Here is a 54950-nt window from a genome sequence, read left to right on the forward strand (position 1 = left end):
CTCTGGGATACCAAGGCGGTCAAGGAAGACCAGGCCGCCACGCTGCAGCGCGATTCCACCGGCAAGCAGAACGATCTCGGCTTGCCCGACTTCGCGCTCCTGCTCGACGGCCTGCAGGCCGAGCGCGAACAGGGCATCACCATCGATGTTGCCTATCGTTATTTCTCGACCGACAAGCGCTCCTTCATCGTTGCCGACACGCCCGGCCATGAGCAATATACCCGCAACATGGCGACGGGCGCTTCCACCGCCGATCTGGCGGTGCTGCTTGTAGATGCCCGCATGGGCATTCTAGAGCAGACGCGCCGGCACGCGACGATCGCTTCGCTGCTCGGCATCAAGCAGTTCGTGCTGGCCGTCAACAAGATCGACCTGACGAACTACGACCGCGCCGGCTTCGAGAAGATCTCGCACGATTTCCGCGAATTCGCCCTTTCGCTCGGCGTCAAGCAGATCACGGCCATTCCAATGTCGGCGCTGAAGGGCGAAAATGTCGTCTATTCCGGCCAGGCCGCCATGCCCTGGTACAATGGCCCGACGCTCGTCGAGGCGCTGGAATCGGCAACCGTTCGCTCGGCGCAGACGGTCGGCTTCCGTCTCTCCGTGCAGCGCGTCTCGCGCCCCGGCGAAAGCTTCCGCGGCTATCAGGGCACGGTTGCCGGCGGCTCGGTGAAGCCGGGCGACAGCGTCATGATCCTGCCTTCGGGCATGGTCGCCAACGTCTCGAAGATCGTCACCTTCGATCTGGTGCGCAACGCCGCCGTTGCCGGCGATGCGATCACGCTCGTCCTCGACCGCCAGGTGGACGTCTCGCGCGGCGACATGATTGTCGCGATCGACAGCCAGCCGCAATCCGGCCTCTCCTTCGATGCGCAGATCGTCGCGCTGCAGCCTGAGGGCATCGAGCCGGGCAAGCGCTACTGGCTGAAGAGCGGCAGCCGCCGCCAGCGTGTGCAGGTGCAGCCGATCGCTCAGCTCGAACTGAAGACCGGCGCCTGGGCACCGGCGCAATCGCTGTGGATGAACGCCATCGGCAAGGTTCGCCTTTCCTTCGACGAAGCCGCCGTCTTCGACCCATACGACCAGAACCGTTCGACCGGCTCCTTCATCCTGATCGATCCCGAGAGCAACAACACGGTCGCCGGCGGCATGATCACCGGCAAGCGCACCGATGTCGGCGGCATCCACAAGGAGGGCCAGCGCGTTCTCCTGTCTCTGCCGGCCGATCTCGCCGAGCAGATCATGGCGAGCGAACTCTTCGCCAGCCGCCGCGACGAGACGGAAGTCCGCCGCGTCACCGCGGCGCAGGCCGCGGAAATCTGGTCGAACGCGGCCAGCGATATCTGATCGCAGCTGGGCATTCAGCAGCAGAGAGGCCGACCTCCGTCGGCCTCTCGCCAATTAATGGAGCAAATGCCACCATCGAACGGCATCTTTCGGCAGCCAAACTCCAAGAGCTTTGGTCCTTTGCCTTGTCCCACATTTTCCAAGCCATTTGTGGGGGACCGGATTAATCGCAAGACCCGCTCTCAGAGTTGACCCGACACCATCTGCATGAGGAGCGTGATACGGTGAGACCGGAAAGCGGGCCTTATCCTGCCGTGGCGCTCAAGCTCCGCCAATCCGTGGAGTGCCGCCCAGAAAGTTTCAGTAGCGGTATCCACATCCTGGGAGAACGGCGCGATCACGGTCGCCATGGCTCCGAAACCCGCACGGAGCGGTGCCGGCGTGTCGGACCTGGCGAAGCGAAGGCCGGTTGGAAGGATAAACATCGCCTCGTACATCGCAGGCCGGGCGAAAGCGAAATCGAGATAGGCGGTCGCGACGCCTTCCACTGATTCCTTTGGCGTGGAGGATGGCCGGATCGCGGCACGGAGTATCGTGGCCAATTCGCCGAAGCCCTCAAGAGCGACCGCTCCGACGATCTCATCGCGATTTCCGAAATGCGAATAGAGAACGGGCTGGCTGTATTCTATCTCGTCGGCGAGACGCCGGATCGTGACGGCAGGCCAGCCATCACGTTCCGCGATCGTCCTCGCAGCGACGACTATCCGGCGTTCGCGCTCCTCACGTTCCCTGATCTTGCGTTCGCTGCTGCCCACCTCATGCCCTCATCTTCATGCGCGCGAATTTTGTAAGGCCAAGGCTATCAAAAAGAGCAGCGATTGACAAACTAGCGATGCTAGAATATATTATATTGCTAGAATATCTAGAGCGGCATGATTCATCATCGAAGAGAAAATCAATGAATCTTCCAATTCAAACTTTCACGGGCGCAACGGTCCTCGAAAACGTCCTCGTCTGGCTGGCCGCCGCGGCGTTCCTCGTTGGCGCTATCGTCAACGCGAGCGGTCACCCGAAAATCCGCGCGGGTTTCGTGCAACTTGGATTCCCATTCTGGTGGTGTTGGGTAACGTCCGCTCTCGAGCTTGTAACCGCGTTGTTGTTGATCACAGCCGGCACCCGCTACATCGGGGTCGGATTGGGTGCCTGCATCATGCTCGCCGCAATCGCGTCCATTGTCCGTATCCGGAACTATCGGGAACTCCCGCCGCCAATGCTGTTCCTACTACTGCTGATACTGGCCGGTCTCAGCGGCCTCGCCTGAGCATCTTGCGGCAAGCAGAGGCGGTACCATGAGAACCAGCGCGTAACCGGCTGGATAACGGTCTCCATCGCCGCGGCATCGGGTGTCGTCCGAACTCCCGTCATCAATCCATCTCGAAGAAGACGCCAGACGGAGCGAACTCGCTTCCGGACAGCGCAAAGCAACGGCCCGAAGGAGGCCAAAACCAGCATGTCAAATCGTACAGCAAGCACAGTCGTCGTCTATCATTCCGGCTACGGCCACACCCAGCGGATGGCGGAAGCCGTCGCGGAAGGTGCGGGCGGAGTGCTTTACGCCATCGATGCAGACGGCAACCTCTCCGATGACGGATGGGCCGCGTTGGATGCCGCCGATGCCATCATCTTCGGATCGCCAACCTACATGGGTGGCCCGAGCTGGCAGTTTAAGAAGTTCGCGGACACTTCCTCGAAGGCCTGGTTCACCAATAAATGGCAGGACAAAGTTTTCGGGGGCTTCACCAACAGCGCCAGCCTGAACGGCGACAAACTCAACACGCTTGAATACTTCGTTCTTCTGGCAGGACAGCATGGGGGACTGTGGGTCAGCCTGGGGATAAAGCCAGCGAACGTGAAGGCGTCGACGCGAGACGATGCAAACAGGATGGGATCGTATATCGCGCCCATGGCGCAGTCCGATGCCGACGCAGCCCCGAACGAAATGTCGGTCGGCGATCTGGAGACTGCCCGCACTTACGGCGAGCGCGTGGCACGAGTCGCACAGCGATTCGCGTTGGCTCAGGACGCCTGAGGCCGTGTCCTAACTCCCGGCATATGAAAGACAGATGAATCTGGCGAGCAGAGCAGTCGTTTTCAACATCACCGACCGACCCGCGACGCAGCGGTGCAATCGCGTCAACAAACACGACATAAACGGAAGTCACTCGCTCTGCTCGCCCGGCGACGCCGCCATAGCTCTGCCTAATCGCCAAGCATGCCGCATGCATCGGCACCTTCGCAAAATCCGCTGTTGGCGCAAAGTTGCCGCCAGACACCGTTGCTATCTCATTCCGCAATTTTGCATTGCTGTTGAAGATTGGCCCGGATAGGCCTTGATTCAAGCTTTGAGAGCAGCGAGCAAGACTTCGCAGCTCTTTGCAAAGAGCCGCTCGCCCACAAAATCGACGAAGACGCGGACCTTGGGCGACAAATGACGGCTCGAGGGCCAGAGCACATGGAAATGGCCGGGCTCATTGATGAAATCATCGAGAACAGTTCGCAACTTTCCTTCCGCAAGCGGACTGCGCGCGAGGAAATCCGGCATGCATCCGATGCCAAGGCCGGCGATGGTGGCACCGCGCACGGCTTCCATATTATTGCAGGAAAAAGCCGTTCGCATGCGCAGTTCTGGCTCGCCCTCCGGCAAGGTCAGGGGCCAATCCTGCAGCTTGCCGCTGTTCGGGAAGCGAAACCGCACCGCCACATGCTCATTGAGCGCGCGCGGGCAATCGGGAACGCCGTGGCGCTCCAGATAGCTGGGGGCCGCGCAAAGCAGCATCTGAAACGGCCGCAAGGTGCGTGACATCAGACGCGAATCCGGCAGATCGCCACTGCGGATCGCCACATCGACCCCCTCCTCGATCATATCGACGATCCGGTCGTTGAAATCGATGTCGAGCTCGACATCGGGATAGCGGGCCACGAATTCGGGCACGACCGGCAGCAGGAAATGGTAGCTGACGATGGGAACGCTGACACGCAGCCGCCCACGCGGCACCGCCACCGCCTGCGCGAGCGAGGCCTGCGCGTCGTCGAGATCGTCGAGCACGCGTCGGCAGCGCTCATGAAAGAGGCGCCCCTCCTCGGTCAAGCGGATGCTGCGAGTGGAGCGCTGCAGCAGCCGAACGCCAAGCTGCCGCTCCAGATTGCTGACCGCCTTGCCGACCGCTGAGGCCGAAAGGCCAAGCACGCGACCGGCAGCGGCAAAGCTGCCGAGATCTGCCGTCCGGACGAAAGCATTCAAGCCGCTCAAGCGATCCATGCGCACCTCATTCAAGCGTTTTTTTCCGGTATATATGGAGTTATAGCCTTATTATCATCCGATTACAGCAAAACTATCTTCATCGGGTCATTTGAAGCCCATGGGCGAAGGCGTTCAAGCCTTCATCGTTCCCAAGCCGCCCGTGGGCTCGCCCTTGCTCAAACCCAACGGAAATCCCGATGACCCTCAGCAAGACAAAGGTCGCAACTGCGACCGAAAAACTCTTCGTCCTCGTCGCAGTCTGCTGCGCCGCAGCGGCGATGCCCCTGACCTTCACCGGCCCGGCCGTTGCCTTGCCGGCTATCGGCCGCACGCTCGGCGGCAGCCCGATCGCCCTCAACTGGGTGACCAATGCCTTCATGCTGACCTTCGGCAGTTGCCTGATGGCGGCCGGCGCGCTTGCCGACAGTTTTGGCCGCCGGCGCATCTTCCTGACCGGGGTCGGTTGCTTCGCGCTGTTTTCGGCCGGACTGGCGTTTGCCGGCAACATCGTCTGGTTCGACATATTGAGAGCCCTGCAGGGCCTCGGCGCCGCCGCCGCTTTTTCGGGCGGCATGGCGTCTCTTGCCCAGGAATTCGATGGCACGGCACGCATGCGGGCCTTCAGCATCGTCGGCTCGAGCTTCGGCGTCGGTCTGGCTTTCGGGCCGATTGCCTCCGGCCTGATGATCGATGCATTCGGCTGGCCCTCTATCTTCCTCCTCGTCGTTATACTGGCTCTAATGGCGCTCGGCCTCGGTGCGCGCTTTCTGCGCGAATCCCGCGATCCGGATGCGGCCGGGATCGACTGGCCGGGAGCGCTGAGCTTCACGCTTGCCCTCACGTTCTTCACCTATGGCGTGCTGCGCGCGCCGGAGACCGGCTGGAGCGACCCGATTGTCATTATCTTGCTGGCCGGCGCCGCATTGCTCCTCCTGGCCTTCGGCATCATCGAACGTAGCGTGAAGCGGCCGATGCTGGATCTAACCTTGTTTCGCTATCCGCGTTTCGTCGGCGTGCAATTGCTGGCGGCAGCGCCGGCCTATGCCTTCGTCGTGCTGCTGATCCTGCTGCCGGTGCGCTTCGTCGGCATCGAAGGCATGAGCGAGATTGCCGCCGGCCGAATGATGATCGCCCTTTCGGCGCCGCTTCTCATCCTACCGATCGCCGCCGGCCTTTTGACGCGCTGGTTCAGTGCCGCCGCGATCTGCGGTGCCGGCCTTGTCATTTCGGCTATGGGTCTCTTCTGGCTCAGCCATTTCGCTGCCGGCTCGGCGTCGTCGGCGCTGATCGGCCCGCTGCTGACGATCGGCGCCGGCATCAGCCTGCCCTGGGGCCTGATGGACGGGCTGGCCGTCAGCGTCGTTCCGAAGGAACGCGCCGGCATGGCGACCGGTATCTTCAGCACTACCCGCGTCGCCGGCGAAGGTGTCGCCCTTGCCGTCGTCAGCGCTGTTTTGAGCGCCTTCATACAGTCCAATCTCGGCACATCGGCGGGCGAGCACGCGGCCACCACGGCGCAACGGCTCGTCACAGGCGATCTTTCCGCTGCGGCAGCGAACGCACCTGCGATCGGACAAGCCACACTGATCCACGGTTATAGTGATGCCTTCAGCGCACTGCTTTGGCTCCTGACCGCGATCACCGCCATCACCGCGATCGTCGTCTTCTCTTCCCTCGGACGAGGATCGTCGAGCGACACCAGCGAAGCCGCAAACCAGGTGCCCGACGACGACGAGGCTCTGACGGCGTCGGAGGCATAAGCCGCCGAGAGGCATGCCAGCGAGGCAAATCGAAGGCCAAAGAACGCAGAAATCTTTGCCATAACGCAACAGAATGTTTCGCCGCCACATAAATTGTGCGCGCCGCATCGCATCGATCGCAGCCTTTGGAATGGCAGGAGACTGGAGTTTAAATGTGCCGCTGCTATATCATATCCCAATGATATCAGACCGGTTTTTTAAGATTATCGCATGGACCTATATCGCGGCGCTCATCGCCGTGACCTTTGCGCATCTCAATTGGCAAGCCGCGTTTGGCAATCCCTTCGACCTATTTCGTGCCGGCGCGCTTTGCGTGGCCGGCATGCTTGCGCGACTGGCCTACCCGCAGTCGCCATCCTTCACCTGCCTCTTGATGATCGGCAGCGTGTTGGCACTTTGGCTTTCGCATTTCCTGGCGAGCGGCGACTCCGGTTCATCCCTTGATATCATCATCGGCATGATCAGCGGTCTTTGGGGCATTATGATCGGCGCGGCGCTCAGCAAGCTGATATCTCCGGCTTCGAAACGAACCGTGTCGTACTGAGCAAACCGGCGCCTGCCTCCTCACGCCAGCTTGACAGCCGCGCAGGCATGCTTGGCTTTTGCCCTCGCCTGAGCGCATGTCGGCGCGGCCTCTCCAGTCGCCTCTGCCACTCCGCTGAGCCATTCGAACGACAGCCGAGGCCGTCCTTTTCAGCGATCTATTCTTAAGAATGACTATTGCGTAGCCAATATTATGGCGCACTTACTATTTGTATTTGCAGATGTTGCTTTCCTGCAACTGGAATTTAAAATTCACGAAAAAGTCATTCCGAGAAAAATATATCATATAACTTTACAGGAATTCGTCTTTAATAGCGAACAGAAGCGGGTGGGGCCCGTTTCTCCCGAGTCGGGGTTTTTAAACAGGGATAGGGTCAAGGCACGTCGATTTTTCGACGCGACAGCCTGTGCCCAATCTATATTGGATTGGAGTTTTTATGAACATCAAGAGCCTTCTTCTCGGCTCCGCTGCTGCTCTGGCAGTAGTTTCTGGCGCTCAGGCAGCCGACGCTGTCGTCGCCGCTGAGCCGGAACCGCTCGAATACGTCCGCATCTGCGACGCGTACGGCGCTGGTTATTTCTTCATCCCGGGCACGGAAACCTGCCTGAAGGTCGGCGGTATGGTTCGTACCGAAGGCAAGTGGTACAACGCTTACAACCCGGCTGACCGTTACGGCACGCTGTGGCACACCCGCGCTCAGCTGAGCGTCGATACCGCATCGGACACCGAATACGGTCCGCTGAAGACCAACACCGTCTATCGTTTCGACTGGCAGGATGGCGGTTCGACAACCACCAAGCTGCTGTTCGCCAATATCAGCCTCGGTGGCTTCACCATTGGTAAGGCCGACTCGCAGTACAACTCCTACATCGGTTACGCCGGCAACGTCATCAACGACGACGTTGTTTATGACGGTCCGTACGAACTGAACCAGTTGACCTACAACTACGACGCAGGCAACGGCTTCACGGCTGTGATCTCGGTCGAAGACAGCAACTCCGGTTCGGGCGCCAAGGGCGTCAACGGCGAAGACAGCTCCGACCACTACGCTCCCGACGTTGTTGCCGGTGCCGGCTACAAGGTTGGCAACTTTGGCTTCAAGGTTGTTGGCGGCTACGACTCGATCGTCGAAGAAGGCGCCATCAAGGCCCGCGCCGATGCCGACTTCGGCGTCTTCAAGGCCTTCGTCATGGGCGGCTGGAACACCGACGGCGACAAGCTGAACAAGTACGCAAGCTCGAACGGCGCTGGCCCGGCCAAGACCATCGGCTGGGGTGACTGGGCTGTTTGGGGCGGCGTCACCGTTCCGATCGACGCCAAGCTGCAGGCCAACGCTCAGGTTGCCTACACCGACTCGAAGATCTTCGCTGCGACCGCCAACCTTCGTTGGAACCCGGTCAAGAACCTTCTGGTTCAGCCGGAAGTTTCCTACACCAACTGGGACTCCATCAATCAGGACCAGTGGGCTGGCGTTCTGCGCTTCCAGCGTAGCTTCTAAGACCTCGTTTTCGAGATCTGATCTGACTTGACCCCTGATCGGATGGGGACTGGTCCGACTTCCAGCGAAGTCGGGCCGGTCCTTCCGAGGCAGGGGTTAAATTTTGGGGTCCGTGCCTCTCAAACGAACAACAGCGGCATCCGTAGAGAATTGTAAAATATCCCACCCAGACAGACGATCCGCAAATAGGCGCTGAAGACCGGATCTGTCAGTAAGATGGAATGGCGGCGCCGCAGCCAATCTCCTTCATTTTGCCCGCATCAACATCATCGACATCAAGCATTTTTTGTCGTAGAGACAACTCATGTCGATCATCTGCGTATACGCCTCGCGATTTTATTCGTACCGCTGCTTTCAGCGGAGGCGGGCCTGTGCGTAGTTAACACTGACGCGACACCAAAGACCCGAACAGCCGCTAGTCTACCTGGCGGCTTTTTTTGTCGCCGCGGTATGATCTTACAAGGAACTGATACCGTGCTGAATTCCACTGATGATTTGCGCATTGTCGAGATCACGGCGCTCACGCCGCCCTCTCGCATCATAGATGAGATCCCCCGCGACGAAGCGGTGACGACAACCGTCACCGAGGCGCGCAACGCTGTCCATAACATCCTGCGCGATGAAGACGACCGGCTGATCGTGGTCATTGGCCCCTGCTCCATCCACGATCCGGATGCCGCGCGTGAATATGCGGCATGGCTGAAGGAACAGCGCGACCGTTTCGTCGACGATCTCGAGATCATCATGCGGGTCTATTTCGAGAAGCCGCGGACCACCGTCGGATGGAAGGGTTTGATCAACGACCCGCATCTTGACGGCAGCTATCGCATCGAGGAAGGCCTGCGCATCGCACGCAAGCTTCTGGTCGATGTCAACGAAATCGGTCTGCCGGCCGGTTGCGAATATCTCGATACGATCACGCCGCAATATATCTCCGATCTCGTAAGCTGGGGCGCGATCGGTGCGAGGACGACCGAGAGCCAGGTGCATCGGCAATTGGCGTCCGGTCTCTCCTGCCCTGTCGGTTTCAAGAACGGGACGAATGGCGATGTGCGGATCGCGCTCGACGCCATCGTAGCGGCTTCGCAGCCGCATCATTTCCCGGCCGTGACCAAGGAAGGTCTGGCGGCGATCGCCTCAACACGCGGCAACGAGGATTGCCACCTCATCCTGCGCGGCGGCAAAGAGCCGAATTACGATGCGACCAACGTGCAGGCCGTATCGGAACTGGCATTGAAAGCCGGGCTCGAGCCGCGGATCATCATCGATGCCAGCCATGCCAACAGCAGCAAGAACCCGGAAAACCAGCCGGTGGTGGTCAGCGCCGTGGCGGAGCAGATATCGGCCGGCGACCGGCGCATCAAGGGCATGATGATGGAGAGTAACCTCATCGCCGGCCGCCAGGATCTCGTTCCCGGCAAGCCGCTGGTCTATGGCCAGAGCATCACCGACGGCTGCATTGACTGGCAGACCTCCATCCGCACATTGGAGGATCTGGCGCAAGCCGCGCAGGCAAGGCGGCGGCTTGCGCGATAAGGCAAGCCCAACCAGAACGGGTGGCTTTGATTAAGCGCGTCGATAGTGCGCGAGGCTGAGATAATGCTTCCGAGGCCCGCGCACGTGCCACATCTCGGCCCAGGCGTCCGGCCCTCGAAAGAAAAAACGGCCCCGGTAAAGATCGGGGCCGCAATGATGAACGACATGCTGTGACGCGCCGTCACCGATACGGATGAATTCGGCAAGATCGGGAAAGCGGACGACGAGATCTTCAACCGCATCGTCAAGCCGATACGCGCGGCTGCTTCTGAGCGTCGCGTGATCGCTGTGCGTGTCGCCATGTTCTTCGAACTGGACAGGCGTCACAAAAGCCTGCCCTTCGAATGTCACCAGCGAATGATTGAGGCGGTCGATGATCCGGCGCCTCACATCCCATGTGCCGAGATAGGGTTTCAGCCGTCCGCTTGAGCTGTTCCCCGCGTCAGGACGCCGCGCGCTGCGCTGCGTCGGCATGCCGGACCGGAAGCTTCCAGCCAGGCCTGACGAAGTGGCAGGTATAGCCGTTCGGATAGCGCTCCAGATAATCCTGGTGTTCCGGTTCCGCTTCCCAGAAGTCGCTGACCGGCGCTACCTCGGTGACGACTTTGCCCGGCCACAGGCCGGAGGCGTCGACATCGGCGATCGTGTCCAGAGCGACCCGCTTCTGCTCCTCGCTCGTGTAAAAGATCGCCGAGCGGTAGCTCATGCCGACATCATTGCCCTGGCGATTACGGGTGCTCGGATCGTGGATCTGGAAGAAGAATTCCAGAAGGTCACGGTAGCTGATCTTCTGCGGATCGAAAACGATCTCGATCGCTTCGGCATGCGAACCATGGTTGCGATAGGTGGCATTGCGGACATCGCCGCCGCTGTAGCCAACGCGCGTCGAGATGACGCCGTTGTAACGACGGATGAGATCCTGCATGCCCCAGAAACAACCGCCGGCGAGAACTGCACGCTCCGTAGTCATCTTACATCCTCCACTTGATCGATATAGGCACCATACCCCTCGGCTTCCATGCGGTCACGCGGCACGAAGCGGAGGGAGGCGGAATTGATGCAATAGCGCAGGCCGCCACGGTCCTGCGGTCCGTCCGGGAAAACATGGCCCAGGTGGCTGTCGCCATGCGCCGAGCGCACTTCGGTGCGCACCATGCCATGCGAGATATCGGTCAGCTCGCTGACATTGGCTGGTTCGATCGGCTTGGTGAAGCTCGGCCAGCCGCAACCCGAATCGAATTTGTCGGAAGAGGCAAACAGCGGCTCCCCCGATACGATGTCGACATAGATGCCCGACTGCTTGTTGTAGAGAAGTTCGCCCGTACCGGGGCGCTCCGTGCCGCTTTGCTGCGTCACGCGATATTGCTCAGGGGTAAGCTTGGCTATCGATTCTGCTGTCTTGCTATAATTGCCCATGTTGTTCTCCTTGCCCTTGGCACGCATTTCAAACTTGACCGGGACCAGCGAAAGGAAGCGGGTTGGCGAATATCAAGCTCGATCAGCGTTATGGGAGTGGTTGCGAGGCGAGATATAGGTATCGCCGGTCCAATTTGCCATATCGATCACGAGCGCGTGACACTCCACGGTGTCGGCGCTCAATCGCCCATTTGGCAAGAGGCGGTGTAGATTGCGGCAAGCGCCTCGATGCCGGCCTGATCATCGCGATCGAAGCGGCCGGCAACCGGACTATCGAGATCGATGACGCCGAAAACCTTTCCATTGCGGACCAACGGCACCACCAGCTCCGAGCGCGAGGCCGCGTCGCAGGCGATATGACCGGGAAAAGCATGAACATCTTCCACGAGGATCGACTGTGCCTTCTCGACCGCCGTTCCGCAGACGCCGCGGCCGACGGCTATGCGAACGCAAGCCGGCTTGCCCTGGAACGGCCCCAGCACAAGCTCGCTACCCGACCGCAGGAAATAGAAGCCGGCCCAATTCACATCGGGCAACATCTGGAAGATCAGCGCGGATGTATTGGCTGCATTGGCAATCGAATCCGCCTCGCCATCAAGCAAGGCTTGCAGCTGGCCGGCAAGCTCGCGATAGAATTCGGGCTTGCTGTCGTGCTCAATCGTCTTCTCTGCAAACATCGCACACTGCCTTCTTAAGGATCTCTTCTCTCAGGACCAGCGTCAGTCCTTGTCATCCGGATCGTCCGGCGGGCATGGCCAGACGGAGGGCGCCTGCAGCCAGGAGGGCAGCTTCGTCGTATTGTCGCCGCAAGCCAGATTGATCTGCGCCTGCTGGAGGCCAGTGGCAGCCGTCAGATCAAGACCTTCGATGCGGGTCAGGTACATGAAGGCCCCGCCGAAGGAGACCGGCCCCTGCATCACCGCGCCGGCCAGCGTCGCACGGGAGAGATTGGCAAAGGAGAAATTCACGCCGGACAGGACCGCCTTGTCGAAATCGGCGCGGCCGAGCTCGGCCTTCTGGAAATCCGCATTGGCAAGCTTAGCGCCGCCGAATTCTGCCCGTTGCAGCTCGGCATTGGCAAAAGATGCGCCATTGGCAGAGGCGTTGCTGAAGTCGGAGCGATAGGCCTCGATCCTTGAAAAATTCGCCCCGTCGGCAAGGACTGTCTTCAACCATGCGCGCACCAGCGTCGCCTTTTCAAGATTGGCGGAGGTCAGATTGGCGTCGCTCAGATCCGTGCTGTCGAAGTGAGCGCCAGCAAGATTGGCGCCGTGCAGATCGCTGCTTGGCAACATGATATTGGTCTTGCTGCATCCGCTCCAGTCGAGGCCGGGCGCTGCGACATTGCCGCAATCAGCGGCGCGCGCGGGATCTCCGCCTGAGGCAAGGAGAAATGCGGCACCTAGAGCCAACACACCGACGCCGGTTGCAATCCCCGGCTTTTGTCCGATAGCATCGCGAGACCGTGCGCGATAGCGCCGCCGCCGCCACGCAAGTCCCTCTCCGGCCAACCCAGCCACCCTTTCAACAAGACTCATCCCGTCACTCCGCTTCAACGCCCGCAAGCCGTCCGACGGTCGAGTCGGGTACATGCGCGCCTCCTTTGTATATGGTGCTTTGGGCGACAAAAAGAGCCGGTTTTGCAAAAGCGGATCCTCAACGCGGTCTGGGTGTCCGTGGCGCGCGATAACGGTGGGCACAGCCTTGAAGGCAACTCAACAAACCTCCAAGGGTATGGCCAGCTTCGCCGTAGTACAACGCCGCTCTGATGACTGCTTTGGGTGGATTTTTCGGGAGAAAGATCAGTGTTTTAAGCTGGTCGGAGTGGAGTGATTCGAACACTCGACCCCCACGTCCCGAACGTGGTGCGCTACCAGACTGCGCTACACTCCGTGACCAGCGGCGCTTCTATAGACCAGCCATTTTTGATGCACAAGCACCAATCTCAAAAAACCGTTTGATTTTTGACGAAAAGATTACAGGGCCGCTGCCTAGAAAATCGGCAGGAAACAGGCGCTGGAAGGGCCGGCGTGCAAAAGACGCAACAGATTGACTAAAATCCCACTTGTACACGCGGATGGGAATTTTCTTTTGCCGGCTTTGGCGCTAAAGCCCTAGGCGGGACAGGTGGAAACGTCGTGGGACAGCGGCCTTTCCGCGACCGAATGCGTGACAGAAGCTCAAGGACGACACGATGAATATCCGCATGATCACCGCGGCGGGACTGTTGCTGGCTCTAGCCGGTTGCAGCACCACGACAGCAACGACAACAGGCCTGCCGCTGATGGCGAGCAACCCCGTTCAGGATCGCTGGGAAGGCCAGTCCGCTGGACGCTTCTTCGCGGCCTACGGCCCGCCGCTCTCCGACCGCGACGAGAGCGGCAATCGCGTCTATACGTGGCGCGGCGGCTACAAGACGATCACGATCGCGACCAAGGATGGCAAGAAGGGCGGCAAGCGCTATCTCAGCTGCAAGGCCGATATCGTCACCAATCAGAGCTATGTCATCCGCTCGGTCCACATCCTCGGCGACCAGCCGGGCGTCAGCGGCTCGTCCTATTGCGCCGAACTTCTGGCTCCGCCGGAAAAGGCGAGCTGAAACAGGGACTTTATCGGGAAACCAATTCGACGGGCGGCTCGAAGGAGCCGCCTGTTTGACTTGATGCGGCCTCAGTCATTTGCCGCGGCGAACTCGGCGCAGCTCTTCGGCGGCACCGCACCCGCAGGCGGCACGAAGGCCTTGTCGATAGCATAGAGCTTGGCAAAGGGCGTTTCCGCGGCAAGCCGCACGCCGCTCGGGATCGTGCCGTCAAAACGATCCTCGACATCGGCATTGACCAGCAGAATGAAGTCGAAGCGCTGCCGCCAATTGACGAGATAGGGCGCAAAGCTGCTGACGGTGCCGATCTCATCGGGGCAATCGAGCAGGCCAACGGAGAGGAGATTGCCTTCCGGCACAGCGATATCGCTCCAGGGCGGCAGGACGGTCAATGGCTGCTTGCCCTTGGCGGTAAAGACCGTCGGCACGAAGCTATGCGCATAAGGGATAGCAAGCGTCGGCAAATGCCGGAACGTGTCCTGATTCCACGCAAAGTAACGATGGTCGACGACATGCGGCGCACTCTTTTGCTGCCGCATGACAGGCAGGATCGCCGCGCCCTCCGGTACCGCGGCAAGCACGGTGCGAACATCTGCGACCTCGGCCTCGCCCTGCCACCAGTTGAAACCGATCCAGGCGGTCCTGCCAAGCGCAACCGCTGAAAGCATGGTGACGACAAGTAGGGCCTGCCGGCGCGACAGGCGAGGCAAGGGACATACCATCACCATGGCCGCCAGCGCCGTCATGATCGGGAAGCGCCAGCTGATCCAGCCAGTAGCCAATAGATGGCGCGGCGAGAGGCAGGCGAACAGCAGCAGACCGGTTGCCGTGACCGCAAGCCCCGCATGCAGCTGCAGCCGGCGTGTCCGCACAGCATTGGTCCAGACGAGGATCAGCGGGATCAGGAACAGCATATCCACCAGGACCGTATAGCTCCAGAACGCCGACATCAGGTTGGCCAGGATCAGAACCAGGGAATCATTCCAGGACGCGCCGAGATTGCCATTGCCGGCATCGGGCAGCACCGGCTGGTAGAGGAAAAGACAGATCGCCGGCAAGGCGCAGGCCAGCACCGCCATCGCCAGCCTGCCGCATAAGCGCATGAAATCGCGAAATGACTTCATCGCCGCCATGGTGGGCGAAAACTCGAGCCCGCAGACGAGCGCCATGTAGAAGCCGAGCGAAAAGATATGCATGGTGGTGAGCAGCAGGCCAGCCAGCAGGCGAAAGACAAACAGCGCGGCCCGGTTTCGCGATTGCAGGGCATGATCGGCTGTTGCGAAGAACAGCGCCATGCCGAGCCCAATCTGGAAATTGATGAAGCCGCCGATCAGCGTTGCGCACCAGGCGAAATAAAGAATGGCGATCTGCCAATAGTAGCCGCCGCCAAACAAGCGCCTGTGCAGAGCGATCGCTCCGAGCGGCGGCAGCGCGATCGCCAGGAAAAGCAGGCTGCGCGCCAGCAGCGAGACACCGATCAGCGGTCCCAGCCAGTAGGCCATGAGATCGATGCCGACATTGGTGAAGCTCCTGTTCCAATCGATCGCATAGATCTGCTGAAACGGCGGTGTATCGATGCCGCCGGCAAGCAGCCACATGCGCGCATAGTGGTTGGGATAGTCGAGGATCGGCGGGAATTTGAAAATGGCGACGAAGACGGCCACCGCTGCCACGAAGGCAGCGATGACGACATCGGGCCTTTGCCTGACAACGACGGCATCCGCCTCCACAGTGGTCGGCGCCGGAGCCGCGGCCGTCGCCCCGCCCCATGACGAATCGGCGGATTGATGGGACATCAGCTGGCTGCCCTGACTTGCGCCGCACCGTTGCCCGCCTCACCCGGTCCACCCAAAGCTTGCTCCAGCGCACGGCGTTTGGTCGCTGCATCCAGTTCGGAAAAATCGCCGGGGATATCGAGCGATCGATTGCCCTGCACGAGGCTTTCGATCATGAACATCGGGCGTCTCTTGTTCTCCTGCACCAGCCGGCCGACATATTCGCCGATGATGCCGATGCAGATAAGCTGGATGGCGCTGAAGGCGGTGATCGCCGCCATGATGCTCGACCAGCCGACGATCGTCTCGCCCGCAATCCAGCGCGCGAGCGTGTAGAGCAACAGCAAGGCCGCGCAACCGGCGCTCGCAAGGCCGAGCCACGTGCTGATCCGCAAGGGCACGGTGGAGAAGCTGGTGATGGCGTCGATCGCGAAATTGATCATCTTGCGCAGCGGATATTTGGTCGTGCCGGCGAAACGCGCATCGCGCTCATAGGGCAGCGCCACCTGCCGCCCGCCGATCCAGCTCACCATGCCGCGAATGAAGCGATCGCGCTCCGGCATCGACAGCAGGATATCGACCACCCGGCGGCTCATCAGCCTGAAATCACCGACATCGCGCGGGATCGTAACCGAGGCGAGCCGCGACAGCAGGCGATAAAAGAGCGAGGCGGAGGTGAGCTTGAACCAGCTCTCCCCCTGCCGGCGCACGCGCTGGCCATAGACGACATCCGCGCCCCGATCCATGATCGGCATCATCATCAGCAACAGTTCCGGAGGATCCTGGAGATCGGCATCGATGAGCAGCACCCGCTCGCCCCGCGAGGCGGCAAGGCCTGCGGTGGCGGCAAGCTGGTGACCATGATTGCGCATCAGGCGCACGCCGAGCACCTGCGGCGTCTCCCGCGCAAGCGAGGCGATGATCTCCCAGGTGCAGTCGGTGGAACCATCATCCACCAATATGACCTCGAAGGCTTCACCGACCGCACCCCGCGCCGTCGCGACCGTCCGCCGGCAAAACTCCTTCAGCCCCTCCTCCTCATTGTGGCAGGGGGCAACGATGGAGAGCAGCAATTTTGGGGAGGTCTGGTTCATGATCGCCTGTATCGAGATGATGGCGATGAGAGTGTCTGAAAATGGTCAAACAATATTTAAGCGCTGGGAATAAAGGGGAGCGGATACTGGGATTTCTCGAGCGAATTTTCTTCGTAAGTTAAAGAAAGACTGCCCTTGTGTTCTACAAGACAATAGCCGGAACGGACCCAGAGATATATGGCTGGGGCGCCAGGATTCGAACCTGGGAATGCCGGTACCAAAAACCGGTGCCTTACCGCTTGGCGACGCCCCAACAGAGGAAGTGGCCGCAACTCAGCCAAATCGGCGTCTGATTAGCAAAGGTCGCATCCGGCCACAATCACTAAGTTGCGCGTGGATGCATATTTCTGTGCGCTTCTCGGGTCGCTATGATAGGTCTTGCCGCACTGCAATCCAATCAGGAGATCCGATGAGCCAGTTTCGCGCCCGCCCGCCGGCTGTCCCGACCGTGCTTCTCGACGATGCCGTCGTGCGCATCACCCGCTGGGATTTCGAGCCGGGCGCCGATACCGGTCATCATGTGCATGGCCTCGGCTATGTCGTGGTGCCGATGACGGATTGCCAGTTTCTTCTGGAAGAGCCGGGCGGCAATCGGCGCGTCGATATGGCCAAGGGTGCCGCCTACCGGCGCGAGGCCGGCGTCGAGCATAATGTGGTCAATGCCGGCCCCGAGCCGATGTCCTTTATCGAAATCGAATATAAGCAATCATGAGCACGCCCGACTTCGACCTTGCTTTCGAGCCGGCCTATGGCCGCGCTGTTCCCGTTGCGCCCGGCATCGAGCGGATGACGGTCAACAATCCCAGCGCCTTCACCTTTCATGGCACCAACAGCTACATCGTCGGCGGCTCGTCCGTGGCGGTCATCGATCCCGGGCCGGAGAACGAGGAGCATTTTGCCGGTTTGATGACGGCACTGAAGGGGCGCGAGGTCACGCATATCTTCGTCAGCCACACCCATCGCGATCACTCGCCGCTCGCAAGGCGGCTGAAAGAGGCGACGGGGGCGCTCACGGTCGGCGAAGGGCCACATCGCGCCGCGCGGCCGCTCTATCAGGGCGAGGTCAATCCTTTCGCCGAAAGCTCCGATATGGAGTTCCGGCCGGATATCGTGCTTGCTGACGGCGAAAGCGTCTCGGGAGACGGCTGGCAGCTGACCGCGCTGCTGACGCCCGGCCATACGGCTAATCATGCCTGTTTTGCGCTTGATGGCAGCGGCATCCTCTTTTCGGCCGATCATGTCATGGCCTGGGCGACGTCGATCGTCGCCCCGCCTGACGGTTCGATGGCCGATTACATGGCCTCGCTCGAGCGGCTGCTTGTTCGAAAAGATCGCCTGTTTCTGCCCGGCCATGGTGGCCCGGTGAGGGAACCCGCTTCTTTCATGCGCGGCTTGAGAACCCATCGCCGCATGCGCGAACGCGCCGTACTGGAGCGCATCAAGGCCGGCGACCGGCTGATCCCCGACATGGTGAAAGCCATCTATCGCGATACGGACCCGCGTCTCCACGGCGCGGCGGCGCTTTCGGTGCTGGCGCATCTCGAAGATCTCGTGGAAAAAGGCCGGGTGGAAACCGACGGGCCGCCGGCGCTCACCGGAGCGTATAGACCCGCCTGAGCCGCGTCAGCCTCCGGCGATCCCGAGCAGCTCCGCATCCAGCGCCTTCAGAAAGCCGTCCGCCATATCGGCGCTGACGCCGAGATCATCCTGGCCGTAGCGGGAGGAAACGCGGATATCGACGAGCGTCGTCTCGGCCTCCTCGCGAAGACGGATCAGCACATCGCATGGGAGACCGAAAATGCGGGTGCGGGTCGCCCCCTGCAGAACAACGTCCGTATTCTGACGGATCAGATCGGCCACGCCATCCCGAAGGGGGCGCGGCTTCGGCACCGGAACGATATCGGGCACGTCACCGACTGTGCTGTCGTCCTGTGCCGGGCCGGTGTTCTGCGGGCGGGTGCGGTGCCTCGGCTTCGCATTGCCGTTCGGGTCGGCGACATCGGCGCCATCGGCCTTGACGATGGTGATATGACTGTCCCTCGCAACCTTTCGCACCGCCTCCAATACCCGATCGGTGGCCCCTTCGTAGCGGCGGCTGATCAGGGCCGGATAGGCTTCAGATTGTGAGTCGCGCTCCTGCTGCGTCACCAGATGGCGTGCCGGCAGCCAGATCTGCCTGGCATCCGGCGTCGCCAGCCACTCCGGCGGGTCGCTGAGATCGGTCGATATCTCGTAGATCGGGGGCCGGGTCCAATAGCGCTCGGCGCCGTAACCGACGATAGCCAAGGGCAAGGTGGCATAGATGAGTGCCTTGACGGCTGAGACGCCGCCGATGGCGGCGCTCTGCCAGAGCTGGGCAAGGCCGAGCATCGCAAGCACTACCGCCAGGGCGGCACAGCCGGCTGAGATCAACAGCAGCAGCACGAAATAAGGCGTTTCCAACGGCCCGAAACGCTGACCGATCAAGGTCACCCCGCAAAGCACCAGCGCAAAGGAGGCGATCAAACGCCCGGCGCGGGCGGCATGTGAAACGGGACGGTCGAAGCGAATGGTCATCAAGGGCTCATCGGCGCGTCGGATCGGAAGCCGGATGCACCGAATCCCAGAAAGCGATCTATGTTTAGAACAAGAAACAGTGAAAATAAATCGAATGTCATGGCGTCGACGAGCAATGTCCTGTCAGAGCTGAAGCCAGTAACGGCTAGAACAAAAATGTGAGTGCTTGCTTAAGTTCCAAAAAAAGGCCATTCTTCCAGTGTTTTATCGAGGCTGTGAAAGGACTTGATGAGATGGAACCGATGCTTTCCAAAGACATCGCTGCCAAGCCACTGCCGGGAGGGGCCATTGCCGCGGCCGATGCAGTCGAGCCGACCTTGCCGCTCGAACTTCTCGAGCTTGAACTTTCGCTCGAAGGTTTTTCCGGTGGCGAGGCCTCCTTCTGCGAGGCCGTGCGAAGCGCAGCTTCGGCCGTGAGCGGCGACTTTCTGTTCGATCTTCCCGCCGCGGGGCTGATTCCGGATTGCCGCAGGTTGGCTGTCATCAGGATTCCCGAAGGAGACGCGGCGATGCGCACCCTCTTTGCGGCTCTCGATGAAGACGGCGCGGAAATCCGCCTGCTGCAACCGGATGAGGAAACCGAGCATCTGCTGCGTTTCGCCGATGCCTTCGTCGATCTGCTGCGGCGGCTGCCGAAAAAGCCGAGAGAAGCTGCCTGAGCATTCCCGCCGGCAACCGATGATAGGCCTTTCGCGCGGCACCGCGCGGCGCTATAATTCGCGTCTGCATATTTGCGTTGAGGACATCAGGTCATGCGTATCGTCGCTCCCGTACTCTCCCTTCTCGCCATGACGTTCGTGCTCTCTTCCTGCCAGACGGCGGAGGAGATTCGCGCGGCGGACGAAGCCAGATGCGGCAGCTACGGTTTTCGGCGCGGCTCGGAAAATTTCGCCAACTGCCTGATGAATCAGGATCTTAGCCGACGCGCGGACCAGCGTGCCTTCATGGAAAGCAATGATGATTTCTTCTGGGGACCGACAATCGTGGTCGGCGGACCGGGATATTACCATAACCGCGGCTATTGGCGCCGCTGAGCGGCGCGGCGTTCCGCCATTAGAGCGTTTTCGCTTTTCTCCGAATCGCGAAAACGATCTATCTTCTTGTTTTTACGCATTCCGGACGGAAAACTGCTGCGCACTTTTCCTGGAAATGCTCCAGAGAATCAGGCTCGCCCCTTGATCGCCGCCTGTGCTGCCGCAAGCCGCGCAATCGGCACGCGGAAGGGTGAGCAGGACACATAGTCCAGCCCGATATCCTCGCAGAAATGGATGGAGGCGGGATCGCCGCCATGCTCGCCGCAGATGCCGAGCTTCATGTCGTTGCGTGTGCGGCGGCCGCGCTCGGCGGCGATGCGGATGAGCTCCCCTACGCCGTCGAAATCGAGCGATATGAACGGATCGTGCTCGATGATGCCCTTGCGCTGATAGGTCGGGATGAAGGCGGCGGCATCGTCGCGCGACATGCCGAAGGTGGTCTGAGTCAGGTCGTTCGTGCCGAAGGAGAAGAACTCGGCAGCCTCGGCGATGATATGGGCGCGCAGCGCCGCGCGCGGCAGCTCGATCATCGTGCCGACGAGATAATCGATCTTCATCATGGCTTCCGACATGACGGCGCGGGCCACCTCGTCGATCCGCGCCTTGACGTAGTCCAGCTCCGAGCGCAGGCCGACGAGCGGCACCATGATCTCGGGCACGACCGGGGCACCCGTCTCGCGCGCCGCCAGAACCGCCGCCTCGAAGATGGCTCGCGCCTGCATCTCGACGATCTCGGGATAGGAAATCGCCAGCCGGCAACCACGATGGCCGAGCATGGGGTTGAACTCGTGCAAGGCATCGACGCGCTGGCGCAAAATAGCCGGCTCCATGCCCATGCTTCCGGCAACCTCAGCAATTTCCTCGTCCGTCTTCGGCAGGAACTCGTGCAGCGGCGGATCGAGCAGGCGGATGGTTACAGGCAGGCCATGCATGATGGTGAACAGGCCAGTGAAATCGAGCCGCTGCATCGGCATCAGCTTGGCAAGGGCGGCGCGGCGCCCCGCCTCGTCTTCGGCAAGGATCATCTCGCGCATCACATGGATGCGGTCTCCCTCGAAAAACATGTGCTCGGTGCGGCAAAGACCAATGCCTTCGGCGCCGAATGAGCGCGCCGCACGGGCATCGGCCGGCGTGTCTGCATTGGTGCGCACTGTCATGCGCCGCGACCGGTCGGCCCAGGCCATGATGAGCCCGAAATCACCGGACAATTCCGGCTGGATCATCGGCACCTCGCCTTTCAGCACCTGGCCGGTGGATCCGTCGATGGTGATGATGTCGCCCTTCTTCAACGTGACGCCGATGCCGATCAGCTTTTCATTGCGCATATCGATGCGCATGGTGCCGGCGCCGACGACACACGGAATGCCCATGCCGCGGGCGACCACGGCGGCGTGGCTGGTCATGCCGCCGCGCGTGGTGAGGATCGCTTCGGCGGCATGCATGCCGTGAATGTCTTCCGGGCTTGTTTCGATCCGCACGAGAATAGCCTTTCGGCCTTCCTCTTCGGCGATGATCGCCTCCTCGGCCGTGAAGACGATCTCGCCGGTGGCCGCACCAGGAGAGGCGGGCAGACCGGACCCGATGACCTCACGACGGACGCGCGGGTCGATGGTCGGATGCAAAAGCTGATCGAGCGTCGTCGGATCGATGCGCGTGACGGCTTCGTCTTCCGTGATCAACCCCTCCCCGACCATATCGACGGCTATCTTCATCGCCGCCTTGGTGGTGCGCTTGCCCGCTCGGGTCTGCAGCATCCAGAGCTTGCCGCGTTCGATGGTGAACTCCAGATCCTGGACGTCGCGGTAATGCGTCTCCAGCTGCGCGCAGATGCGGCGGAATTCGGCGAACGCCTCCGGCATCACCTTTTCCATCGACGGCCGGTCGTAGCCGGAAGCGATGCGGGCGGCTTCGGTGATGCTCTGCGGCGTGCGGATGCCGGCAACAACATCCTCTCCCTGCGCGTTGACGAGGAATTCGCCGTAAAGCTCCTTTTCCCCGGTCGACGGATTGCGGGTGAAGGCCACCCCGGTCGCGGAGGCATTGCCGAGGTTGCCGAACACCATCGCCTGGATGTTGACGGCCGTGCCCCAGGCCTCGGGAATATTGTGCAAATGGCGATAGGTGACGGCGCGCGGGTTCATCCAGCTGGAAAAGACGGCGCTGACGGCGCCCCAGAGCTGGACCTCCGGATCCTGCGGGAAGGCCACACCGAGTTCCTCCTCGATGACGGTCTTGTAGATGGAGACCACGTGCTGCCATTCGACGGCGGAAAGATCAGTATCGAACTCGTGACCGAAACGGGCCTTCTCATCTTCCAAGATCTCTTCGAAGACCTCGTTGTCGAGTCCCATGACGACATCGGCATACATCTGGATGAAGCGTCGATAGCTGTCCCAGGCGAAACGCGCGTCGCCGGCATCGTGGCCAAGCGCCTGCACCGTGGCATCGTTGAGACCGAGATTGAGGACGGTATCCATCATGCCGGGCATGGAGGCGCGACCACCCGAGCGAACGGAGACCAATAGCGGCCGCTCGGTATCGCCGAACTTGCGCCCCGTGATGGTTTCCATCTGCTTCAGGCCCTGCATGACCTGTGGCTTCAGCTCATCGGAAATATTACGGCCGTTCTTGTAATAGAAAGAGCAGGCCTCGCTGATGATCGTCAGGCCAGGGGGAACCGGCAGGCCGAGGCTGCACATTTCGGCAAGATTGGCACCCTTGCCGCCGAGCCTCTCAAAGTCTCCGGCGCCTCCCTCGGCTTTGCCGCCGCCGAATGTATAGACCCACTTCGTCATTGTCCCCGTCCAACTCCTAGGGTTGAACTTAATTCATTGAGCGGCAAATGAAAATCGACAAATGCGGCAAAATGTTGCGCTGCACAATAAATATGACCCACAGGCTCCCGATTTCAATCGATTGATCGAAATCGGAGGCCTTCCGGCCATTCCAAAAGCGAGAGAGAGTGGGCAAGCGGTATTTCGTCGCTGCCGTCGGCCGGCGTTTAAGCCCCCGCCTCCCGCCGCGCCAGAATCTTGTCGATCCGCATCCCATCGAGATCGACGATTTCGAAATGCCAGCCGCCGAAGGTGAAGCTTTCGCCGACGTCGGGCAGGTGGCCGAACTGGTAAAGAGCAAAGCCCGCGAGCGTATGGAATGTCACGTCTTCCTCGCCCTCGCGCAGACCGAGCCTCGCAAAGGCGTCATAGACCGGCATCATGCCCTCCATCAGCAATGAGCCGTCGGCGCGCTCGACAACATCGGGCGTCTCGTTATCCATATCGGGCAGATCGCCGGCGATCGCTTCCAGGAGGTCGGTCTGCGTGACGATGCCCTCCAGGCTGCCATATTCGTCGATGACCATGGCGAGGCGCACGGGTGCGCGCTTGAAGCTTTCGAGCACCTTGAACACCGCCGTCGCCTCGTGCACGACCAGCGGCTGGCGGATGACGGCCATCGGGTTCAGCGGCTCGCCGTTCAGCAGTTGATCGAGAAGATCCTTCTTCAGGATCATGCCGATAGGCTCGTCGATCGATCCGCGGGCGACCAGAAGCTGCTCGAAACGGCTTTCTCGGATGGTTTTCTGCATTTCCTCCGGCGTATCGTCGGCATCGATCCAATCAACCTCCAGCCGCGGCGTCATGATGTTGGAGACATCGCGATTGCCGATGTTGAAGATGCGTTCGACCAGATCCTGTTGGGCTGGCTCCAACAAGCCGGCTTCCTGACTTTCGGCGATCAAAAGCTTGATCTCGGCGGGCGAATGCAGCGAGCCCTCGCCAGTCCCAGGCCGCAGCCCGAAGAGACGCAGGACCAGATTGCCAAGGCCGTTAAGGACGGTGATCGCGGGACGCAGCAGGAAGAGGAAAAGACCGAGCGGCCGCACCACGCCGAGGGCCGTATCCTCGCTGCGCTGCAACGCCAGGCTCTTCGGAGCGAGTTCGCCGAGCACGATGTGGAGCGCGGTGATGATGACGAAGGAAATGACGACGGCGATCGCATGCGAGCTGGCCGCGGCCCATGCTCCGGGAAGGAAATCGAGAAGCGGCTCCAGAAGATGGGCGAGCGCCGGCTCACCGACCCAACCGAGGGCGAGCGAGGAAATCGTGATGCCGAGCTGCGTGGCCGCCAGATTGGCGTCGAGATTGTCGACCGCCTTCTGCAGCGACTTGGCGTTCATCCGCCCTTCGGCAACCAGCTCCGTCACGCGACTGCGACGAACGGAAACGAGAGAGAACTCCGCCGCGACGAAAAAACCGTTGGCGGCAACGAGCAGCAGCACGGCGAGTATTCCGAAGAAATCGAAAATACCGCCACCAGATCCAGACATGCTTCCCTTCCGGGCGGATTAGCGCCACATATTGTTGATCGAAAACAAAGCTATCACGCTTTACGGCTGCACGGCAGCCGACACCGCAATTTCTTGTCGATATCAGACCAGTTTTCTTGCCCGTGGAAAGGCGCTCAGGCGATTTCGCGCAGCCGCTCGGCGGTCTGCAGGTCGACGGAGACGAGCTGTGACACGCCCTGCTCGGCCATGGTCACGCCAAAGAGGCGATCCATGCGGGCCATGGTGATGGGATTGTGGGTGATCACCACGAAACGCGTCTCGGTCGATGCGGCCATCTCGTCCATCAGATTGCAGTAGCGCTCGACATTGTGGTCGTCGAGCGGCGCATCCACTTCGTCCAACACGCAGATCGGCGCGGGATTGGTGAGGAACACGGCGAAAATCAGCGCCATGGCCGTCAACGCCTGCTCGCCGCCGGACAGCAGCGTCATGGTCTGCGGCTTCTTGCCCGGCGGGCGGGCGAGAATTTCCAGGCCCGCTTCCAGCGGATCGTCGGATTCGATGAGCTGAAGCTCGGCCGTGCCGCCGCCGAAGAGATGCGTGAACAGCCGCTGGAACTGCGCGTTGACGACGTCGAAGGCGACGATCAGACGCTCGCGGCCCTCGCGGTTGAGGCTCTGGATCGCTCCGCGCAGCTTCCTGATGGCGTCGATGACGTCGTCGCGCTCCTTGATCAGCGCCTGCAGCCGCTCGCTCAGTTCCCGGCTCTCCTCCTCGGCGCGCAGGTTGACGGCGCCCAGGCGCTCACGCTCGATCTTCAGCCGTTCCAGCTCGCGCTCGACTTCGCGCAAATCCGGCGTGCTCTGCATCGCCGACAGGCCGGTGAGCCGGAGCGCTTCATGCGGCTCGACGTTCAGGGCCTGGCGAATGCGCAGCTCGCTCTCCTGTCGGCGCTCGCGGGCGGACGCCAGCCGCTCCTCGACACGGCCGCGCTTTTCGCGGCTTTCCGCCAGTTCAGACAGTGCTGTAGCCGCGTGCCGATCGGCCTCGCGCTGAACGGTCTCCGCTTCGGCCAGGCGGTCGGCGGCCACGCGGCGCGCCTCCTCGGCCTTCTGCAATTCGTTCATCAGCGCGCGGCGCTTGTCATCGAATTCATCCGGCGCGAGATCGAGCTCGGCGGCCTCGTCACGCGCTTCCTCTTCGCGGTCGCGCAGCGTCTGGATATGCTCCTCGGCGCTGGCGGCGCGCTGGCGCCAAGTATCCCGCTCCTGCTGGATCGCCAGGATGCGCCGCTGCCGCGCCTCGTTTTCCCGGTTCAGGCCCTCATGGCGGGCGCGGGCCTCGGCCAAGATGCCGCGATCGGTCGCGACTTCAGCCTGCTGGGCATTCAACTTCAGATCGATGGCTGCGAGATCGGGCGCATCTTCCAGCTCGGTGCGGGCATTTTCGTCCTGCATCGCCACGTCTTCCAGCTGCTCCCGCAGTCGGCTGACCGCTTCGACGATCACATCCCGGCGGCGGATGAGATCGCCGGACGCGCGCTCGGCCGCGGCTAAGGCTTCACGGGCTTCAGAGAGATGACGGGCGGCAAGCCGGCTGGCGTCGCGGGCTGTGCCCAGACGCCCCTCTTCCGCCCGGATCGCCTCTGCGGCGGCCGACAGATGCTCTTCAGCCTCGATCAGCAAGTCGCGCGCAAGCTCAGCCTCGGCTTCCAGTTCGGAAAGGCGATTCTTCTGCGCCAGCCGCAGGGCCGCGGCACTCGGCGCATCGGCTCCGGTCACATGGCCATCCCAGCGGAACACCGCCCCATCCTTGGTGACCAGCCGCTGCCCTGGCTTCAACGCCGGCATCAGCCGCTCAGCGTCGCCCGCCGCGACGATGCCGATCTGACGCAGGCTCCGCGTCAATGCTGCCGGCGCACCGACATGTGAAATCAACGGCACGGCTCCGTCAGGCAGGGCCGGATCGGTCGCGCCGCTGCCGTTGTCGGACCAGTAAATCGGCGCCTGGGGATCAAGAGGCGATTCCAAATCATCACCGAGCGCCGCCCCGAGCGCAATCTCGAAGCCGCGATCGACGCGCAGATCCTCCGCAACCGGCGAAAAGGCGCCGGACGTGTCGCCCGCCGCCAGCATCTTGGAAATGGTGCGCGCTTCCGTTTCAAGCGCGTTCAGCGCCGCCCGCGCCTGCTCGACCGGTCCACGCGACAGGGCTTCGGTTTCGCGCGCTTTGGAAAGAGCCGTTTCCACGAGCTGGATTGCGGCTTCCGCTTCCGCGACGACGTCCTCGGCCGCCTCGACCATGCTGCGTTTTTCGTCGGGGTCAGGCAAATCGGCCATCTTCTCGTCGATGGCGGCAAGCTCGCGGTTCGCCTCGTCGGCCTGGCGTTCGAGCCGCATCTTGCGGTCGGCTAGATCACGGATGGCACGTTCAAGCTGGTTGCGGGCGGCTGCGGCCTCGGCACGCTCGGCCGTCAGTGCGGCGAAGATCCGTTCGCTATCGGCGAGCTTTGCGGCAGCCTCCTCGAACGCCTCGCGTGTCTCCTCTGCAAGACGGCCGGAATCGGCAAGGGTCTCGGCAAGATCGGCTTCTTCCGCGTCCAGCCTGGCAAGGATCGTGGCGTTGTCGGCGACAAGGCGCTCCTCGCGGCTGATATCCTCGGCCAGTTGCGCCAGCCGGCGGGTCAGCTCGTCGCGGCGACGCAGGATGCGATTAGCATCCTCTTCCAGCTGGTTGCGGGCGAATTGCAGCCGTTGCAGCGCAGCGGCGGCCTTTGCCTCGTCTTCGCGCAGTTCGGGTAGCTTGAAGCTGGCGATGCCCTGGGCCTTCGCCGCCTCCATCTGGATCTGTGCCTTTTCGGCAACCAACACCGTCGCTTGATTGAGGGCACTGTCGGACTCGGCTTCGGCCTCCTTCGCCTGCACCCAGCGGATATGCAGCAGCATGGCTTCGCGGGCGCGGATATCGGCTGATAGCATCTTGAAGCGGCTGGCCTGACGCGCCTGACGCTTCAGGCTCTCAATCTGGCTTTCGAGCTGCGAGGTCACATCGTCCAGGCGCTCGAGATTGCCCTCGGCCGCACGCAAGCGCAGCTCGGCCTCATGACGGCGCGAATGCAGGCCGGAAATGCCAGCGGCCTCTTCCAACAGCTGCCGCCGTGCCTGGGGCTTGGCCTGGATCAGCTCGCCGATGCGCCCCTGCCCGACCATGGATGGCGAACGCGCCCCGGTCGAGGCGTCAGCGAAGAGAAGCTGCACATCCTTGGCGCGGGCCTCCTTGCCGTTGATGCGGTAGACCGAGCCCTGCTCGCGCTCGATGCGGCGCGTCACCTGGATCTCGTCGCTATCATTGAAGGCGGCCGGCGCCGTGCGGTCGCTATTGTCGAGATAAAGGCCGACTTCGGCGGTGTTGCGCGCCGGGCGGTTGCCGGATCCGGAGAAGATGACGTCATCCATGCCGGACGCGCGCATGTTCTTGTAGGAATTCTCGCCCATCACCCAGCGCAGCGCTTCGACCAGATTGGACTTGCCGCAGCCGTTCGGCCCGACGACGCCAGTCAAGCCGCGCTCGATGACGAATTCCCCCGGCTCTACGAAGGATTTGAAACCGACCAGTCTAAGCCTGTTGAATTTCATAGGCTGATCTCCACCCTCCCCTTGAGGGGGTGGATCGGACCGAAGGTTCGAGGTGGGGCGATCCTGCGTTCACCCCGGAAATCACCGCCACCGGCGCGTTCCTCGCTACCTCCCCCCTGGAGGGGGAGGTGATAGAAAGCAGGCGTGCGGCCTCGGCCGCCCGCCTGTGCATCAAAAAGGCGCGGATCAGAGAAGGCCGTCGATGAGCTTCGACATGGCACCAACAGACATGTCCCCTGCGTAGCGCTTGCCATTGATCAGGAAGGTCGGTGTCGCATTGACGCCGAAGTCCTTGGCCGCGCGTTCCCTTACTGAATTGACATCATCCAGAAGCTTCTGGTTCGTCAAGCACTTCGTAAAGCTATCCTCAGTAAAACCGGCGAGTTTCGACATTTGCAGCAGTGCGGAGCGGCCATCGACATCCGGAGACGCCCAGGCGATCTGCTGCTTGAACAGCATTTCGACCATCGGCATGTACTGTTCCTGCGGGGCGCAGCGGGCCAGCATGAAGGCTGCGGCGGCGCGCGGATCGAACGGGAATTCGCGGATGATGAAGCGAACCTTGCCGGTGTCGATATACTTCTGCTTGATAGCGTCAAAGGTCGTGACGGCAAAATGCGCGCAGTGCGGGCAGGTCAGCGACATATATTCGACGATCTTGACCGGAGCATCTTCCTTGCCGAGTGCGATTTCCGGCAGCGCGCCGGGCTTCAGCACTTCGCTCATGTTGACATCGCCATCCGCCGGGGGAACCGCGTCGTCGCCGGAGCTGGTGGTCTCCTGTCCGCCCGCGGCCGTCGAGGCATTTGCGGCGGATGCGGTGTCGGCAAAGGCCGAGAACGCCACGGAAAGCGCTGCAACGGCAGAACCGCCCAGCAGGTGGCGTTTGGTCAAGAACATGTCGGACATCGGCATAGAGTCACCCGTCGTTAAAAGAGGTCTTCGAATGTTTCATGCGATATAACGGCTGGTTGCCGCTAACAAGGCACGGTTGGGCAACTTTCTTCAAAGAATTGTGACCTGGCAAAGACAAACAACTTAAATTTCCTCCACAATTCAGGAAATATGCGGTTCGCCCGGTCTGTTACCGCCGCTTCCAGACCATCGCGGTGCCCAACCTCTGAATAGCCGCCCGCAACTTCTCGTCCTCGATGCCATCCATCATGCCTTCGAGCTTGCGGGCAGCCTCGCCCTTCAGCGGCGGCGGCGTGCGGGAGCGCTTCGACGCGACCGAGACCGGCTTTTGCACGATGCGGATCTGGCTGATGGCGTGGAAGCCGAAGAAACCGTTGATGCGCTGGATGAGCTCGCCTTGCGCATGGGTGAGAAAAAGCGCGCGGGCGCCTTCGCAGGCTATGGTGAGTACGCCGGGCTGGTAGCGGCCGTCATCGCCCGAACCTCCATGCCTTGCCCAAGCGATCTTTTCCGGCCGCGTGCATTCCGCGAAATCCTCCCCGGCGATTTCATCCCAGGAACCGAGCAGCGCCGTATTGATCCCGGCGCGCTTCGCCAGCACGGGATCGACGATGCCGTTGGTCAGCTCGGAAATCTGCTTCTCGCCTTTTCGGGGATAACTCATCTCAATCGGGTTCCCGCACACGCTTTGTACGTTCTGGACCTTGATCGCCCGACGCAGCTTGGCCAAGTATAGAGCACTTCCCCTCGACGCGGCAAATCATGACCAAGACTTCGCAATCCCCTTCGGCCGCATCCCTGCTTGCCTGGTACGACCGCCATCATCGAGACCTGCCCTGGCGCGTCTCGCCGCCGATGGCCGCGCGCGGCGTCACGCCAGACCCCTATCATATCTGGTTGTCGGAGGTGATGCTGCAGCAGACCACGGTGCCTGCGGTCAAAGCCTATTTCGCCAAGTTCCTCGAGCGCTGGCCGACAGTCGGCGATCTGTCTGCGGCTCCCACCGACGATGTGATGGCCGCCTGGGCCGGCCTTGGCTATTACGCGCGTGCCCGAAACCTGAAGAAATGCGCTGAAGCCGTGGCGGCGGACCATGGCGGGCGCTTCCCCGATACCGAGGACGGTCTGCGGGCCCTGCCGGGGATTGGCGACTATACGGCGGCGGCCGTCGCGGCCATTGCCTTCAACCGGCAGGCGGCCGTCATGGACGGCAACGTCGAGCGCGTCATTTCCAGGCTCTATGCTATCTCGACGCCGTTGCCTGCAGGCAAGCCCCTAATGAAGCAGAAAGTGGCATTGCTAACGCCTGCCGACCGCCCCGGCGATTTCGCGCAGGCGATGATGGATCTGGGTGCTACGATCTGCACGCCGAAACGACCGGTCTGTTCGCTGTGTCCTTTCAACAATGCATGCGTGGCGCTGGCGTTGCATGATCCTGAGCATTTTCCAGTGAAGGCGGCAAAGAAAGATAAGCCCGTGCGGCAGGGAGCAGCCTTCGTGGCGGTCAATGGCGAGGGCGAAATCTATCTGCGCCGGCGCATCGCCAGCGGGCTGCTCGGCGGCATGACCGAGGTTCCGACCACCGGCTGGACGGCACGGATCGATGGCGAGACCGGCACGGACGCCGCCCCCTTCCCGGCCGATTGGCAGGCAGCGGGGACCGTGACGCACGTCTTCACCCATTTCGAACTGCGGCTGTCGATCTATCGCGCTCAGGTGGCATCGGGCAGCAACCGCAATGACGGATGGTGGGAACCGGTTACAAATCTTGAAGCGCAAGCCTTACCAACCGTCATGAAAAAAGCGATCACCCAGGCTATTCCTCGCGCATTCATTAAAGCCAGTGCCTAAACATCAGGAACTCATTCATGACCACGGAAATACGGCATATCGTTTTCGATATCGGCAAGGTTCTTCTTCATTACGACCCCACCCTTCCCTACAGCCGCGTCATCCCGGACGATGCCGAGCGCGAATGGTTCCTGGCGAACGTCTGCACCCATGAATGGAACATCGAGCAGGATCGCGGCCGTACGTGGGAAGAAGCGGAAGAGCTGTTGATCGCCGAACATCCGGAGCGGGCGGAACAGATCCGTGCATTCCGCAAGCACTGGAACGAAATGGTGCCCCACGCCTATGACGACAGCGTCGCGATCTTTGAAGGATTGATCGCTGAGGGACGTGATGTCACCATGCTGACCAACTTCGCCTCCGACACGTTTCGCGAGGCGCAGATGCGCTTTCCGTTCCTCAACAAACCGCGCGGCGTCACGGTCTCCGGCGATATCGGGCTGATCAAACCGGATGTCGCAATCTACGATGCGCATGCCAGGAGCTTCGGCCTCGACCCCGCGTCAACGATTTTCATCGACGATTCGCTCGCCAATGTTGAAGGCGCCAAGGCTGCCGGCTGGCACGCGGTCCATTTCACCGGCGCCGAGAAGCTGCGCAGCGATCTCGCCGCCCATGGCATAAAGGTTTGAACCGATGATCTTCGATCCCGCAGAACGCATCGACCTGTTCCACGACGCCATCAATCGTCTCGATTACGAGGCGATCGAGAATTTCTTCGCTGACAATGCCACCTATGTCTCCAACGGTGTCGGCAGCCTCTCCGGCCGCGCCGAAATCATGGAGGCCTTCCGGGGTTATTTCGATACATATCCCGACCAGACGGCGTCCAATTCGCTGGTGGAAACGCTGACACCGCTTTCGGGCCGCGCGGTCTGGTCCGTTCGCGCCACCAACAGCAAGACAGGCAAGCCGCTGATCCGCGAGGGCGAGGAAACGATCACCTTCGACGAAGACGGTCGCGTCGTACGCGTCGACGTCACGGACTATCAGGACTTCTGAGACCGGAAGCTAAAGAGACGCCCAGGGCCTTACCGGACGTATCGTGCGGTAAGGCCCTGAGCGTTTCGCCTTCTTCCCTAACTGGAGGTACATGACGGAAGAAGGCGGTATTCGGATCCGGCCTTAGGCGACGTCCCGGAAACCGTGAGGCGGTTTACAACCGGACCTGCCCGCGCTTGCGACTGAGGCTACTCCACCTTTGCCATATCGCTGCGGATGATGGCCCGGAGCTCGTCGATCGGGCGCAGGGACCGCCCGTCGTCGACATGCCAGAACATCCATCCGTTGCATGCATCAAGGCCCTGGACCTTCGCGCCAAGGCGATGAATGGAACCGGCCTCACCGCCGGAAGCAACCGTGCCGTCGGCGCGCACGATGGCGCTATAGCGACGCTTCGCATCCGTCAGCACCTGGCCGGGCTTGATAAGGCCGCTCTCGATGAGCACGTTGAAGGCGACACGAACTTCGGCCTTCTTGCCGGTCATGACGGTCAGCTCCGCCTTGCCGAGCGGCTCGACGGCGGCGATGCGAGCACTGGCAGCGTCGATATAATCCTGCTCGCGCTCGATGCCGACGAAGTGGCGCCCGAGGCGCTTGGCGACGGCGCCGGTCGTGCCCGAGCCGAAGAAGGGATCGAGAATGATGTCGCCGGGCTTGGAGGAAGCCATGATGACGCGGGCGAGCAGCGCTTCCGGCTTCTGCGTCGGATGCGCCTTCTTGCCGTCTTCGCCCTTCAGCCGCTCGTTGCCGCTGCAGATCGGAAACAGCCAGTCCGAGCGCATCTGCACGTCGTCGTTGGCGGCCTTCATGGCGTCGTAGTTGAAGGTATAGCCCTTGGCCTTGGCGTTCGGGCTCGCCCAGATCATCGTCTCATGCGCGTTCTGGAAACGGCGGCCCTTGAAATTCGGCATCGGATTGGTCTTGCGCCAGACGATATCGTTGAGGATCCAGAAATTCAGGTCCTGCATGGTCGCGCCGACACGGAAGATGTTGTGATAGGAGCCGATGACCCAGATCGTGCCTGCCGGCTTCAGCACGCGGCGGCAGGCAAGCAGCCAGGCGCGGGTGAAGGCATCATAGGCTTCGAAGGAGGCAAACTGGTCCCATTCGTCATCGACTGCGTCGACAAGCGATTGGTCGGGACGATGCAGCGTGCCGCCCAGCTGGAGATTATAGGGCGGGTCGGCAAAAATGACGTCGACGGAATGATTGGGTAGTGCTTCAAGAGCCGCTACGCAATCGCCCTTGATGATCGTGTCGATCCAGGACCCCGGAACTGCTGAGGTCCTGAGGTCGGCAAGCGGGAAAACTGACGCCATGTGATACTCTCTGTTACACTTACTCGATGCTCTTAACTGGGTGTTATGGTTACCTAACTTGGTTACCAAAGGCTGAAGCGGAGAGCATTTTCTCGAAATTCCGGTGGAACGGGTTAAATGGCGCCGACAACGCCAATGGCACAGATGACCATCGGGACGGTCCCCGGCAGTCGCAGCCAAAGATTAATCTGTTGGGCAATTTTGGCCGCGCCGTCGACTTCGATCGAAGCTGAGTCCGTGCCGTTCGCTTTTGACGAACTGGTCCTGGAGTTGCGTAAAAACAATAACATGGAGCCGACAGAGACGCGGAAATCCGCGGCCCTGCCTTCATACGCCTGGCGTCAATGCTTCAGCGAGCCACATCACCGTATTGCATTGCGTCGAGATCGGCGATCAGCGACGGACCGGTCGGATGCCATCCGAGCCGTGCCCGGGTCTGAACACTGGAAGCGGGGAAATCCATGCCGGCAAACGCCGACATCCATCCAAAATAATCCGCTGCCTCCTCGCGCGAAATGGACACGGCCGGCACATTCAAGCCGCGGCCAATGGCTTCCGCGATTTCGCGGACTTCAACGCCCTCTTCGTCAACCGCATTGTAACGTGCTCCCGGTTCCCGCTTTTCCAGCGCGAGCCTGTAGAGACGCGCCACATCGAGCAGGTGCGCAGCAGGCCAGCGATTGCGTCCTTCGCCGATATAGGCTGCGACGCCCTTTTCGCGAGCGATGGCGATGAACGGCGTGATGAGGCCCTGCTTGCGCGTATCATGAACCTGCGGCAATCGGACCACCGATACGTTCACTCCCGCATTCAACAGCTCAGCGCCCGTCAGTTCGGAAGCGATACGTGGATTGGGATGGCTGGTGTTGAAGACATCTTCGGTCCCGGGCTGGCCGGGCTCATGATTTCCCATGCCGGTGCCGGAGGTTATGACCAGCGGCCGATCCGAGCCGGCAAGTGCGGCGCCGAGCGCCCGGATGGCGTGTCGATCCTTTTCGCAATTTTCCACGAACCTTGAGAAATCGTGGTCGAAGGCTGTGTGGATCACGCCGTCCGCCTTCGCCGCGCCGCTGCGCAAGCTCTCCGGATCCTCAAGAGTTCCCCTGTGCACTTCGGCGCCTGCAGCCGCCAGCGATTGCGCTCCGGCGTCCGACCGGGTCATGCCGATCACCTGATGGCCAGCGTTTATAAGTTCCGGAACAAGGGCTGAACCGATAAAGCCGGTCGCACCCGTAAGAAAGATACGCACGATGACGTCTCCTTGTTGGTCGAGCACGCACTATCCGACCATCCTTTATTCTGTTAAAGTAGTGACATCATCATATTATAATTGCTAACAGGATCATCATGCCGATCAATACCGGCAACTCATTGGGAGCCTTCTTGAAGGATCGCCGCAACCGGCTTGATCCGGCGACTTTCGGCTTTTCGGGGCGCCGACGCACCCCCGGACTGCGCAGGGAAGAGGTAGCCCAACGCGCCAACATAAGCCCCACCTGGTACACATGGTTGGAGCAGGGTCGCGGCGGCTCTCCCTCCTCGGACGTATTGAACCGGATCGCCACCGGGCTGATGCTGACCGAACCGGAGCGCGAACATCTTTTCATGTTGGGGCTCGGGCGGCCACCCGAGGTTCGTTACAGGACCACCGAAGGCGTCACTCCTCGGCTGCAACGCTTGCTGGACTCGCTCGACGCAAGTCCCGCCTTGATCAAGACCGCCACCTGGGATGTCGTCGCGTGGAACCGCGCCGCAGCCGTGGTCCTGACCGACTATGGCACACTTCCCGTCGAGCAACGCAATATTCTGCGCCTGCTATTCGGCAATCCCGCCATTCGCGCTTCACAGCATGACTGGGAGAACCTGGCCCGTTTTGTGGTGGGAGCCTTTCGGGCCGATGCGGCCCGCGCCGGTGCGGTGTCGGAAGTCAGCGAGCTTGTCGATGAACTCTGCAAAGTCAGTTCGGAATTCGAAGCGTTGTGGCTTGAGAATAACGTTCACGTCCAGGGGGAAGGATTAAAGCACCTGCGCCATCCCAAACTTGGCCCTATCGAGCTGGAATATTCCGCCTTTGCCGTCGACGGCCGACCCGATCTCGGTTTGGTCATCTATACCCCGGCCGACAGATCGGTTGCCGACCGTATCCGCTCACTTGTCATGCAGCAGCTTTGACTTTGCCGAGGCCGACTATCAGGCCCCGGCTCGCTCGGCTGAATCATGAATTTCCCGGCTATCAGCCGGCGCCTCGTCCCGCTCGTTCATGCCGTAGTCGCGGACGACATGGGCGATACGCAGACGGTAGTCCGCAAAAACAGTTCCTCGACCGGCCTTCTGCGCCGCGCGATGGGCTTCGCGGTTGCGCCACTCCTTGACCGCCGCCTCGTCGCGCCAGAAGGAAAGCGACAGGATCTTGCCGCTCTGGCTGAGACTCTCGAAGCGCTCGATGGAGATGAAACCTTCGATCGTTTCGAGTTCGGCGCGCAGCTTTCCGGCTATGTCGAGATAGTGCTGACGCTCATCGGGATGGGGAACGACTTCGAAAATGACTGCGATCATGGCGATATCCTCGGCGTATGCGGCAGGGATATATTTTTCAGGAAAATACGATCCTCCTGCAAGATGAAACGCTCGCGGCGGGAGAAATCGTGATTCGCCTGGGCCTGCGGATCGGCGGCCAGGCTTTTGCGATAAGCCTCGTAGGCGGCCAGGCTCTCGATATTGTAGACGCCGTAGGCTGTCGTCAATGAGCCCTCGTGCGGGGCGAAATAGCCGATAAGATCGGCGCCATTGCGCGGGATGATCTGGCCCCAGGCCTTGCCATATTCGGCGAAGGCCTCCTGCTTGAAGGGGTCGATCTGATAGCGGATGAAACAGGTGATCATGGCTTTCTCCTTTGCTGATACGGATGTTTTCGCACATTGAAGAACGGAGATGCTTCGGCTACGATCGAAGTATGAAAGAAGGTCCTGACATAGCGCAGATCGGCTCGTTGATCGGTGATCCGGCGCGAGCAAACATACTGACGGCCTTGATGGGCGGCCGCGCGCTGACGGCAACAGAGTTGGCGGCTGCGGCCGGCGTGACGCTGCAGACGGCAAGCGCCCATCTTTCCAAGCTCGAAGCGGGTGGTTTACTGGCGCAGCGCAAGCAGGGCCGGCATCGCTATTTCGCGCTGGCGGATGATGGCGTCGGCAAGCTGCTTGAAGGGATCATGGGTTTTGCCGCCAGCCGCGGACACCTGCGCCACCGCCCCGGCCCGAAGGAGCCGGCGCTGCGCAAGGCGCGCATCTGCTACGATCATCTTGCCGGTGACTATGGCGTGCGCATGCTCGACAGTCTGATAGAAGGTGGTTCGATTTCGGCCATGGGCGAAGGCCTGAGCCTGACGGCGCAGGGCGAGACCCACCTTGGTTCGATCGGCATAGACATATCCGGATTGCGGTCGAGCCGCCGTCCGCTCTGTCGATCCTGCCTGGACTGGAGTGAACGCCGCGCCCATCTCGCCGGCAGCCTCGGCAAGGCACTTCTTGCGAATTTCCTCGACAAGGGCTGGGCGCGGCGAACCGAAAACAGTCGCTCGATCTTCTTTACGCCGGAAGGCGAGCGCCGTTTTCTGGCGCTCTTTCCGATCGAGGCGGGCGAGCCCTCCTAGGCGTGGCCGATCAGGACGTCGGCGAAATTGCCGGCTGCAATTCGGCTGCAGAGATCTCCCCATTCGCAACCAAGGCAGGCGTGGCGAATCTCGCCGCTGGCGAAATTCCGCCGCAGTTTTGCAAGCAGGGCGGCATCGGGCACCAGCATCGCGCCAATTTCGATCTCTTCTCCCAGCAGGGCCACCACGTCCGCAAGAGCGGCGGCGTCCCGCTCGATGACCGACGCCTTAAAACAGTGCGGCTCCATCTCGTCCAGAAGCGGTGCGCAGATATCGTCAGGCCCGGAGACCAGCTTGATCTCCTCCCCTTTTGTCAGACGCTCGGCAATGCGGCGATAATTGTCGGTGAAGGCCGGCGTATAGCCTTCACCGACGAAGGTCAGCATGCAGAGCAGATGGTGGGCGCGAAGCCGAACAGTCAATTCAGCTTTGCCTTGCCGCTATAGACCTGGGCGGTCTTCAATACTGCGGCCGCAAGCGCGGATTTCAGCACGGCGCCAAGGATGAACGGAGCGACGCCTAAGAGCCAGCCCTTTTCAGCGCCGATCAATGCCGCAAGCCATGCGCCACCGATCGCGAGGCACAGGATATTGGCCGAGAGATGGGCGAGGAAACTACGCACGACGCGGTCGCCGCTCCAGCCGCGCTCGGCAAGCCAGCCGACCAGCGCGCCAATGATCGGGAAAGAGACGAGATAGCCGACCGTAGGCCCCATGAAGGGCGCGATGCCGCCTGCGCCGCCGGCCAGAACCGGAAAACCGACCATGGCTTCGCCAAGCCACGCCAGAATAGTGATCGCGCCGAGACGCCAGCCGTAGAGCGCGCCGATCATGGTGATCGCAAAGGTCTGCATGGTGATCGGCACAGGCACCATCGGCACCGAAATCTGCGACGCGAGCGCCAGCGCCAGCGTTCCGGCGAGAACGAAGGCGGCCTTGACGACCAGCGACCGTTGAGCAAGGCGCAGCGGGTCAAAGGTGGCTTCTTCGTGATGATGCAACAGGGACATGAGCTCTCCTTCTAGAAATTATAGATAATTTTTAATTCCCATCTATTTTATGTCCGAGTTTATAGATCGAGGCAAGCGGCGGATGCGTAAATTTATGCTGCTTGGGGCAGGAGTGCCCGGAAAGCATGGATTTCAAAGGGAAGAAAAATGGTAGTACCGCCTTCAGGTACGGAGCTTTAGACCAAGTCCCGTACCGCAGATCAGATAGAATGAGCCAACTCCTGCCATCGAAAAATGACTCGCGCGAGTGCTTCCGCCAAAAATTATCTATAATTTTTTCGAGTGCTCAACCGACGATCGCGAAGGCCTCGCGCGTCGAGCCTGAGGGAGTGCGCACGGGAGCGCGACCGATCCATTGGACGTGCTTCTGCAGGATGGCGGCAGCCTCGTCGGCGCGCCCTTGGCGGAGTGCGGCCAGGATGGCGCGATGATCGTGATCCGTGCGCTTTTCCCAGCCGGATTGCCATGCGGAAAAGAGAAAGCGGGCGCTGGCGGCATGCAGGTCGTCGATGGCGGCCAGCAGGCGCACCATGCCGCAGGGCGCCAGGATGAGACGATGGAAGCGGCGATTGGCCTCTTCCCAGGCATGGACATCGCCGGCGGCATCGCCTTCCCGCGTCGCCTCCTCGGCGGCATCCAGAATGGCAGGCGTCAGGTGCTGCGCCGCATGCTTCAAGGCGAGACCCTCGAGTGCCGCGCGCATTTCGGCGACTTCGCGAACCTCCTTGAGATCGAAGGAGGCGACGCGAACGCCGCGACGCGGCAAGTTGATCGCCAGGCCCTGCGCTTCCAGCCGCCGGAATGCCTCGCGCACCGGCACATGGCTGGTGCCGAACTCCTCGGCGATGTGATCCTGCCGCAGCCGCGCATCGGGCGCGATCTCACCACGGATGATGCGGTCGGCAAGCACCCGGCTGATGCGGCTGGCAATGGTGTCGTGACGCTCCTTGGCCATGGCCGATCCTTAAAGCCGGGCTTACGGATTGTCGAGCGACATGCTGAAGTCATGAAGCCTTTTGAACTCCGCCGACCCTTTCCGTCAGCGCAGCACAGCCATGCCCGCCAATTGGTTGAGCTTTGCCGGCACATCGTGTAAAGCGCGACGGTCATTTTTCTGAGCATGTTCCGACACACTGACGGTTTTCCACCGAACATGCCGAACCCAGCCCTCATCAAAGGCAGCAATTCTCATGAGTAATGGCTTCGACCTCATCATCTTCGACTGCGACGGCGTTCTGGTCGATTCGGAAATCATCGCGGCAGACGTCGAATCCAAACTGCTGACGGATGCAGGCTATCCGATCAGTGCCGAGGAAATGGGCGAGCGCTTTGCCGGCATGACCTGGCACAACATTCTGTTCGAAGTCGAGCGCGAGGCCAGCATCCCGCTCTCCGCATCGCTGCTCGACAAATCGGAAAAACTTCTGGATCTGCGGCTCGCCAACGATGTCCAGGCGATTTCCGGCGTTCCGCTCGCGCTGTCGCGACTGCCGATGCCGCGCTGTGTCTGCTCGAACTCCAGCTCCGCGCGTCTCGACATGATGCTCACCAAGGTCGGCTACCTCAAGCTGTTCGCGCCGCATATCTACTCCGCCAAGGATCTCGGCGCCGACCGTGTGAAGCCCAAGCCGGATATTTTCCTGCATGGCGCCGAGCAGATGAACGCCAACCCAGCCAATACCATCGTCGTCGAGGATTCGGTCCACGGCGTCCAGGCGGCGCGCGCCGCCGGCATGCGCGTCATCGGCTTCACCGGTGCTTCGCATACCTATCCCTCGCATGCCGACAAGCTGACCGATGCCGGCGCGGAGACCGTGATTGCCCGTATGGCCGACCTGCCTGGCATCGTCATGGCCCTGGCCGAATGGGATGGCGTTTTGTGAGATATCGCAGGCTGCAAAGAAAAGGCCCCGCCGCGAGACAGGGCCTTTTCTTTTTCATTTCGTGCGAATGACATATGCGCCCACACAATCGCGACGCAGGTCGGATGCGCAGGCGACGTGCGCTTAGTGGCGCTTCTTGCGTGCCGGCTTCTCACCCTTGTCAGGCTTCTGCGGCCCCTGGTCGAAACTGACCTGGACGATGGTAAAACCGCCTGAACCACCGGTAACGCTGATATCGTCGTCCCTGAAGAGGAACTGGGCCGTGCTCTCGCCCGGCGGAATTTCAGCCGTGTAGTTGATGGTCTTGCTGTAAAGCGCGGTCTCATTGTCCATGACGGCGACATGGATCGGCAGGGTCACCTTGCCGGAGCTACCCATCGGGCCGGCGACCAGACGCCCTTGCACGGCGACATGAATCCCGAGATTGGTGCCATCGGTCGTGCACTGGCGCGTCGCCTCCGCCAGCGAGGCCTGATAGGTCAACTGGTTCGGGTCATCCTTGGCGCCCTTGGCGTAAGTCCGGTAGACGGCTGCCTGGTCGGGGATGGTAACCTGCGGGCATTTGCCGGCGACATAGGCCTGACCACCAGTTACCTGCGGAGCAGCCCCGGTGGTACCCGCCTGCGGTGCGACCGTAACATCCGTTCCCGGCTGTTTGTCACTGTTGCCGCCAAGGCCAAGAGAGCTGCAACCAGTCAGCAATGCCAGAAGCGAAGCGGAAAAAAGACGACGCGAAACCCTGCCAAACACTATTATTCCACCCTCTCCATACAATTCACATTATCGGCCTGAAGCCTGTCGGACGGGCCTTTTATGACACTTGGCGATGGTCTATACCAGCGACGCAGCGAAAAATCGATTGGGTAGACACCGTTTTGGCTCACTTTTCGAGATCGACATATTGGCACAAACTGCCGCCCGCCGGCGCTGATCCCACGCGCCTTGCGCAAACGCGAAAACCACGCGGCTGATCCGACGCAAAAAGACAGGCCGCCGTCGTTTCGTTCCTCTACTCTCTCAACCGATCACTCAGGCAATTTTGCGACCGAAGGAATTCTAGACCGTGGACTATATCTCAACGCGGGGAGAAGCCCCTGCCCTTGGCTTCTGCGACGCCCTCCTGGCCGGCCTTGCCCGTGACGGCGGGCTCTACGTTCCCCGTGAATGGCCGACCCTGACGAAAAAAGAGATCCGCGCCTTCCGCGGCAAGAGCTACCAGGACGTCGCCTTCGCCGTCCTGTCGCCCTTCACCAACGGCGAAATCCCCGCCGATGTCTTCCGCGGCATGATCGACGACGCCTACGCCACCTTCCGTCATCCGGCGGTGACGCCGCTGGTGCAGACCGGCCCGAACAGCTTCGTCATGGAGCTGTTCCACGGCACGACGCTCGCCTTCAAGGATGTCGCCATGCAGCTGCTCGCGCGGCTGATGGACTATGCGCTGGAAAAGCGCGGGCAAAAGGCAACGATCGTCGGCGCCACATCGGGCGATACCGGCGGCGCGGCAATCGACGCCTTTGCCGGCCGCGAGCGCACCGACATCTTCATTCTATTTCCGCATGGCAAGGTCTCGCCGGTGCAGCAGCGGCAGATGACCACCTCGACCGAAGCCAATGTGCATGCTCTGGCGATCAACGGCAATTTCGATGATTGCCAGAACCTCGTCAAAGCCATGTTCAACGATGCCGGCTTCCGCGACAAGGTCAGGCTTTCCGGCGTCAACTCGATCAACTGGGCGCGAATCATGGCGCAGGTGGTCTATTATTTCACCACGGCCGTTGCGCTGGGCGGCCCGGACCGGAAAATCTCCTTCACCGTGCCGACGGGCAATTTCGGTGATATTTTCGCCGGCTACGTCGCCAAGCGGATGGGCCTGCCGATCGACCGCCTGGTCATCGCCACCAACGAGAACGACATCCTGGCGCGCACGCTGAAGACCGGCCGCTACGAGATGCGCGCCGTCAAGGCAACCACCGCGCCGTCGATGGATATCCAGATCTCCTCCAACTTCGAGCGGCTGCTGTTCGAAGCGAATGGCCGTGACGCCTCGAAGGTGCGCGCCGCGATGGAAAGCCTGAAACAATCGAGCGGCTTTTCGATCAGCGAAAAGGCCTTGAAGTTCATCAAGAAGGACTTCCGCGCCGGTCGTGCCAGCGAAAAGCAGGTGGCAGAGACAATCCACAAAACACTGGCGGAAACGGGTTACCTACTCGATCCGCACACGGCCATCGGCGTCTTCGTGGCGAAGAAAAACGAGCGGTCGACGAGCCCGATGGTGACGCTTGCCACCGCGCATCCCGCGAAATTCCCCGCCGCAGTAAAATCCGCATGTGGTATTGACCCGGCGCTTCCAACGTGGCTTGCTGGTCTGATGACCAGGGAGGAGCGTTTCGACGTTCTCGATCCGGAGCTTAAAGCCGTGGAAAGTTTTATCGGCGAGCATGCCCGGGCCGGGGAACAACAGACGCGGAAAGACAAGCGATGACAGTGGAATGCACCCGGCTTGCGTCCGGGCTGACAGTAGCAACCCAATCGATGCCACACCTCGAAAGCGTGGCACTCGGCGTTTGGATCAAGTCGGGTTCGCGTAACGAGACCGAAGCGGAACACGGGATCGCGCATCTGCTCGAGCATATGGCGTTCAAGGGTACGGCGCGGCGTTCCGCGCGGCAGATCGCCGAGGAGATCGAGAATGTCGGCGGCGAAGTCAATGCCGCTACCTCGACCGAAACGACCTCCTATTATGCACGCGTGCTGAAGGACCATGTGCCGCTCGCAGTCGATATTCTTGCCGACATCCTGACGGAGTCCGCCTTCGAAGAGGAGGAGCTGGCCCGCGAAAAGCAGGTTATCCTGCAGGAAATCAATGCGGCGAACGACACGCCCGACGACGTGGTCTTCGACAAGTTCTCCGAGGTCGCCTATCGCGGCCAGACGCTCGGCCGCGCAATTCTCGGTACGCCGGAAACCGTCGTCTCCTTTTCGCCAGAGCAGATTCGTCACTATCTGGACCGCAACTACACGACCGATCGCATGTTTGTCGTGGCGGCCGGTGCGGTCGATCATGAAAGCTTCGTGCGTCAGGTGGAAGAGCGCTTCTCCAGCCTGCCGACCAAACCCTCCACTTCGCCCGTCATCGAGCCGGCTCGCTATATCGGCGGCAACATCCGCGAAACGCGCGACCTGATGGATGCGCAGATCCTCCTGGGCTTCGAGGGGCGTGCCTACCACACGCGCGACTTCTACTGTTCGCAGATCCTTGCCAATATCCTCGGCGGGGGCATGTCCTCGCGTCTCTTCCAGGAGGTGCGCGAATTCCGGGGTCTCTGCTATTCGGTCTACGCATTTCACTGGGGCTTCTCCGATACCGGCATCTTCGGAATCCACGCCGCCACCGGCGGCGAGAACCTGCCGGAGCTGCTGCCCGTCATCGTGAAAGAGCTCCATAAGTCCTCACACGACATCCAGCAGCAGGAAATTGAGCGTGCCCGCGCCCAGATCCGCGCGCAGCTGTTGATGGGCCAGGAAAGTCCTGCTGCCCGTGCCGGCCAGGTCGCCCGGCAGATGATGCTTTATGGCCGCCCGATCCCGAACCAGGAGATGCTGGAGCGCCTGGAGGGCATCACCATCGACCGGCTGACGGATCTTGCCGGCCGCCTGTTCTTCGATACAGTACCGACGCTTTCGGCGATCGGGCCGCTGGAACAGCTTGCACCGATGGAAGACATCGTCATGTCGCTGTCGCTGTCGTCGCCGGCGCCCGCCTCCAGAAGCGCGAGCGGCTAAGGCCACGCCGCGGGCCGATGGGTTCAATTCTCGGGGGAGTGCTTGGCGGCATGCAAAAATCTGTCTTTCGGTTTCTCTCACGTCATCCGGACGCGGTTGAACTCGAAAACGACCAATATTTGCTGCGCCTGCCGCGTTACTCCGATTTCAATCAATGGCACAGGCTGAGAGCCGAAAGCCGCCGCTTCCTGGAGCCTTGGGAACCGACCTGGCGGCATGACGAGCTGACCGAAGGCGCCTACCGGGCGCGCATCATCAGGGGCAAGCAGGAATATAGTTCCGGCCAGGCCATACCGTTATTCATTTTCCTTAGGGAAAACATGACGTTGGTCGGAGGCATAACGATCGGATACATTCGCCGCGGTGCTGCGCAGAGCTGCATGATCGGATACTGGATGGGCGAGCGCTATTCCGGTCAGGGTCATATGTTCGCCGCACTTCAGTTGGTTATACCCTATATCTTTTCCGGACTTGAGTTGCACCGTATTGAAGCAGCCTGTATTCCGGATAACGAGCGTAGCATGCGGCTTTTGGAAAAGGCCGGTTTCCAGCGAGAAGGTCATTTGCGCGGGTATCTAAAAATCAACGGTCAGTGGCGCGACCATGTCATGTTTTCAAGGTTGGCAGCGGATGCCGACCCGAACCGAAAATACGACCAGCGATGACCACCGGATTGATGCCAGCAATGCCGACCGCCAAGCGGCTCTGCGCGCTGCTCGCAACGCTCGCGGCCACCATGCTGCTCCTGTTTGCCGGCATGGCGCACGCAGCCGAGCCCGTGAAGATTTCCCGCGACGACACAGCCCTCGACCTGACGGCAACAACGGAGATCTATACCAACCAGGGCGAGGCCTTTCAGGTCTCAACGGCCGCCGGCGCCGACGGCATCCGGCGCCGGATTGAGGTACGATCCTCCTCACCGAACCATCAGGGCGACTGGGCCGTTTTCGCGCTCGCCAATGTTTCCGAAGAGCAGCTGGAACGCGTCATCGTCGCCCCGCATTTCCGCCTGGTGAATTCGAAGGTCTTCTGGCCGGACCTCGGCTCGCAGCGCATCGTCGCGATCACGCCGAGCGAAGGCTTTGCGCTCGACCGGCAACCGAGCGACGAGGCCGATGTGTTCCGCATCACGCTGAACCCCGGCGCCGTCGTCACCTTCGTTGCCGAACTCTCGTCTCCGAACCTGCCGCAGCTCTATCTCTGGGAACCCAACGCCTACAAGGATACGGTCAACGCCTTCACGCTCTATCGTGGCATCGTGCTCGGCATTGCCGGCCTGCTGGCGGTGTTCCTGACCATTCTCTTTGTCGTCAAGGGCACCTCGATGCTGCCGGCAACGGCAGCGCTCGCCTGGGCGGTGCTCGGCTATATCTGTGTGGATTTCGGCTTCCTCGGCAAGCTCATCATGATCACGTCAAGCGATCAGCGAATATGGCGCGCCTGTGCGGAGGTGGCGCTCGCTTCAAGCCTGGTGATCTTCCTGTTCACCTATCTCAACCTCAATCGCTGGCATGCGCACCTGGGCTACGTCACGCTCGCCTGGGTCCTTGGCCTCGCCCTGCTCTTCGGCGTGGCGATCTACGATCCGTCGATCGCGGCCGGCATCGCCCGGTTGTCGCTGGCACTGACTGCGACTGCGGGTCTGCTGCTCATCATCTATCTGGGCTTCAGCCGCTATGACCGCGCCATCCTGCTGGTGCCTGCCTGGGCGCTGATCCTCGTCTGGCTGTTCGGCGCCTGGATGACGGTGACGGGCAAGCTCGACAACGACATCATCCAGCCAGCACTCGGCGGCGGCCTCGTGCTGATCGTCCTGCTGATAGGCTTCACGGTCATGCAGCATGCCTTTGCCGGCGGCGCATTCCAGCAGGGCCTGTTCTCGGATCTCGAACGGCAATCCCTAGCGCTTACCGGCTCCGGCGACACCGTCTGGGACTGGGATGTAGCACGCGACCGCGTGGTGACGACGCCCGACATCTCGACGAAGCTCGGCCTGTCGCCGGGCACCATGCATGGCGCGGCGCGCAACTGGCTGCCGCGGCTGCATCCCGACGACCGCGACCGCTTCCGCGCGACCCTGGACGTGCTTCTCGAACATCGTCGCGGCCGGCTGAACCACGAATTCCGCATCCGCGCCGAAGACGGACATTTCCACTGGCTGTCGATCCGCGCGCGGCCGGTGCTTGGATCGAACGGCGAGATCATTCGCTGCGTCGGCACCATCGTCGATATCACAGAGCAGAAGAATTCGATCGAGCGGCTGCTGCACGACGCGGTGCACGACAATCTGACCGGACTGCCGAACCGACAGGTCTTTCTCGATCGCCTGCAGGCCGTTCTGACGCTGGCGCCGGAGGGCAACCAGCTGCGGCCGACCGTCATGGTGATCGACATCGACCGCTACAAGCTCGTCAACGACACACTCGGCGTCGCTGCGGGCGACAATATTCTCATCGCGCTGACGAGACGCCTTCGCCGCCTGCTGAAGCCTCAGGACACGCTCGCGCGCCTTTCCGGCGACCAGTTCGGCTTGATCCTCGTTTCCGAGCGCGATCCGGCCAAGGTGGCCGACTTTGCCGACGCGATCAGCAAGGCGATCATGGTGCCGATCAACTTCGCCAATCGCGAGATCATCCTGACGGCATCGGTCGGGCTGACGTCCTGGGTCGACCAGCAGGAAAATGCGCCCGGCATGCTCAGCGACGCCGAGCTTGCCATGTACCGCGCCAAGCGCGCCGGCGGCAATCGCGTCGAGCCCTTCCAGCCCGCCTTCCGCAGCTTCGGTACTGACCGTCTGCAGCTCGAAACAGACCTGCGCCGCGCCGTCGAACGCAAGGAACTCTCGCTGGTCTATCAACCGATCGTGCGGCTTGAAGACGCCGAGGTGGCCGGCTTCGAGGCGCTGATGCGCTGGGAACATCCGAAGCGCGGCAATATTCCGCCAACGGAATTCATCCCCATCGCCGAGGCCTCGGACATTATCGGTCCGCTCGGCATGTTCGCGCTGGAGCAGGCGACCAACGATCTGATGGCTTGGCAGCGACAGACCGGCGACCTGCCGCTCTTCGTATCCATCAATCTCTCCAGCGTGCAGCTGCTCAACAACGAGCTCTACGACGATATCCGTGCCCTGCTCGCCAAGACCCATTGCGATCCGAGCCGCATCAAGCTCGAGCTGACGGAATCGCAGGTGATGGAGAACCCGGAGCAGGCGCGGCTCGTGCTCGACAAGCTGCGCGAAGCCGGCATCGGCCTGGCGCTCGACGATTTCGGCACCGGCTATTCCTCGCTCGCCTACCTTACCCGCTTCCCCTTCGACATGATCAAGCTCGACAAGGCGATGGTCCGCGACGAGAGCGACAAGAAGGCCATCCTTCTGCGTTCCGTCATTTCCATGGCGCGCGAACTCAACATGCGCGTCGTCGCCGAGGGAATCGAATCCGAAGAGGATGCGCTGGAGCTCGCCAAGATCGGCTGCACCTACGGTCAGAGCTTCATCTTCGGGCCGCCGATGGGCACGGATTCCGTGATCAGGCTGTTGAAGGAACGCTTTCCTCTGACGAAGCGTGCATAGACCTTCCCCTCCCCGGCTGGGTGGCGGATCAGGCGTCGTTGATTAGGGTGCGGACATAGTCCAGCTTCGCCACCACCGGCGGCGACAGGATGAAGGGATAGGAGTCCGGCTGCCCCATGCTGCGCTGAATGGCGTTGATCGCGACGCTCAAGGGGATCCAGGCGCTGACGAGCTGGTCGGCGCTTTCGGCTCTATAGGGATTGAAATCCACCTCCGCCGCCATCTCGTGATAACCAAAGGGGTCGACCGCCAAACCGAAGGAGCGCGCGGTTTCCAGCGTATCGACGATGTGCAGGTAATGCGCAAAGCATTCCGCAAAATCTTCCCAGGGATGGGCGCTGGCATAGGCACTGATGAAGTTTTCGTGCCAGTTCGGCGGCGGGCCATTGTCATAGTGAGACTGAAGCGCCATGCCGTAATCCGCTCTCTCGTCTCCGAAGACGGTGCGGAAAACATCGAACCGGCCGCGGTCGCGCACGAGCTTGTTCCAGATGAAGTGGCCGGTCTCGTGGCGGAAATGGCCGAGCAGCGTGCGGTATGGCTCGTTCATGGAGGCGCGCGCCTGTTCGCGCGTCACGTCGTCGGCTTCGGCGGCACGAATAGCGATCAGCCCCTCTTCATGGCCGGTCCTGGCGGGCACGACATTGCTGCCCTGCACCTCATCTTCGAGGAAGTCGAACACCAGCCCGCCCACAGGATCCTGTTGTCGATCAGGATGCGGCAGGTTCCAGCGCAACAACGAATAGAACAGATGCCGCTCGGCCTGACCGATGCGCCGCCAGCGGTCTATGCCCTGTTGGGTATCCGTGTTGGGCACCAGGCGGTTGTGACGACAGGCTGTGCAGAATGGCTGCGGGTCGTCCGCATCGACAAGCCAATTGCAGATATCGAGTTCGGCGTTGGCGCAGAAACGGACGTGGCTCGATGGCTCGGCGACCAGATGCCAATTCGCTCCTTCCTCGGCCTCCAGCGCATATATGGCCAGCCGATCCGGGACGAATCCGAGCTGATGACCGCAGCGGACACACTGCCTGTTGTCGAAATGCACCGGCTGGCCGCAATGGTCGCAAGTGAAAAGCCGCATGGAAACCCTCTTCGAAATAACGTCCCATCGACACGAAAGAGCCCGTCGCGTCTCCGAGACAGGCTCTACTTAGCGGGCCGCTTCTGCGGCACTATCTCAGATTGCACAGCGACCTGAAATTGGCGAGCAGCCGGATTACATCCGATCCACTGCACCCTTGACCTTATCCTTGGCCTTGCCGATGGCGCCCTGCACCTTGCCCTTGGCTTCCTGGGCCGCGCCTTTTGCGCGCAGTTCCTTGTCGTTCGTGGCCTTGCCGGCCATCTGCTTGGCCTTGCCGGCCACTTCGTTGACCTTGCCGGATACCTTGTCGGTCGTGCTACCCATGTCTAACACCTCCATAATTGGCACAGCGTTATTGCCGTTGCCCTGCCATGAAAACGTCACGGGCGTTACTTCGTTCCAATATAATGCAGTTCGCCTCAGCCATGCCCCGCATGCGGCGACAGCATTGCGGGGTTGATACCCATCAAAGCCAAGGCGCGCTCGTACTTGTCGTCGAGGCTTCGGTCGAAGATCAATTCCTCTTCGGCGGGGCAGTTCAGCCAGCCGTTATTGCCGATCTCGGCCTCCAATTGGCCGGCGCCCCAGCCGGCGTAACCGAGCAGCATGGTGGCGCGTTTGGGGCCGCTTCCCTTGGAGATGGCCCGCACGATATCCAGCGTCGCCGTCAGGCTGATATCGTCGCTGACCGGAATACTGCTGTCGCTGATATAGTCGTCGGAATGCAGGACGAAGCCGCGGCCGCTTTCGACCGGTCCCCCGGTCTGGATGGGGAAATCGCGCGCGACGGGCGGGAGAACGATGGCGTCGTCGTCCTTGATCATATCGAGATGCAAAAGGACATCCGTGAAGGTCAGCTTCTGGCCCCGGTTGATGACGAAGCCCATGGCCCCGGCATCGGAATGAGCGCAAATATAAATAACCGTCCGGTTGAAGTTCCGGTCCTCCATGCCCGGCATGGCGATCAGGAACTGGCCGTCGAGAAAACCTCTTTCGCGTCTATTCTTCAGCGTCGATAGGGACATTGTGCCTCCTGACCGCAGTCCATAACTGCACCGCTAAAAAAGAAGATGGGGCAATGTCATAAATCAATCAACTGAAAATGATCATTTCTTTTTTAAGCCGCGCTGGCTCCGGGCCAGCCAATCCGCTAAATCCTGCTCTCATGATTGGAACAGTTACCCTCCCCCGCCTGCCAACGCTTCTTGCCGAAACGCTTGCCGCCATCCTGTGCATCGGTACCGCCGCTTTCGCTGCAACGACTGATTGGGTGGACAATCAGGGCGGCCGCATGCGCCTGGTTGCGCTGGCACCGGACGCCGAAGGGCATATCCGCGCCGCGCTGCAGATCGAACCACAGCCCGGCTGGATCACCTATTGGCGCGAACCGGGCCAGAGCGGCATCCCGCCACAGGTAACGCTGGCCCCCAATAGCGGAATAAAGCTGGAGAAGACCGGCTATCCGATCCCGAAAAGGATCACGGTCGGCGCCATACAGGAAATCGGCTATGACGCGCCGGTGACATTGCCGCTCGATTTCACCATCGAGGGCAAGACGCCGGCAAAACTGGAATTGACCGCCTTCATCGGTTTCTGCAAGGAGATCTGCATTCCATTCCAGGCTGAGTATTCGCTGGCGCTGCCGACGAGCGAACAGCCGACGGCGCATGAACTGGCACTGCTGGACGCAGCCAAGGCCTCCCTGCCGCAGGCTCCATCCTCTGATTTCGCCCTTGAGAGCCACAGCCTTTCCGCGGATGCGAAAAACCTTTCGCTGCACCTCACCCTGCCTGACGCGACCGGAGAAAATCCGGCGATCTATGTCACCGGGCCGACGGGCTACGTGTTTTTCCAGCAAGCGAATGCGAAGCGGGAAGGCACCGCCTACTCGGCCGATATCGCAATCGCCAAGCTGCCGAAGAATTACGATATCAAGGGCAAGACCTGGGGTGTCCTCGTCGTCGACGGCGATCGCGCCATGGAAACCACGCTTGCGTTCGAATAGCTCCGATCTATAGTTCGCCCAACAATCCCTATCCAATCGGCGGCCGTTCAAACGCCCCCGAGATCGCGCCCCAAGGAGAGAGCCATGACCATTGCAATCGGCGATAAACTGCCCGCCGCCACTTTCAAGGAAAAGACCGCCGACGGCCCGGTCGAGATCAGCACCGAGCAGCTTTTTGCCGGCAAGCGCGTCGTGCTTTTCGCCGTTCCGGGCGCATTCACGCCCACCTGCTCGCTCAACCATCTGCCTGGCTATCTCGAAAACCGGGACGCCATTCTCGCCAAGGGCGTCGATGATATCGCCGTCATCTCGGTCAACGACTGGCATGTGATGGGCGCCTGGGCGCAATCATCCGGCGGCATGGGCAAGATCCACTTCCTCGCCGACTGGGACGGCTCCTTCGCCAAGGCGCTCGGCCTCGAAGTCGACCTCTCCGCCGGTGGCCTCGGCATCCGCTCCAAGCGCTATTCCATGCTGGTGGAAGACGGCGTGGTGAAGTCGCTGAACATCGAGGAAAGCCCCGGCCAGGCCACGGTTTCGGGTGCTGCCGCGATGATCGAGCAGCTTTGAGATTTCGACGGATTGAGGGGGCTGGTCGTATGACTGCCGCTCCAGACTGAACCGGGAATACTTGGGTATGCCCAAGTGTTCCCATTTCTATGCCCTATGTCTGCTTGTCACCCGGATATAATAGCCATCCGGATCTATGATGCGAAAATCGCGTAGACCCCATGGTTGCAGGACAAGCTCGGATACCGGGTGACCACGCGTTCTGATGGTCTCATAGAAGCCCTCTATGTCCGCAACGTTCAATACGATTTCGACGCCGAGGCCGAGCCGCTCTCCATCGGTGGCTCGAAGGGGATGATCGTGTCCGAGGGCCTCCCGCTTGTTGACAGAAATGGCCGCCTCGCCATTCGTGAGCATCGTATAGTCCGCGCTTGCCTGACCAATCACCTGGAAATTCAGCACCCGGCGATAGAATTCTATCGATGCCTGAACGTCGGTAACAAATAGCTCCAGCCGCAATTTCAAGACAGCCTCCTCTTCCAGCCCTGTCCAGCATTCTCCAGATCTCAATATCGCGGCAGGATAACTTTGTAGCAATCGCTATGGCGATTGGGAGCCAACGGCATTGGCTGACAGATATTCCAATATCGTTCGTAGCAATCGGCAGGTAATCCAGCCCACGCCTCTTTTTCGCCATATTCTCCCGGCTACAACACGTAATGTTATTACATAAATGAAAGCCCCCACATGCCTTTCGACCACAACCCCTTCGCGTCCTCCCTGATGGGGCGTTCCGCTCTTGTGCGCCTTGCCTATGTCGCGGTCGGCATAGCGGTACTCTGGGCGGCCATCGGCTGGGCGGTGGCCTTGGCATGAGCGATCTGATCCGTCTCGACAATCTTACCGTCACCTACGAGCGTCATCCCGCCGTGCACCACATTTCCGGCGCCTTCCGGACCGGTAGCCTCACGGCCATCGCCGGGCCGAATGGTGCGGGTAAATCGACGCTCTTGAAAGCCATCGTCGGTGAACTCAGGCCGGCGGGAGGGTCGATCGATCGCGGGGCGCTGACGCGCAACGATTTCGGCTACCTGCCGCAGGCCGCCGATATCAACCGCCGCTTTCCGATCTCGGTCGCCGACACGATCATGCTCGGTGCCTGGAAGAATGCCGGCGCATTCGGCCGCTTCTCGCGCCAGGATGCGGAGCGGGCGCGCGATGCGCTTTCGGTCGTCGGGCTTTCCGGTTTCGAGAACAGACATATCGGCTCGCTCTCGGCCGGCCAATTCCAGCGCGTGCTCTTCGCGAGACTGCTGCTGCAGGACGCGCGCGTCATCCTGCTGGACGAACCTTTTACCGCCATCGACCAGCGCACGACGCGCGATCTGCTCGACCTCGTTCTGCGATGGAACAACGAAGGGCGCACCGTCATCGCCGTTCTGCATGATTTCGATCAGGTGCGCGCTCACTTTCCCGAGACGATGCTGATTGCCCGCGAGCTTGTGGGATGGGGCGACACGCAGGACGTGATGAGCCCCGCCAACCTCATCAGGGCGCGGGCCATGGCCGAGCGCTGGGACGAGGAGGCCGAAGCCTGCCTGCCGGATGATGAGCTTGCCGAAGGTGGTCTCGCAAAGCGGGAGCCGGCCGAATGACCGCCTACGATATCTTCCTCGCGCCCTTCGCGGATTATGGCTTCATGCGGCGCGCGCTCATCGCCTGCCTCTGCCTCGGCCTCGGCTCCGGCCCGATCGGCGTTTTCCTGATGCTCAGGCGCATGAGCCTGATGGGGGATGCCATGAGCCATGCGGTGCTGCCCGGTGCTGCCATCGGCTATCTCATCGCCGGTTCGCTGTCGCTGACGGCCATGGGGCTCGGGGGGCTGGTGGCCGGCCTTTCGGTGGCGCTGCTCTCCGGCCTCGTCAGCCGCATGACGGTGCTGCAGGAGGATGCGAGCTTTGCCAGCTTCTATCTGACGTCGCTGGCGCTCGGCGTGCTGATCGTGTCGCTGCGCGGGTCCAATATCGACCTGCTGCATGTGCTCTTCGGCACGATCCTCGCGATCGACGCCCCTGCTCTCTACCAGATCGGCGCGATCACGACGGTGACGCTGCTGGCCCTTGCCGTCATCTACCGGCCGCTGGTCATGGAATGCTTCGATCCGGGCTTCCTGCGGGCCGTCGGCGGGCGTGGACCGGTCTATCATTTCCTATTCCTGCTGCTCGTCGTGCTCAATCTTGTCGCCAGCTTCCAGGCGCTCGGCACGCTGATGGCCGTGGGGCTGATGATGCTGCCGGCGGCGATCGCGCAGCTCTGGTCGCGCAGCCTGCCCGCGATGATGGTGATCGCGACGGGGACGGCGGCGGCTTCCGGCTATATTGGCCTCATCGCCTCCTACCATCTCGAATTTGCCTCGGGCCCGACCATCATCATCACGGCAAGCCTGATCTACGGCCTCTCCATCCTCTTCGCACCTTCGGGCCTTGCCCGGCGGTTCTTTCCCCGTCCCCATCTCCGGGGCTAATCCGAACAAGGAGACTCGCATGAATAAACAGAAACTGCTCCTCTCAGCCGCTGCAGTGGCCTTCGTCGCCTTTGGCGTCGCCCGCCCCGCCGCCGCCGAGACGCTGGATGTCGTCGCTTCCTTCACCGTGCTCGCGGATGTCGTCAAGCAGGTCGGCGGCGACCATGTGAAGGTGTCGAGCCTCGTCGGCCCGAACGGCGACCCCCATGAATTCGAGCCGTCGCCGGCCGATGCCAAGAGGCTCAACGCCGCGAAGGTCACCTTCGTCAGCGGCGAGGGCCTGGAAGGCTGGATGGACCGGCTGATCAGCGCATCGGGCTACAAGGGAACGCCCGTCGTCGCCTCCGATGGCATCAACACCCGCACCATGGTCGATGACGGCAAGACGGTCACCGATCCGCATGTGTGGAACAGCCCAGTCAACGTGAAGGTCTGGGTCGCCAATATCGAAAAGGCGCTCTCCGCGGCCGATCCGGCCGACGCTGCCGATTTCAAGGCCAATGCCGAGCGCTACACCAAGGTGCTCACCGAACTCGACGCCTATGCCCACAGCAAGTTCGACAAAATTGCCGACGATCGCCGCAAGGTGCTGACCAGCCACGACGCCTTCGGCTATTTCGGCCGCGAATACAATGTCAGCTTCCTGTCGCCGCTCGGCGTCTCGACGGAAACCGAAGCCTCTGCCGCCGATGTCGCCAAGCTGATCGAGCAGATCAAGACGGAGCATGTGAAGACCTATTTCTTCGAAAACTCCAACGATCCGCGCCTAGTCAAGCAGGTCGCAAAGGCCACCGGCGCCGAGCCGGGCGGCGAGCTCTACGTCGAATCCCTTTCCAAGGCCAACGGCCCGGCTCCGACTTACGAGAAAATGTTCCGTTATAACGTTGACCAGCTGGCCGCCGCGATGGCGAAGTCGAGCTGAGCCGCCGACTGAACGAACACTGAGCAAACCGGGTCGCAGGTATGTTTCGCCTGCGGCCCGTTCTGCTTAAAGCCCGTTGTGCTTAAAGATTGAGATCGAAGACCAGCAGCCCGGCCAGGCCGCCATCGGTCGAAGAGACAATCCGCTCGCCGACGGCGACATGCTGCGGATGCACCAGATAGGCATCCCGCGCCTCGGCGCTCTCGAACGTTACGGCAAAACCATCGACAAAGCCGCCATGCAGCCCTTCCGGAGAGACATTCGGCCCGTATTTGACATCGATAATGCCGGGAATGACCTGCTGCAAAGCGGCCACGGATTCGAAAAGAGCTTTCTTCTCATCCTGTGTCATGGCGGATTTAAGCCGAAGAAAAACGCAATGCAGGATCATGGATACAGCCTCCCTGGATGTTGGAGGCAGCATAGAGGGAAAGGGGGATGGGGCAAGGCACCAATTCGCGAACATTGCATTCCGGCAGCCAAGCGAATGGCAACGCGTTTAGAGCAATTCCAGGAAAAGTGGGCAGCGGTTTTCCGTCCGGGATTGCGTGAAAAAAAAGAGATAGAGCGGCTCAGAGATTCCGTGAA

At 61.3% G+C, this 54950-nt stretch carries 57 protein-coding genes and 2 tRNA genes (1 of these 59 only partly in view); 28 read left to right on the forward strand and 31 right to left on the reverse strand.

The genetic code is table 11. The features are described 5' to 3' along the window. Positions 1-1347 carry the 3' portion of a sulfate adenylyltransferase subunit CysN gene (gene cysN / locus GA0061101_RS01875; protein ID WP_092572906.1) on the forward strand. The gene continues 147 nt to the left of window position 1, outside the view, so 1347 of the gene's 1494 nt are visible here — the last part of the coding sequence; its start codon lies beyond the left edge, outside the window; it ends in the stop codon at positions 1345-1347. A gap of 182 nt (positions 1348-1529) precedes the next feature. On the opposite strand, the gene GA0061101_RS01880 is transcribed toward cysN, so the two are convergent. Continuing rightward, on the reverse strand, positions 1530-2102 hold the full coding sequence (locus tag GA0061101_RS01880) for a TetR/AcrR family transcriptional regulator (protein ID WP_047638859.1): 573 nt from the start codon (positions 2100-2102) through the stop codon (positions 1530-1532). Positions 2103-2245: 143 nt separating this feature from the next. Between GA0061101_RS01880 and GA0061101_RS01885 the strand changes: the two genes are divergently transcribed. Next, positions 2246-2608 carry a DoxX family protein gene (locus GA0061101_RS01885; protein WP_047560565.1) on the forward strand — a complete coding sequence of 121 codons (363 nt, stop codon included), beginning with the start codon at positions 2246-2248 and terminating at the stop codon, positions 2606-2608. 189 nt (positions 2609-2797) lie between these two features. Next, a complete protein-coding gene (locus GA0061101_RS01890; protein WP_037193541.1) occupies positions 2798-3376 on the forward strand; it encodes a flavodoxin family protein in 579 nt (192 codons plus the stop codon). A gap of 306 nt (positions 3377-3682) precedes the next feature. On the opposite strand, the gene GA0061101_RS01895 is transcribed toward GA0061101_RS01890, so the two are convergent. Next, the gene (locus tag GA0061101_RS01895) at positions 3683-4606 is read right to left on the reverse strand and encodes a LysR family transcriptional regulator (protein ID WP_092573019.1); all 924 of its coding nucleotides are present in this window, start codon (positions 4604-4606) and stop codon (positions 3683-3685) included. Positions 4607-4785: 179 nt separating this feature from the next. On the opposite strand from GA0061101_RS01895, the gene GA0061101_RS01900 reads away from it, so the two are divergent. The 4 genes from GA0061101_RS01900 to GA0061101_RS01915 all read left to right on the forward strand — a co-directional run bounded on the left by GA0061101_RS01900 (position 4786) and on the right by GA0061101_RS01915 (position 9926). Continuing rightward, positions 4786-6348 (forward strand): MFS transporter, encoded by a 1563-nt coding sequence (locus GA0061101_RS01900; protein WP_092572907.1) that lies wholly within the window; start codon positions 4786-4788, stop codon positions 6346-6348. 154 nt (positions 6349-6502) lie between these two features. After that, the gene (locus GA0061101_RS01905; RefSeq protein ID WP_245297423.1) at positions 6503-6892 is read left to right on the forward strand and encodes a hypothetical protein; all 390 of its coding nucleotides are present in this window, start codon (positions 6503-6505) and stop codon (positions 6890-6892) included. Positions 6893-7328: 436 nt separating this feature from the next. After that, a complete protein-coding gene (locus GA0061101_RS01910; protein WP_037193535.1) occupies positions 7329-8390 on the forward strand; it encodes a porin in 1062 nt (353 codons plus the stop codon). Positions 8391-8840: 450 nt separating this feature from the next. Then, entirely contained in the window at positions 8841-9926 is a 1086-nt protein-coding gene (locus GA0061101_RS01915) for a 3-deoxy-7-phosphoheptulonate synthase (protein ID WP_167669521.1), read from the forward strand. Positions 9927-9956: 30 nt separating this feature from the next. Here GA0061101_RS01915 and GA0061101_RS01920 read toward each other — a convergent pair whose 3' ends face one another. The 6 genes from GA0061101_RS01920 to GA0061101_RS01945 form a co-directional block, all read right to left on the reverse strand. Beyond that, on the reverse strand, positions 9957-10400 hold the full coding sequence (locus GA0061101_RS01920; RefSeq protein WP_092572908.1) for a DUF6314 family protein: 444 nt from the start codon (positions 10398-10400) through the stop codon (positions 9957-9959). Beyond that, on the reverse strand, positions 10369-10896 hold the full coding sequence (gene msrA, locus GA0061101_RS01925) for a peptide-methionine (S)-S-oxide reductase MsrA (protein ID WP_037193529.1): 528 nt from the start codon (positions 10894-10896) through the stop codon (positions 10369-10371). Before msrA ends, GA0061101_RS01920 begins: the two co-directional genes overlap by 32 nt. Then, complete coding sequence (gene msrB / locus GA0061101_RS01930) at positions 10893-11342, reverse strand: peptide-methionine (R)-S-oxide reductase MsrB (RefSeq protein WP_037193527.1); 450 nt, start codon at positions 11340-11342, stop codon at positions 10893-10895. Before msrB ends, msrA begins: the two co-directional genes overlap by 4 nt. A gap of 179 nt (positions 11343-11521) precedes the next feature. Continuing rightward, positions 11522-12019: a GAF domain-containing protein gene (locus GA0061101_RS01935; protein ID WP_092572909.1), complete on the reverse strand. Its 498-nt coding sequence runs from the start codon at positions 12017-12019 to the stop codon at positions 11522-11524. A gap of 42 nt (positions 12020-12061) precedes the next feature. Continuing rightward, positions 12062-12880 (reverse strand): pentapeptide repeat-containing protein, encoded by an 819-nt coding sequence (locus tag GA0061101_RS01940; RefSeq protein ID WP_092572910.1) that lies wholly within the window; start codon positions 12878-12880, stop codon positions 12062-12064. A gap of 278 nt (positions 12881-13158) precedes the next feature. Beyond that, a tRNA-Pro gene (locus tag GA0061101_RS01945) sits at positions 13159-13235 on the reverse strand. Positions 13236-13536: 301 nt separating this feature from the next. On the opposite strand from GA0061101_RS01945, the gene GA0061101_RS01950 reads away from it, so the two are divergent. Further along, positions 13537-13941 carry a hypothetical protein gene (locus GA0061101_RS01950; RefSeq protein ID WP_037193522.1) on the forward strand — a complete coding sequence of 135 codons (405 nt, stop codon included), beginning with the start codon at positions 13537-13539 and terminating at the stop codon, positions 13939-13941. A 71-nt stretch (positions 13942-14012) separates the two neighbouring features. On the opposite strand, the gene GA0061101_RS01955 is transcribed toward GA0061101_RS01950, so the two are convergent. The 3 genes from GA0061101_RS01955 to GA0061101_RS01965 all read right to left on the reverse strand — a co-directional run bounded on the left by GA0061101_RS01955 (position 14013) and on the right by GA0061101_RS01965 (position 17063). Beyond that, positions 14013-15737 (reverse strand): hypothetical protein, encoded by a 1725-nt coding sequence (locus GA0061101_RS01955; RefSeq protein WP_245297424.1) that lies wholly within the window; start codon positions 15735-15737, stop codon positions 14013-14015. Beyond that, positions 15737-16810 carry a glycosyltransferase family 2 protein gene (locus GA0061101_RS01960; protein WP_092572911.1) on the reverse strand — a complete coding sequence of 358 codons (1074 nt, stop codon included), beginning with the start codon at positions 16808-16810 and terminating at the stop codon, positions 15737-15739. The genes GA0061101_RS01955 and GA0061101_RS01960 overlap by 1 nt, the downstream gene beginning before the upstream one ends. A gap of 178 nt (positions 16811-16988) precedes the next feature. Continuing rightward, positions 16989-17063: transfer RNA gene (locus GA0061101_RS01965), tRNA-Gln, on the reverse strand. Between the two features lie 156 nt (positions 17064-17219). On the opposite strand from GA0061101_RS01965, the gene GA0061101_RS01970 reads away from it, so the two are divergent. After that, a complete protein-coding gene (locus GA0061101_RS01970; RefSeq protein ID WP_092572912.1) occupies positions 17220-17522 on the forward strand; it encodes a cupin domain-containing protein in 303 nt (100 codons plus the stop codon). Further along, entirely contained in the window at positions 17519-18427 is a 909-nt protein-coding gene (locus GA0061101_RS01975; RefSeq protein WP_092572913.1) for an MBL fold metallo-hydrolase, read from the forward strand. The genes GA0061101_RS01970 and GA0061101_RS01975 overlap by 4 nt, the downstream gene beginning before the upstream one ends. 6 nt (positions 18428-18433) lie before the next feature. On the opposite strand, the gene GA0061101_RS01980 is transcribed toward GA0061101_RS01975, so the two are convergent. Next, positions 18434-19366, reverse strand: a complete 933-nt coding sequence (locus tag GA0061101_RS01980) for a DUF1499 domain-containing protein (RefSeq protein ID WP_092572914.1) — start codon at positions 19364-19366, stop codon at positions 18434-18436. A 242-nt stretch (positions 19367-19608) separates the two neighbouring features. Here GA0061101_RS01980 and GA0061101_RS01985 point away from each other — a divergent pair, with 242 nt between their 5' ends. Then, positions 19609-20025, forward strand: a complete 417-nt coding sequence (locus GA0061101_RS01985; protein WP_092573021.1) for a hypothetical protein — start codon at positions 19609-19611, stop codon at positions 20023-20025. A 93-nt stretch (positions 20026-20118) separates the two neighbouring features. Then, a complete protein-coding gene (locus GA0061101_RS01990; RefSeq protein WP_037193513.1) occupies positions 20119-20400 on the forward strand; it encodes a hypothetical protein in 282 nt (93 codons plus the stop codon). Between the two features lie 128 nt (positions 20401-20528). Here the strand turns inward: GA0061101_RS01990 and ppdK are convergent, their stop codons facing one another. The 5 genes from ppdK to GA0061101_RS02015 all read right to left on the reverse strand — a co-directional run bounded on the left by ppdK (position 20529) and on the right by GA0061101_RS02015 (position 29902). Beyond that, positions 20529-23195, reverse strand: coding sequence for a pyruvate, phosphate dikinase (gene ppdK / locus GA0061101_RS01995; protein ID WP_047638867.1), 2667 nt, complete (start codon positions 23193-23195; stop codon positions 20529-20531). 206 nt (positions 23196-23401) lie between these two features. Continuing rightward, the gene (locus GA0061101_RS02000; RefSeq protein WP_037193502.1) at positions 23402-24727 is read right to left on the reverse strand and encodes a hemolysin family protein; all 1326 of its coding nucleotides are present in this window, start codon (positions 24725-24727) and stop codon (positions 23402-23404) included. A gap of 134 nt (positions 24728-24861) precedes the next feature. Next, on the reverse strand, positions 24862-28323 hold the full coding sequence (locus GA0061101_RS02005) for a chromosome segregation SMC family protein (RefSeq protein ID WP_092572915.1): 3462 nt from the start codon (positions 28321-28323) through the stop codon (positions 24862-24864). A gap of 186 nt (positions 28324-28509) precedes the next feature. Continuing rightward, on the reverse strand, positions 28510-29238 hold the full coding sequence (locus GA0061101_RS02010) for a DsbA family protein (RefSeq protein ID WP_037193498.1): 729 nt from the start codon (positions 29236-29238) through the stop codon (positions 28510-28512). Positions 29239-29407: 169 nt separating this feature from the next. Continuing rightward, positions 29408-29902 carry a DUF721 domain-containing protein gene (locus GA0061101_RS02015; protein WP_037194338.1) on the reverse strand — a complete coding sequence of 165 codons (495 nt, stop codon included), beginning with the start codon at positions 29900-29902 and terminating at the stop codon, positions 29408-29410. 98 nt (positions 29903-30000) lie between these two features. Here GA0061101_RS02015 and mutY point away from each other — a divergent pair, with 98 nt between their 5' ends. The 3 genes from mutY to GA0061101_RS02030 are packed head-to-tail and all read left to right on the forward strand — an operon-like array spanning position 30001 to position 32091. Beyond that, positions 30001-31089, forward strand: a complete 1089-nt coding sequence (mutY, locus tag GA0061101_RS02020) for an A/G-specific adenine glycosylase (protein ID WP_092572916.1) — start codon at positions 30001-30003, stop codon at positions 31087-31089. 17 nt (positions 31090-31106) lie between these two features. Continuing rightward, positions 31107-31721: an HAD family hydrolase gene (locus GA0061101_RS02025; RefSeq protein WP_092572917.1), complete on the forward strand. Its 615-nt coding sequence runs from the start codon at positions 31107-31109 to the stop codon at positions 31719-31721. A gap of 4 nt (positions 31722-31725) precedes the next feature. Then, the gene (locus GA0061101_RS02030) at positions 31726-32091 is read left to right on the forward strand and encodes a nuclear transport factor 2 family protein (protein ID WP_047560602.1); all 366 of its coding nucleotides are present in this window, start codon (positions 31726-31728) and stop codon (positions 32089-32091) included. Positions 32092-32279: 188 nt separating this feature from the next. Here GA0061101_RS02030 and GA0061101_RS02035 read toward each other — a convergent pair whose 3' ends face one another. Together GA0061101_RS02035 and GA0061101_RS02040 are read right to left on the reverse strand one after the other, a co-directional pair. After that, a complete protein-coding gene (locus tag GA0061101_RS02035) occupies positions 32280-33410 on the reverse strand; it encodes a site-specific DNA-methyltransferase (protein ID WP_037193489.1) in 1131 nt (376 codons plus the stop codon). Between the two features lie 349 nt (positions 33411-33759). Further along, positions 33760-34659 carry an SDR family oxidoreductase gene (locus GA0061101_RS02040; protein ID WP_037194337.1) on the reverse strand — a complete coding sequence of 300 codons (900 nt, stop codon included), beginning with the start codon at positions 34657-34659 and terminating at the stop codon, positions 33760-33762. Between the two features lie 98 nt (positions 34660-34757). On the opposite strand from GA0061101_RS02040, the gene GA0061101_RS02045 reads away from it, so the two are divergent. After that, on the forward strand, positions 34758-35582 hold the full coding sequence (locus GA0061101_RS02045) for a helix-turn-helix transcriptional regulator (protein WP_037193487.1): 825 nt from the start codon (positions 34758-34760) through the stop codon (positions 35580-35582). Between the two features lie 18 nt (positions 35583-35600). Here GA0061101_RS02045 and GA0061101_RS02050 read toward each other — a convergent pair whose 3' ends face one another. Further along, positions 35601-35966 (reverse strand): antibiotic biosynthesis monooxygenase family protein, encoded by a 366-nt coding sequence (locus tag GA0061101_RS02050; protein WP_037193485.1) that lies wholly within the window; start codon positions 35964-35966, stop codon positions 35601-35603. Then, complete coding sequence (locus tag GA0061101_RS02055; RefSeq protein WP_037193482.1) at positions 35963-36292, reverse strand: NIPSNAP family protein; 330 nt, start codon at positions 36290-36292, stop codon at positions 35963-35965. The genes GA0061101_RS02050 and GA0061101_RS02055 overlap by 4 nt, the downstream gene beginning before the upstream one ends. A 71-nt stretch (positions 36293-36363) precedes the next feature. On the opposite strand from GA0061101_RS02055, the gene GA0061101_RS02060 reads away from it, so the two are divergent. After that, positions 36364-37062: an ArsR/SmtB family transcription factor gene (locus tag GA0061101_RS02060; RefSeq protein WP_037193480.1), complete on the forward strand. Its 699-nt coding sequence runs from the start codon at positions 36364-36366 to the stop codon at positions 37060-37062. Here the strand turns inward: GA0061101_RS02060 and GA0061101_RS02065 are convergent. The 4 genes from GA0061101_RS02065 to GA0061101_RS39255 all read right to left on the reverse strand — a co-directional run bounded on the left by GA0061101_RS02065 (position 37059) and on the right by GA0061101_RS39255 (position 39263). Continuing rightward, positions 37059-37484 carry a DUF1284 domain-containing protein gene (locus tag GA0061101_RS02065; RefSeq protein WP_037193478.1) on the reverse strand — a complete coding sequence of 142 codons (426 nt, stop codon included), beginning with the start codon at positions 37482-37484 and terminating at the stop codon, positions 37059-37061. The two genes, GA0061101_RS02060 and GA0061101_RS02065, sit on opposite strands and share 4 nt — an antisense overlap. Next, positions 37481-38071 carry a biotin transporter BioY gene (locus GA0061101_RS02070; RefSeq protein ID WP_037193475.1) on the reverse strand — a complete coding sequence of 197 codons (591 nt, stop codon included), beginning with the start codon at positions 38069-38071 and terminating at the stop codon, positions 37481-37483. The genes GA0061101_RS02065 and GA0061101_RS02070 overlap by 4 nt, the downstream gene beginning before the upstream one ends. A 286-nt stretch (positions 38072-38357) precedes the next feature. Next, positions 38358-39026, reverse strand: a complete 669-nt coding sequence (locus GA0061101_RS02075; protein WP_037193472.1) for a GntR family transcriptional regulator — start codon at positions 39024-39026, stop codon at positions 38358-38360. Positions 39027-39110: 84 nt separating this feature from the next. Further along, a complete protein-coding gene (locus GA0061101_RS39255; protein WP_167669522.1) occupies positions 39111-39263 on the reverse strand; it encodes a hypothetical protein in 153 nt (50 codons plus the stop codon). On the opposite strand from GA0061101_RS39255, the gene GA0061101_RS02080 reads away from it, so the two are divergent. Next, positions 39262-39954, forward strand: coding sequence for an HAD family hydrolase (locus tag GA0061101_RS02080; protein WP_047638876.1), 693 nt, complete (start codon positions 39262-39264; stop codon positions 39952-39954). The two genes, GA0061101_RS39255 and GA0061101_RS02080, sit on opposite strands and share 2 nt — an antisense overlap. 123 nt (positions 39955-40077) lie before the next feature. On the opposite strand, the gene GA0061101_RS02085 is transcribed toward GA0061101_RS02080, so the two are convergent. Further along, a complete protein-coding gene (locus GA0061101_RS02085; protein ID WP_037193468.1) occupies positions 40078-40704 on the reverse strand; it encodes a hypothetical protein in 627 nt (208 codons plus the stop codon). A 313-nt stretch (positions 40705-41017) separates the two neighbouring features. On the opposite strand from GA0061101_RS02085, the gene thrC reads away from it, so the two are divergent. From thrC to GA0061101_RS02105, 4 genes are all read left to right on the forward strand, one after another. Then, positions 41018-42439, forward strand: a complete 1422-nt coding sequence (gene thrC, locus GA0061101_RS02090) for a threonine synthase (protein WP_092572919.1) — start codon at positions 41018-41020, stop codon at positions 42437-42439. After that, positions 42436-43740 (forward strand): M16 family metallopeptidase, encoded by a 1305-nt coding sequence (locus tag GA0061101_RS02095; protein WP_092572920.1) that lies wholly within the window; start codon positions 42436-42438, stop codon positions 43738-43740. The genes thrC and GA0061101_RS02095 overlap by 4 nt, the downstream gene beginning before the upstream one ends. A 50-nt stretch (positions 43741-43790) precedes the next feature. After that, complete coding sequence (locus tag GA0061101_RS02100; RefSeq protein ID WP_034508238.1) at positions 43791-44405, forward strand: GNAT family N-acetyltransferase; 615 nt, start codon at positions 43791-43793, stop codon at positions 44403-44405. A gap of 71 nt (positions 44406-44476) precedes the next feature. Then, a complete protein-coding gene (locus GA0061101_RS02105) occupies positions 44477-47314 on the forward strand; it encodes an EAL domain-containing protein (protein ID WP_245297431.1) in 2838 nt (945 codons plus the stop codon). Positions 47315-47342: 28 nt separating this feature from the next. Here the strand turns inward: GA0061101_RS02105 and GA0061101_RS02110 are convergent, their stop codons facing one another. From GA0061101_RS02110 to GA0061101_RS02120, 3 genes are all read right to left on the reverse strand, one after another. Beyond that, the gene (locus tag GA0061101_RS02110; protein ID WP_092572921.1) at positions 47343-48398 is read right to left on the reverse strand and encodes a zinc-binding metallopeptidase family protein; all 1056 of its coding nucleotides are present in this window, start codon (positions 48396-48398) and stop codon (positions 47343-47345) included. Between the two features lie 135 nt (positions 48399-48533). Beyond that, entirely contained in the window at positions 48534-48725 is a 192-nt protein-coding gene (locus GA0061101_RS02115; RefSeq protein ID WP_092572922.1) for a CsbD family protein, read from the reverse strand. Between the two features lie 95 nt (positions 48726-48820). Continuing rightward, positions 48821-49426, reverse strand: a complete 606-nt coding sequence (locus GA0061101_RS02120; protein WP_037193441.1) for a YqgE/AlgH family protein — start codon at positions 49424-49426, stop codon at positions 48821-48823. A 140-nt stretch (positions 49427-49566) separates the two neighbouring features. Between GA0061101_RS02120 and GA0061101_RS02125 the strand changes: the two genes are divergently transcribed. After that, the gene (locus tag GA0061101_RS02125) at positions 49567-50406 is read left to right on the forward strand and encodes a protein-disulfide reductase DsbD domain-containing protein (RefSeq protein ID WP_092573022.1); all 840 of its coding nucleotides are present in this window, start codon (positions 49567-49569) and stop codon (positions 50404-50406) included. Positions 50407-50490: 84 nt separating this feature from the next. Further along, the gene (locus GA0061101_RS02130) at positions 50491-50976 is read left to right on the forward strand and encodes a peroxiredoxin (protein ID WP_037193438.1); all 486 of its coding nucleotides are present in this window, start codon (positions 50491-50493) and stop codon (positions 50974-50976) included. Between the two features lie 87 nt (positions 50977-51063). Here GA0061101_RS02130 and GA0061101_RS02135 read toward each other — a convergent pair whose 3' ends face one another. Continuing rightward, the gene (locus GA0061101_RS02135; RefSeq protein WP_092572923.1) at positions 51064-51441 is read right to left on the reverse strand and encodes a VOC family protein; all 378 of its coding nucleotides are present in this window, start codon (positions 51439-51441) and stop codon (positions 51064-51066) included. Positions 51442-51663: 222 nt separating this feature from the next. On the opposite strand from GA0061101_RS02135, the gene GA0061101_RS40725 reads away from it, so the two are divergent. From GA0061101_RS40725 to GA0061101_RS02150, 4 genes are read left to right on the forward strand one after another with little or no spacing between them, the layout of a single operon-like run. Continuing rightward, the gene (locus GA0061101_RS40725; protein ID WP_280518117.1) at positions 51664-51792 is read left to right on the forward strand and encodes a hypothetical protein; all 129 of its coding nucleotides are present in this window, start codon (positions 51664-51666) and stop codon (positions 51790-51792) included. Then, a complete protein-coding gene (locus tag GA0061101_RS02140) occupies positions 51789-52571 on the forward strand; it encodes a metal ABC transporter ATP-binding protein (RefSeq protein WP_092572924.1) in 783 nt (260 codons plus the stop codon). The genes GA0061101_RS40725 and GA0061101_RS02140 overlap by 4 nt, the downstream gene beginning before the upstream one ends. Beyond that, the gene (locus GA0061101_RS02145) at positions 52568-53440 is read left to right on the forward strand and encodes a metal ABC transporter permease (RefSeq protein ID WP_092572925.1); all 873 of its coding nucleotides are present in this window, start codon (positions 52568-52570) and stop codon (positions 53438-53440) included. Before GA0061101_RS02140 ends, GA0061101_RS02145 begins: the two co-directional genes overlap by 4 nt. 19 nt (positions 53441-53459) lie before the next feature. Next, on the forward strand, positions 53460-54362 hold the full coding sequence (locus GA0061101_RS02150; RefSeq protein WP_092572926.1) for a metal ABC transporter solute-binding protein, Zn/Mn family: 903 nt from the start codon (positions 53460-53462) through the stop codon (positions 54360-54362). An 82-nt stretch (positions 54363-54444) separates the two neighbouring features. Here GA0061101_RS02150 and GA0061101_RS02155 read toward each other — a convergent pair whose 3' ends face one another. Beyond that, positions 54445-54753, reverse strand: a complete 309-nt coding sequence (locus tag GA0061101_RS02155; RefSeq protein WP_037193421.1) for a Dabb family protein — start codon at positions 54751-54753, stop codon at positions 54445-54447. Positions 54754-54950 lie beyond the last annotated feature (197 nt).

Origin of the sequence: Martinezella lusitana, from assembly GCF_900094565.1 — a bacterium.
GTDB classification, from domain to species: Bacteria; Pseudomonadota; Alphaproteobacteria; order Rhizobiales; family Rhizobiaceae; genus Rhizobium; species Rhizobium lusitanum.

Excerpts from the sequence above, each read along its gene's own strand:
- GA0061101_RS01935 (WP_092572909.1), bottom strand. The coding sequence starts at position 12,019 with ATGTTTGCAGAGAAGACGATTGAGCACGACAGCAAGCCCGAATTCTAT.
- GA0061101_RS01910 (WP_037193535.1), top strand. The coding sequence starts at position 7,329 with ATGAACATCAAGAGCCTTCTTCTCGGCTCCGCTGCTGCTCTGGCAGTA.
- GA0061101_RS01895 (WP_092573019.1), bottom strand. The coding sequence starts at position 4,606 with ATGGATCGCTTGAGCGGCTTGAATGCTTTCGTCCGGACGGCAGATCTC.
- GA0061101_RS01970 (WP_092572912.1), top strand. The coding sequence starts at position 17,220 with ATGAGCCAGTTTCGCGCCCGCCCGCCGGCTGTCCCGACCGTGCTTCTC.
- GA0061101_RS01985 (WP_092573021.1), top strand. The coding sequence starts at position 19,609 with ATGCTTTCCAAAGACATCGCTGCCAAGCCACTGCCGGGAGGGGCCATT.
- GA0061101_RS02120 (WP_037193441.1), bottom strand. The coding sequence starts at position 49,426 with ATGTCCCTATCGACGCTGAAGAATAGACGCGAAAGAGGTTTTCTCGAC.
- GA0061101_RS01975 (WP_092572913.1), top strand. The coding sequence starts at position 17,519 with ATGAGCACGCCCGACTTCGACCTTGCTTTCGAGCCGGCCTATGGCCGC.
- GA0061101_RS02155 (WP_037193421.1), bottom strand. The coding sequence starts at position 54,753 with ATGATCCTGCATTGCGTTTTTCTTCGGCTTAAATCCGCCATGACACAG.
- GA0061101_RS02070 (WP_037193475.1), bottom strand. The coding sequence starts at position 38,071 with ATGTCCCTGTTGCATCATCACGAAGAAGCCACCTTTGACCCGCTGCGC.
- GA0061101_RS02150 (WP_092572926.1), top strand. The coding sequence starts at position 53,460 with ATGAATAAACAGAAACTGCTCCTCTCAGCCGCTGCAGTGGCCTTCGTC.
- GA0061101_RS02055 (WP_037193482.1), bottom strand. The coding sequence starts at position 36,292 with ATGATCACCTGTTTCATCCGCTATCAGATCGACCCCTTCAAGCAGGAG.
- GA0061101_RS01990 (WP_037193513.1), top strand. The coding sequence starts at position 20,119 with ATGCGTATCGTCGCTCCCGTACTCTCCCTTCTCGCCATGACGTTCGTG.
- GA0061101_RS02125 (WP_092573022.1), top strand. The coding sequence starts at position 49,567 with ATGATTGGAACAGTTACCCTCCCCCGCCTGCCAACGCTTCTTGCCGAA.
- mutY (WP_092572916.1), top strand. The coding sequence starts at position 30,001 with ATGACCAAGACTTCGCAATCCCCTTCGGCCGCATCCCTGCTTGCCTGG.
- GA0061101_RS02115 (WP_092572922.1), bottom strand. The coding sequence starts at position 48,725 with ATGGGTAGCACGACCGACAAGGTATCCGGCAAGGTCAACGAAGTGGCC.
- GA0061101_RS01980 (WP_092572914.1), bottom strand. The coding sequence starts at position 19,366 with ATGACCATTCGCTTCGACCGTCCCGTTTCACATGCCGCCCGCGCCGGG.
- GA0061101_RS02105 (WP_245297431.1), top strand. The coding sequence starts at position 44,477 with ATGCTGCTCCTGTTTGCCGGCATGGCGCACGCAGCCGAGCCCGTGAAG.
- GA0061101_RS02080 (WP_047638876.1), top strand. The coding sequence starts at position 39,262 with ATGAGTAATGGCTTCGACCTCATCATCTTCGACTGCGACGGCGTTCTG.
- GA0061101_RS02035 (WP_037193489.1), bottom strand. The coding sequence starts at position 33,410 with ATGGCGTCAGTTTTCCCGCTTGCCGACCTCAGGACCTCAGCAGTTCCG.
- GA0061101_RS02145 (WP_092572925.1), top strand. The coding sequence starts at position 52,568 with ATGACCGCCTACGATATCTTCCTCGCGCCCTTCGCGGATTATGGCTTC.
- GA0061101_RS39255 (WP_167669522.1), bottom strand. The coding sequence starts at position 39,263 with ATGAGAATTGCTGCCTTTGATGAGGGCTGGGTTCGGCATGTTCGGTGG.
- GA0061101_RS02140 (WP_092572924.1), top strand. The coding sequence starts at position 51,789 with ATGAGCGATCTGATCCGTCTCGACAATCTTACCGTCACCTACGAGCGT.
- GA0061101_RS02000 (WP_037193502.1), bottom strand. The coding sequence starts at position 24,727 with ATGTCTGGATCTGGTGGCGGTATTTTCGATTTCTTCGGAATACTCGCC.
- GA0061101_RS01915 (WP_167669521.1), top strand. The coding sequence starts at position 8,841 with ATGATCTTACAAGGAACTGATACCGTGCTGAATTCCACTGATGATTTG.
- GA0061101_RS01885 (WP_047560565.1), top strand. The coding sequence starts at position 2,246 with ATGAATCTTCCAATTCAAACTTTCACGGGCGCAACGGTCCTCGAAAAC.
- GA0061101_RS40725 (WP_280518117.1), top strand. The coding sequence starts at position 51,664 with ATGCCTTTCGACCACAACCCCTTCGCGTCCTCCCTGATGGGGCGTTCC.
- GA0061101_RS02005 (WP_092572915.1), bottom strand. The coding sequence starts at position 28,323 with ATGAAATTCAACAGGCTTAGACTGGTCGGTTTCAAATCCTTCGTAGAG.
- ppdK (WP_047638867.1), bottom strand. The coding sequence starts at position 23,195 with ATGACGAAGTGGGTCTATACATTCGGCGGCGGCAAAGCCGAGGGAGGC.
- GA0061101_RS02060 (WP_037193480.1), top strand. The coding sequence starts at position 36,364 with ATGAAAGAAGGTCCTGACATAGCGCAGATCGGCTCGTTGATCGGTGAT.
- GA0061101_RS02010 (WP_037193498.1), bottom strand. The coding sequence starts at position 29,238 with ATGCCGATGTCCGACATGTTCTTGACCAAACGCCACCTGCTGGGCGGT.
- GA0061101_RS01940 (WP_092572910.1), bottom strand. The coding sequence starts at position 12,880 with ATGAGTCTTGTTGAAAGGGTGGCTGGGTTGGCCGGAGAGGGACTTGCG.
- GA0061101_RS01960 (WP_092572911.1), bottom strand. The coding sequence starts at position 16,810 with ATGAACCAGACCTCCCCAAAATTGCTGCTCTCCATCGTTGCCCCCTGC.
- GA0061101_RS02075 (WP_037193472.1), bottom strand. The coding sequence starts at position 39,026 with ATGGCCAAGGAGCGTCACGACACCATTGCCAGCCGCATCAGCCGGGTG.
- GA0061101_RS02045 (WP_037193487.1), top strand. The coding sequence starts at position 34,758 with ATGCCGATCAATACCGGCAACTCATTGGGAGCCTTCTTGAAGGATCGC.
- GA0061101_RS01890 (WP_037193541.1), top strand. The coding sequence starts at position 2,798 with ATGTCAAATCGTACAGCAAGCACAGTCGTCGTCTATCATTCCGGCTAC.
- msrB (WP_037193527.1), bottom strand. The coding sequence starts at position 11,342 with ATGGGCAATTATAGCAAGACAGCAGAATCGATAGCCAAGCTTACCCCT.
- GA0061101_RS02130 (WP_037193438.1), top strand. The coding sequence starts at position 50,491 with ATGACCATTGCAATCGGCGATAAACTGCCCGCCGCCACTTTCAAGGAA.
- GA0061101_RS02025 (WP_092572917.1), top strand. The coding sequence starts at position 31,107 with ATGACCACGGAAATACGGCATATCGTTTTCGATATCGGCAAGGTTCTT.
- GA0061101_RS02030 (WP_047560602.1), top strand. The coding sequence starts at position 31,726 with ATGATCTTCGATCCCGCAGAACGCATCGACCTGTTCCACGACGCCATC.
- GA0061101_RS02015 (WP_037194338.1), bottom strand. The coding sequence starts at position 29,902 with ATGAGTTATCCCCGAAAAGGCGAGAAGCAGATTTCCGAGCTGACCAAC.
- GA0061101_RS01920 (WP_092572908.1), bottom strand. The coding sequence starts at position 10,400 with ATGCCGACGCAGCGCAGCGCGCGGCGTCCTGACGCGGGGAACAGCTCA.
- GA0061101_RS02050 (WP_037193485.1), bottom strand. The coding sequence starts at position 35,966 with ATGATCGCAGTCATTTTCGAAGTCGTTCCCCATCCCGATGAGCGTCAG.
- GA0061101_RS01950 (WP_037193522.1), top strand. The coding sequence starts at position 13,537 with ATGAATATCCGCATGATCACCGCGGCGGGACTGTTGCTGGCTCTAGCC.
- msrA (WP_037193529.1), bottom strand. The coding sequence starts at position 10,896 with ATGACTACGGAGCGTGCAGTTCTCGCCGGCGGTTGTTTCTGGGGCATG.
- GA0061101_RS01900 (WP_092572907.1), top strand. The coding sequence starts at position 4,786 with ATGACCCTCAGCAAGACAAAGGTCGCAACTGCGACCGAAAAACTCTTC.
- GA0061101_RS01955 (WP_245297424.1), bottom strand. The coding sequence starts at position 15,737 with ATGTCCCATCAATCCGCCGATTCGTCATGGGGCGGGGCGACGGCCGCG.
- GA0061101_RS02095 (WP_092572920.1), top strand. The coding sequence starts at position 42,436 with ATGACAGTGGAATGCACCCGGCTTGCGTCCGGGCTGACAGTAGCAACC.
- GA0061101_RS02100 (WP_034508238.1), top strand. The coding sequence starts at position 43,791 with ATGCAAAAATCTGTCTTTCGGTTTCTCTCACGTCATCCGGACGCGGTT.
- GA0061101_RS02110 (WP_092572921.1), bottom strand. The coding sequence starts at position 48,398 with ATGCGGCTTTTCACTTGCGACCATTGCGGCCAGCCGGTGCATTTCGAC.